This window comes from Tritonibacter sp. AK171 (genome assembly GCF_030127025.1).
GTDB lineage: Bacteria > Pseudomonadota > Alphaproteobacteria > Rhodobacterales > Rhodobacteraceae > Epibacterium > Epibacterium mobile.
The window spans coordinates 331,912-387,998 of the sequence record NZ_CP126134.1 but is presented as its reverse complement, the minus strand read 5'-3'; the positions used below and the strand labels follow the sequence as shown (position 1 = coordinate 387,998).

Below are 56,087 nucleotides of genomic sequence, written 5' to 3'. Positions count from 1 at the left end.
CAGCCCAAGCCGGATGCGCGATTTGATGGTGCCCAGCGGCAGGCCGGTTTCGGCCTTGATCTCCGCATGGGTCAACTCGCCCAGATAGGCGCGTTCCACCATGTCACGCTGCGCGGGCTTCAATGTCTTTAATGCCGCGCGCAAAGCCTGCGTTTCCTGTTCCAGCGCCAGCACCTGTGACGCGTCTTCCTCTGTATCCTCGACCGGCTTCAGTTCTTCCGGCACCGGCCGCTTTTCCTTGCGCAATATGTCGATTTGCCGGTTGCGGGCGATCTGGTAGATCCACGCAGAGACCTGCGCGCGACCGGGATCAAACATATGCGCCTTGCGCCAGACCGTGAGCATCACGTCCTGCACAATGTCTTCCGCCTGCGCAGGCGGCAGCCCCGAGCGGCAAATGACGCCTTTCAGACGGGGCGCAAAATGGTCGAACAGACGGCCAAAAGCCACCTTGTCCCGCTGATCGCGCACCGCCAGCATCCAGACCGTCGTCTCGGAATATGCCTCGCCTGTCACTCTGTCGCTCTCCCGGCAACTGCTTGTGCCCTCGCTCACCCTAGCGGGCGCGACGGGGGCTTCAAGGCTGTCATCGCAAAGAGCGTCAGGAGCTTCAAACATAATTCCACTACGCGCCGGAGATGGAGCTGGATCACAAAAAATCTGCGCCATCGCAAAATCAGCGAATACCCCGACATATTTTTCCGCTTTTTTGATCCGATCTAGCGCCTCGCCTCGTAAGCTCATGAAAACCGATGGAGAATACATGTCCTTTGATGCCCTGCCCTCTCAGCGCCGCCGGATCGCCATTGTCGGCGGTGGCATATCCGGTCTGGCTGCCGCATGGCTCCTTGGTCCACGTCATGACGTGACCTTGTTTGAAGCTTCGGCGCGCCTCGGGGGGCATGCACGCACGGTAACGGCAGGCATTCGCGGCGATCAGCCGGTGGATACCGGGTTCATCGTGTTTAACTATGTGAACTACCCGCATTTGACGCGGATGTTCAACGCGCTGGATGTGCCGGTGGTGCGCAGTGACATGTCCTTTGGCGCAACCATCCAGAACGGTGCGGTGGAATACGGGCTGAAGGATATGGGGGCATTGTTTGGTCAGCGCCGCAACCTTGGCCGTCCCGCGTTTTTTGGCATGGTGCGCGACATCTTGCGTTTCAACGCCCGCGCCGAGAGCGTGGCCCGTGACGACAGCACCACCATCGGCGAGATGGTGCAGGAACTGTCTTTGGGCGATTGGTTCCAGCGCTATTACCTGATGCCGATATGCGGCGCGATCTGGTCCACCCCTCCCGAAGAGATCCGCGCATTCCCGGCACGCTCTTTGGTGCGGTTCTTTCGCAACCACGCGCTGCTGTCGGCCTCGGGTCAGCATCAATGGTGGACGGTCAAAGGCGGCAGCCGCGAATACGTCCGCCGCCTGACCCACCATCTGCAAAAGATCGGCGTGGATCTGCGCGCAGCCTGCCCGGTGCAATCTGTCGAGCGCACTGAGGATGGCGTCACCATGCGCCTATCCGAGGGGCGTGTGGAGGGTTTTGACGAGGTGATCTTTGCCTGCCATTCGGATGATGCCCTGCGCCTGCTGGCCCGCCCCACGCCGCAGGAGCAGGCCGCCCTCGGGGTAATGCGTTATCAGGACAATCACATGATCCTGCACCGGGATGCGGGCCAGATGCCCCGCCGCCGCGCCTGCTGGTCGTCCTGGGTTTATAAGGCAGATCAGCGTGACAACCGCCCGGCGATTGGCGTCACATATTGGATGAACCGTTTGCAGAACCTGCCGGAAAACGATCCGCTGTTTGTCTCTCTCAACCCGGTGCAGGACGTAAACCCAAAGCTGATCTATGACGACAAGACCTTTCGCCACCCGGTGTTCGATCGCGCTGCGATCCGGGCACAGGGGGCTGTACAGGCGATGCAGGGGCAGAACCACACATGGTTTGCCGGGGCCTATCTGCGCCACGGTTTCCATGAGGACGGCTTTGCCAGCGCAGTGCGCGTCGCACGCGGCATCGACGCCCGCTATCACAGCAACCGCGACGCGGCAGAGCTGCTCGCATGAGCACGCCCGGCGACCATACCGCGCGCTGGCCGCAACATCTGGCGGGCACCACCACCCATGCGCGACGTGGCGGCATCCAAAATGCCTTTCGTTACGGGGTGGACTATGTGCTGCTCGACCCAAACTCGACGCGGGGGCCGCTGCTGTTTTCACGCAACCGCTGGAATCTTGCCTCCGTCATGGATCGCAATCACGGCGGCGCACCAAAACAGGGACGCGGGCTGACCTGGGCGAAAGAGGTCTTTGAAGGCGCGGGGCTTGCCCCGGACGGACTAACGATCCTGCTGCTGACGCAACCCAGTTTTCTGGGCTATATTTTCAACCCCGTGAGCTTCTGGCTCGCCTATGACGGCGATGAACTGCGCGCGGTGATCGCAGAGGTCTCAAACACCTTTGGCGACCGTCACAGTTATCTCTGCGCGCAGCCTGATTTCACGCCGATAACGGCCAAAACCTGCCTGACTGCGCAGAAAATCTTTCACGTCTCGCCCTTTCAGGAGGTCGCGGGCGCGTATCGGTTTACCTTTGATATAACGAAGTCACGGATCGCCATCCGCATCGCCCATGAAAACGGCGCGGAAGGCGTGATCGCCACTTTGGTGGGCGATGTGCACGACCTGAACAACGCCCGCCTGATCAAAGCCAGCCTGCGCCGCCCGCTCGGCGCGCTGCGCACTGTTGCGCTGATCTATTGGCAGGCCCTGAAACTCAAACTCAAGGGCGCGCGCTACAGAAGACGCCCGCTTCCGCCCGAACAGGAGGTAAGCTAATGCTGTTCATTACCAACCGCGTGAAACGCGATTTTCTCGACAGTTGCGCCCGAATCCGACGGGGCAGCCTACGGCTGATCACCCCCGAAGGCGAAACATATGATTTTGGTCAGGGTGAACCTGCGGCCGAGATGCAGATCAACGATTGGGGTGTGGTGACCGCGCTGGCCTCTCGCGGGGACATCGGGTTGGGGGAAACCTATGTGGCCGGGCTGTGGGAGACACCGTCGATCGAGGCCGTGACGCAAGTGGCGCTCTTGAACCTCGACTATCTTGAGGCCTTTGCCTACCCGAGCCGCCTTGCCACGCTGAAGTTTCGCCTTGTGGACCGCATCCTGCGCGCCAATTCCCGCGCCGGGGCCAGCCGCAATATCAAGGCGCATTATGACGTCGGCAATGAGTTCTATCAGCTCTGGCTCGATGAAAGCATGACCTATTCCTCGGCCCTGTTCGCCCCCGGTGACAAGACGCTCGAGGATGCGCAATACCGCAAATACGACCGCATCCTGAACCGCGCCAGCAATGCCGAACGCATCCTGGAGGTCGGGTGCGGCTGGGGCGGGTTTGCAGAGCGCGCCGCAGATCGCGGACGCCATGTGACCGGCATCACCATCTCCCCGAGCCAACACGGGTTTGCCGATGCACGCCTAGATGGGCGCGCGGAAATCCAGCTCTGTGACTATCGCGATACCAAGGGCAAATTCGACGGCATCGTGTCGATCGAGATGATCGAAGCCGTGGGCGAACGGTACTGGCCGCAGTATTTCGAGATGCTGAAGGACCGTCTGGCCGAAGGTGGTCGCGCCGTGGTGCAGGCAATCACCGTGCCGGATGCCTATTTCGACATCTACCGCAAGGGATCGGACTATATCCGCCAATATACCTTTCCCGGCGGCATGTTGTTGTCGGATGCCATGATCGCGCATCACGCCGCCAAGGCGGGGCTAAAGGTCACCGACAACTTTGGCTTTGGTCAGGACTATGCCCGCACCTGCCGGATGTGGTCAGAGCGCCTGAGTGCGGCCTCGGACAAGGTGATGGGTCTGGGCTATGATCAAGGGTTCCTGCGCAACTGGCAGTTCTACCTGCAGATTTGCGCGGCATCCTTTGAGACCCGCCAGACCGATGTGGTGCAGGTGGAGCTGACCCATGCGACCTGAGACCGGCCTTGCCACTGTCCTCTCGCTGATCGCGGGGGTGTCGATGCTGGCGGCGCTGTCCCTTGCCGCGCCGCTCTTTGCAAGCCCCAGTCCCACCGGTCTAAAGGCGCCGGTGCAGTTGGGTCAGGCCACGCTGCGGTTTCTGGGGTTTGAGATCTATACGGCGACCCTTCATACCGAAGGCGCGGAGCGGTTCGGCTGGGACCAGCCTCTGTCGCTGCGGCTGGATTACGCGCGTGGATTTTCCGATCAGGAACTCCTGCAGGGCACCGAAAAAGAGCTTCAGCGCATCGAAGGGGCACAGCCGGATCAAGCGGTGATGCTGCAGAAGCTCGCCACCTGCTTTCGACCAGTCACGGCCGGGGACAACTACGTCGCAATCGCGACGGCACCAAATACGGTTGAGATGCGATTGAACGGTCAACGTATCTGCCGGGTCTCGCATCCTGACCTGCGCCGGCGTTTCCTCGGGATCTGGCTGTCACCCAACAGCCGTTCTGCACGGCTGTCGGCACAATTGCGGGGCGAATAGGCATGAAATGGCGGGTCAGCACATATGCGCTGATGCTGGCTGCTGCTGGCCTGCCGCTCTATATCCATTTGCCGCGCTACGCGACCGGCGAACTGGGGATGAGCCTTGCGACCCTTGGCGTGATCCTTGCAGGTATCCGGGTGATGGATTTTGCCCAGGACCCCGCATTGGGCTGGCTGGTGGATCGCTATCCGCGTTACAAATCTGCCTTTGCAACCGTTGCCGCGCTGGGAATGGCACTGGGATTTGTGATGCTCTACACGCTGCGCCCCGAAGGCGGCGGGCTATGGTGGTTCATCGCGGCACTGGCACTGGTGTTCACCTCCTATAGCCTTGGAACCATTCTGTTTTATGGTCAAAGCGCGGCCCTTGCGGCACAATCCGGTGGGCTGATCCAGCTGGCCGGTTACCGCGAAGCGGGCACATTGGGTGGCATCATCCTTGCGGCCAGCGCGCCCGCCGTACTGGTGATGCTGGGGGCCACGGGCAGCGGTTATGCGGCCTTTGGTGTGCTGCTGGCCGGTGTGTGCCTGATCGCACTCCGGGTCAGCCGACCGCTGTGGCGTGTCACAGCTCCTGCGCACGCCCCACTGTCGCTTGCGGAGTTGCGGGCCTCTGGCGGGCTTGGTCTTTTGGCGCTGGCCTTTGTCAATGCGCTGCCGGTGGCGATCACCTCGACGCTGTTTTTGTTCTTTGTCGAAGACCGGCTTGGGCTGCCTGATTTGGCAGGCCCGTTCCTGATCCTGTTTTTTGTAGCTGCGGGCCTGTCAGTGCCGGTCTGGACTCGCGCGGCAACACAACATGGCGCGGCTCGCACGTTGATCGCCGCCATGTGCCTTGCGATCCTCGCCTTTATCGGCGCTGCGCTACTGCCTGCGGGGGCTGCGATTGGCTTTGCCCTGATCTGTCTCGGCTCTGGTGCGGCCTTGGGCGCGGATATGGTCATCCTGCCCGCGCTTTTTGCAGGCGCTCTGGACCGCGCGGGGCTTCAGGCAGGGCGTGCCTTCGGGCTTTGGTCCTTTGCCGCGAAACTTGCCTTGGCAAGCGCCGCCATCCTGCTGCTGCCGCTGCTGGAAATGAGCGGCTATCGCCCCGGTACCGACAACTCTGAGGCCGCGCTGATGGCGCTCACCCTCGGCTATGCGGTTCTGCCTTGTCTCATCAAATGCGCCGCCATTGCGCTGGCGCTGCAACTCCCCCGTGAAGAGGTCCATGCATGAAACTTCTCCTCGGCATCACTATCCTCGTGTTGCTTTTGTTGCTGTTGCGCCCCGGACTGGGTTTTCGCGCGCAGCGCCCGTCCGATTACACCAAGACCGGCCCCGCCTTTGACATACGCAAACACCTGAACGGGCGCTTTATTTCCGAGGGGATGATTTATGGGCCGACCGGGCGCGTGGTGTCCCGCTTTGTGGCGGAGATGAACGGCACATGGGATGGCACCAGCGGTACGCTCACAGAGGATTTCACCTACGCAGGTGGTGGCACACAGGCGCGCAAATGGATGCTGGAGATCGGTGAAGACGGTGCGTTTGCCGCCACTGCGGAAGACATTATCGGCACGGGCTCGGGCCAACACGCGGGCGCGACCGTGCGGTTATCCTACCGCATTCGCCTGCCCGAGGATGCTGGCGGGCATGTGCTGGATGTCACCGACTGGATGTATCTGATGGAGAACGGCACGATTATGAACCGCTCCGAGATGCGTAAATTCGGCATAAAGGTCGCCGAACTGATCGCCACCATCCGCCCTGCGCCGGACGCCGTATCCGAGGTGACGCCATGAGAGTTCAAGGTCAGACATGGTGGATCATTGGCGCCAGCGAAGGCCTTGGGCGCGCGCTCGCCGAGGCGCTGGATCAACAGGGCGCATCCTTGATCTTGTCGGCCCGCAGCAAAGACCGCCTCAGCGCGCTTTGCGACAGCTTGCGCGATGCACAGGCGCTGCCCATGGATGTGACAGACGCCCGCTCCGTCCTTGCCGCGTCAGAAGCTGCGAGCGATGCTGATGGCGTGATTTACTGCGCCGGGCTTTATGATCCGATGACCGTGCAGGATTGGGAGCCAGAAGCGGCGGAAGCCATCTGTGAGGTCAATTTCATGGGCGCGATGCGCGTGATGGGGCGTGTTGCACCACGAATGGCCCGCCGTGGACATGGCCACATTGCGCTGATTGGCTCGCTCGCTGGGTTCACCGGCCTGCCCGGTGCCATAGGCTATGGCGCCTCCAAGGCCGCAGTGATGCATCTGGGCGAGAACCTGCACCGCGACCTGCGCGACACCAATGTCAAAGTGCAGGTGATCAATCCGGGCTTTATCAAAACCCGGCTCACGGCCAAGAACGATTTTAAGATGCCGATGATCCAAACCCCGGAAGAGGCCGCAGCCTGCTGCATGAAAGCGCTGCGCTCCAACCGATTTCAAAGCTCCTTTCCCGCGCCCTTTTCATGGGTGTTTCGCATCGCAGCACATCTGCCCCGTAAATGGGTCACGAGGTTGATATGATGGACCCGCGCAACGTGGTGATTTTTGGCGCATCCGGCGGCATTGGCCGCGCCTTGGTGGAGGCTTATGCGGGTAAAGCAGCGGTCGAGAGCGTGCATGCGGTTTCGCGTGGCGGGAACGCAGCTTTTGCGATTGATCCGTCAGCGGAGGATAAGATCAGCCAGCATCGGGCGGATATCACCTCCGAGAGCGATCTTGAGGCATTGGCCGCACAGGTCGACACGCCGGATATGGTGATCCTTGCGACGGGTATTCTGACGGATCCTGACACCGGGCTTACACCGGAGAAAAGCTATCGCCAGCAGGATATGGGTGCGTTCCAGCAGGTGTTTCGCATCAACACTTTTGGGCCTGCTTTGGTCGCCAAGCACTTCCTTGGGCGAATGCCGCGGGAGGGACGCTGCGTCTTTGCGGCTCTGGCGGCGCGGGTGGGGTCGATCGGCGACAATGGGTTGGGCGGCTGGCATGCCTATCGCGCCTCAAAGGCGGCGCTGTGCATGTTAATGCGCAACTATTCCATCGAGGTTGCACGCAAGAACCGCGATGCCATTTGCGTCTGTTTGCATCCCGGAACCGTGGACACCGCGCTCTCTGCGCCGTTCCAGAGCAACGTGCCCGACGGAAAGCTGTTCACGCCGGAGTACTCCGCACAATCTCTGATGTCCGTCATCGCCGGGCTGAAACCACATGACAGTGGCAAACAGTTTGATTGGGCCGGAAAAGAAGTTCCCGCCTGAACCATCTCCCTGATCCGCCGCAGGTCCGCGCTGCCTTGCACCTTCGGGCGGTTCCGGCGACACTCTGCGCGAGGTAACGCGCAATCTGGCGGCCTAGGGAGAGAGCCATCCATGTTGAAATCTGTCCGCCTGCGCCTGCTTATTATGGCGCTGCTGCCGCTTATCGTTCTGATGCCGCTCCTGATGGTGGTAGCGATGGCGCGGTGGAATGCGGATTACGATAAGATACTGATTGCAAAGGTAGAAAGCGACCTTCGTATTGCCGAGCAATATCTGGGTCATCTGCAAAGCAACTCTGCCCGCGCGCTTCAGGGCATTGCGCAATCCGCTCGGATTGCAGGCGTTTTGTCCAGCGGCTCTGATGCGACCGAGGCATTTCTGAGCGAGAGCCAAGAGAACCTGAACCTCGATTTTCTACATCTGTTACGCGGCGACGCATTGACCGAGGCCAAGGAAAAATGGCCGGTGATCTTTGAGGCCGCAGCCGGGCGGATGGCCTCGGAGATAGATATTTTTTCCGCCGAGGATCTGGCGGCGCTTTCTCCGGCATTGGCCACACAGGCCCGGATCGAGCTGATCGACACCGAGGCCGCCGCGCCTGCCGATCACACGGTCGAGGATCGCGGCATGGTGGTTCACACCGCCGCACCTGTGCGCGTCAACGGTGAGGTCAGCGTGCTGGTGGGTGGTTTGCTTCTCAATCGCAACCTCGACTTTATCGATACGCTGAATGAGCTGGTCTACCTGCAAGGCGTGTCGAACGCCGGGCGGCAAGGCACCGCGACGCTGTTTTTATCCGACACGCGCGTCTCTACCAATGTGCGCCTGTTTGAGGATGTGCGCGCGCTGGGTACGCGGGTTTCTGTCGCCGTGCGCGACGCGGTACTCGGCGAGGGGCGCACGTGGCTCGACAGTGCCTTTGTCGTCAATGATTGGTATATCTCGGGCTATATGCCGATCAGCGACAGCTTTGGAAAACGTGTTGGCATGCTCTACGTGGGCTTTCTGGAAGCGCCCTACAAGAACGCCAAGCGCGCAGCCTATTGGACCGTCGTGGGGGCCTTTGTACTGGTGATTGCCCTGACCGCTCCGCTGTTTTTGTGGCTGGCCAAGGGGATCTTTGCGCCGCTTGAGCAGATGACCCGCACCATGGCACGGGTTGAACGTGGCGATTTGACGGCGCGCAATCAGACCCCCTCGCGCCGGGATGAGATCGGTCAGGTGGCCAACCATCTGAATACATTGTTGGATCAGGTGCAGGAACGCGACCGGCGCCTGCGCAACTGGGCCGGAGAGTTGAACACCCGCGTCGAGGAACGCACCAAAGAGTTGAAAATCGCCAATGAGAAACTGGAGGAGACCTTCCGCCAGCTTGTGATGAGCGAAAAGCTCGCCTCAATTGGCGAAATCACCGCCGGTGTCGCCCATGAGATCAACAACCCGGTGGCCGTGATTCAGGGCAATGTGGATGTGATGCGGATGACGCTGGGCGAGGCCGCTGAACCTGTGCGCACCGAGCTGGACCTGATCGACAATCAGGTGATGCGGATCGGGGCCATTGTGGGCAAACTGCTGCAATTTGCTCGCCCGTCAGAATTTGGCACCTTTGCCGAACATGTGGATGTGGCTGCGGTGGTGCGAGACTGCCTTGTGCTGGTGGATCATGTGATCTCCAAACAGGAAGTGCGGGTGCTGACGCAATTTGATGACGCGCCCTGTGTGCGTATCGACCCCGGCGAATTACAGCAGGTGGTGATCAACATTATCATCAACGCAAGTCAGGCGATGGACGGAAACGGCACGCTTGCCATCACCGTCGCAGGCGCGGAACGAGACGCGCAAATGGGCGTGGCCCTGCGCATTGCCGACACCGGCCCCGGTATCCCCGCAGATCGGATCGATCATATCTTTGACCCGTTTTTCACCACCAAGCAGGGAGAGGGCACCGGACTTGGCCTGTCGATCAGCCAGACCCTCATTCAACGCGCCGGAGGACGCATTACCGTGCGCAATCGGCGCGCGCGCGGTGCGGAATTCCTGATCTGGCTGCCCGGCCCATCAGACGAAGATGACACCAATCAAGGGTGATCGCGGCACCGGCTCAGACACCCCAACTGGCGCATTTGCGATCTACTGTTTTGCGCGAGACACCAAGGCGGCGGGCTGCCTCGGCGCGATTGCCATCACAGGCATCCAGAACATGCATAATATGGCGCTGCATCACCATATCGAGGTTTTCAACCGCTGCTGTTCCGGTCACAGATCCGGTGCCTGCGAACTCTTCGGGGAAGGCCCCGAGGATCACCGAGCGTTCGATCAGATTGCGCAATTCACGCACATTTCCGGGCCACGCGTAGCGCGAGAATTTCAGCAGGGTTTCTTCATCCAGCTCCAGCGCGGGCATGCCGAGGCTCAATGCGAATTGATCCATAAAGAGCGCGGCCAGCTCGACGATATCCTCGATCCGTTCCCGAAGCGGTGGCATCTCGATATTGACCACATTGATCCGGTGATAGAGATCCGCGCGGAATTTTCCCGCCGCGATTGCGTCTGGCAGGTCGGCGTTGGTGGCCAGCAGGAATCGCAGGTTCAGCGGGATGTCACGTTCCGCCCCAACGGGGCGTACCTTCTGGTCCTCCAACACCCGCAACAGCGCCGCCTGCACCTGTTCCGGCATCTGCGCCACCTCATCAAGGAAAAGCGTCCCACCGTCGGCGTGCAGGAACAGACCGTCGCGCCGACGATCCTGCGCGTCAATAACCCCAAACAGCTCTTCTGCCAGACGGTCGGGAGAGAGGCTGGCGCAGTTTACCGCAACAAAGGGCTGCTCTGCCCGGTCTGAGAGCGAATGCAACGTGCGGGCGGCGATTTCCTTGCCCGTGCCGGACGCGCCGGTAAACAGCACCGGCGTCGGCAAGGGGGCCAGTCGCTGCAACATCTGGCGCACTTTTTCGATGGCGGCGGATTTGCCCAGAAGGCGGCCACGCGCGCCGGATTGCTCGGCTGAAAGCTCGTGCTTCAAGAGGTAATTTTCCCGCCGCAGATACTTGCGGTCGAGGGCGCGCGCCACCGCGTTGAGGATCTGATTGGCGCGAAAGGGTTTGAGCACAAAATCCGCAATCCCGATCCTGAGCGCCTGAATGGCCGTATCAAGATCCGCATAGGCGGTCACCAGAATAGTGTCGGCAAACAGCCCCACCCGGCGCTGCTCTGCCACCCAGTCCAGACCGGTCATGCCGGGCATGATATTGTCCAGCACGATCAGATCGAAATGCGCCTTGTCGAGGATCTCAGAGGCCTCGCGCGCAGAGGCGGCCTGTTCCACGCGTTTGCAGCGGGGTTCCAGGATCTTGGTCATGAAGTGACGCATGCCGGGTTCGTCATCAATCACGAGGATCGACGCGGACGACAGCGATTCTGAGTATTCATCGCGGATGGTGGCGGAGACGTTCATCTGGCGCGTCAGTTCAGGCGCACGGCAGCACCGGAGTTCTGGTCCTGCGCGGAAAATCCTGCACGCTCCAACGCAAAGTCAGCACCCACCGCGATTGCGGCAATGAGGGCAAAGCCTGTTAGCATGGCTTTCATTTCAGTCGTCCTCCGGAAGTTTTGTCGCGGTTTTCAGATAGTCTATCAGATCCTGGCGATCCGTGGGGGCGGTGATGCGTTGCATCGGCATCTTGGACCCCGGAATATAGTGGTCAGGCCCTTGGTCGAACAGGGCATCAATGGTCTCGTCCGTCCAGATCAGGTCAGATTGCAGCAATGTCTGGGAATAGCGGTAACCCGGCAGGCTGCCCGCCGCGCGCCCGAACAGACCTGCAAGATGCGGCCCGGCCCGGCGCTGCCCGGCATCGTTCAAATCATGACAGATGGAGCATTTGCGCATGAACTGGCGCTCGCCGTTGCTCATGATTTCGGGGGCTTGCAGAAAACTGCGTGTCTCATTCCCTGCGGCCTGATGGCTGTCCATCAGCGCAATCGGCCAGCCATAGATTACATCGTGAATGCCCCCGGCCCAGATGCGGCTGCCATCGCGCGAGAACGCCAGCGCCCAGACCGGCCCCTCGCGCATCGCCCTGAAATCGCGGGCAATGGTCCAATTGCGGGTGTCGATCATCATGATGTAGCCATGACCGTCGCCTACCGCGATCTGCTCGCTTTGCGCATGATAAGCCAAGGCGAGGATCGGGCGGCGGTCGAGCGTGAAATCGGCGATCTGCGCGCCGGTTTCCATATCGATCACCCGTGTGCCGCCATCCACCGCGCCATAGGCAAGCCAGCCCTCTTGCGACAGCACCAGACGGTTGATGCCAAACCCCTGTTCGGCCAAGAGCCGGGGTGTTGCGTCGGGCGTGTCATAGACCTGCACTTGCCCGGCCATGGTTGCGGCAAACAGGCGCCCTTTGGCATCAAAGCGCACATCGTTGACACCTGCACCCACTGTGATCTGCTGCCCGACACCGCCGTTCAGCGACCAAAGACCGATGGTGCCGTCCCAACTGGCCGAGGCCAGAAACGCCCCATCCGACGAGACATCCAGCGCGCGGATCTTACCCGCATGACGCCCGATGTCCTGCGGCTGTCCCTGCTGCCAGCGATAGATCGCAAAATCATCGCCACCGCTGAACAGCGCCCCGCGCGGGCCAAAGGTCACCGTGGTGGTGGCCGCGTCATGGGCCTCCAGCCACGAAGGTCTGCCCTCCTGCCAAATGGCCGCGGTATTGTCGAAACTGGCGCTGGCCACGCGATCCTCATCATCCACGGCAAGCGCCATGATCGGCCCACCGTGTCCTTTGAGGGTCACAAATTCCTCTGCACCCGCGCCCCAGACGGGCGCAGCACAGAGGGCAAGGCTTAGCGCCAGTCGCCGCATCACGTCACTCCGCCGGGGTGGCGCCTGTGTTTTCAGCCTTGGCGCGCTCTTTCTCCTGCACCTCCTCGAGCCAGATCGAGTGGTGCTGATGCGCCCAGGCCTCATCCACCTCGCCGGAGCCCATGGCGTCATACGCGCCTTCCATGCCAAGCGTGCCGATATAGATATGCGCGATGATGATCGCCATCAGCACAAAGGCGACGATCGCGTGCCAGAGCTGGGCAAGCTGCATCTCCTCTTGCGGGGCAAGCTCTGTGGGCAAGACACCATAGCCAAGCCACTGCGGGATGCCGGTGTCATTGAGGAGGGCAAAGGTCTTGGCAAAGAGCGGCAGTTCAAACGGGAACAGCAACGACAGGCCGGAGACGGAGATGGAGGCCCCAAACAGGATGACCGACCAGAAAATCACCTTTTGACCGGCGTTGAACTTCTTTGCGGGGGGGTGTTTCTTGCCGATGATGCCGCCGAATTGCTTGATCCAGACCAGATCGAGCTTGTTCGGGATGTTATGCGCAACCCACATGACAAACACCAGGATGAGCGCCAGCATGAAGGCCCAAGAGACGGAATTGTGAATCCATTTGGAGCCGATGAGCAGCACCGAATTCACGTCCTTGCCCAGATACGGCTGGATCGCCACCCGACCAAAGAGCGTCAGAAGCCCCGTCAGACCAAGCAGGATGAAAGATCCGGCAAGGGTCCAGTGGGTCATCCGCTCGACAAAGGCAAAACGGGTCACAGTGCGTCCGGTCTTTTCTGCATCGACCCGCACACGGCCCCGCAGCAGGAAAAACACTGCCAACGCAGCAATCGTGCCCAACAAGAGCCAGCCCCCATATTGCCGCAACGGGCCCGCCCGGAACGAGAGCCAGTTCATGCCACCGTCCTGCACCAGAACCGTGGCCACATCGCCCCCGGCAGAGACGCGAATATCGGCGGAATTGTAGCGCAACGCCCGCCAGAGTTCGGGATCGGACTGGCCACCAAGGGTGCCCAACTGCTGATCAATCCCGGCGGCAATCTCAGGGTTCCCGGTCGCGTCGCTGCGGAAACTGTCGTCCAGCGCCTCGCCACGTTGCCGCGCGAGAATGTCCTCGAGTGTCTGCGCCCCACCGGTGGCGGAGCGATCAGGTGCCACGGGGTTTGCGTCCTGCGCATAGGCAGACAGGCCACAGAGCAGGGCCAGTTTAAGGACGAATACGAAAATCAGGCGCGGCATGGATGGACCTCCCGTTGAGCCGGATTTGATAAAATGAATCAGTCGCATAGCGGAAGGGGCCCGCCACAATGGCGGGCCGCCTCCCGGTGTAGGCGTATTGGGATCAAAAGTGGGCGTCAGCCGCCCTTTTGATCGTAAGCGGTTCCCCAGCCCCAAGCGCCGGAGCCAAAGCCACGGGCCACCACACGCTCACGGTAGACAGCGGAGACGGTGTCGCCATCGCCTGCCAAAAGCGCCTTGGTGGAGCACATCTCGGCACAGATCGGCAATTTGCCTTCTGCGATCCGGTTGCGCCCGTACTTCTGGAACTCGGCCTGAGAGTTGTTTTCCTCAGGACCACCGGCGCAGAAGGTACATTTGTCCATCTTGCCGCGAGAGCCGAAGTTGCCTGCCTGCGGATACTGCGGTGCCCCAAAGGGACAGGCGTAGAAGCAGTAGCCACAGCCGATGCAGAGGTCCTTGGAGTGCAGAACCACCCCGTCCTCGGTCTGGTAGAAACAGTCCACCGGGCAGACCGCCATGCAGGGTGCATCGGAACAATGCATGCAGGCGACCGAGATCGACCGCTCGCCGGGCTTGCCATCATTGATGGTCACAACGCGGCGACGGTTGATACCCCAAGGGACTTCGTGCTCGTTCTTACAAGCGGTGACGCAGGCGTTGCACTCGATGCAGCGTTCGGCGTCGCACAGGAATTTAGCTCGTGCCATATGTCCGTCTCCTTACGCTGGCATGATTTTGCAGAGGGTGGCTTTGGTCTCTTGCATCTGAGTGACCGAGTCATAGCCATATGTCTGCGCGGTGTTAGTGCTTTCGCCCAGCACATAGGGGTCCGCACCGTCGGGATATTTGTCCCGCAGGTCCTTACCCTGGAAGTGCCCGCCAAAGTGGAACGGCATGAAGGCAACGCCCTCACCGACCCGTTCTGTCACCATGGCCATCACCTTGACCTTGCCGCCTTCCGGGCCTTCGACCCAGACCTGAGCCCCATCCCGCACGCCGATGTCATTGGCATCGCGCGGGTGGATCTCGACGAACATGTCCTGCTGCAATTCCGCAAGCCATGGGTTCGAACGGGTCTCATCACCGCCGCCCTCATATTCGACCAGACGGCCGGAGGTGAGGATGATCGGATACTCCTTGGAGACGTCGTTCTTCTGGATCGAGGCATACATGGTGGGCAGACGGTAGAATTTCCGATCCTCATAGGTCGGATAATCCGCCACCAGATCCCGCCGGTTGGTGTAGAGCGGCTCGCGGTGCAGCGGCACCGGATCCGGGAAGGTCCACACCACGGCACGGGCCTTGGCGTTGCCGAAGGGGGCGCAGCCATGCTTGATCGCAACCCGCTGGATACCGCCGGAGAGGTCGGTTTTCCAGTTCACCGAAGCGGTCTTGGTGTTGAAATCAGACGGGAACGGAGACATGGACTGCTCGCCCACTTCTTCGCCTGCGCCTTGATTGCCATTTCCGCTGGTTCCCGCTTCGCCCGCACCATCGAGCTGTACGCCCGCAACGCCTGCGATAACGGTTTTCTCTTCTTGGGTGAGGTCCTTATCCCAGCCCAGATCCACCAGCATCTGCATGGTAAACTCAGGATAGCCGTCCTGAATTTCCGCACCGGGGTTGGATACACCCTCGGCCAGCAGATTGTCGCCATCGCGTTCCACCCCGAAACGGGCGCGGAAACACAGGCCACCTTCGGCCACCGGTTTGGACATATCATAAAGGTTCGGCGTGCCCGGATGGTTCATCTCGGGTGTGCCCCAGCAGGGCCACGGCAAGCCGTAAAAATCCCCATCCGCCGGGCCGCCCACCGCTTGCAGCGTGGTGCGGTCAAACGTGTGCTGGTTCGCCATATGGAGTTTGATACGCTCCGGGCTCTGACCCGTGTAGCCCACCGTCCACATCCCCTGATTGAACTCGCGGGTGATGCTCTCGATGTTGGGGGTCTCGGCGTCTTCCATCTCGATATTGCGGAAGAGACGATCTGCCCAGCCAAACTTATTAGCGAATTTGGCCATGATCACATGATCGGGCAGGCTCTCGAACAGAGGCTCCACCACCTGATCGCGCCACTGCAGCGACCGGTTCGACGCCGTCACGGAGCCGCGGGTCTCAAACTGAGTACAGGCAGGCAGCAGGTAGACGCCATCGGTGCGGTCATGCAGCACGGCAGAGACGGTCGGATAGGGGTCCACCACGACAAGCATGTCGAGCTTTTCCATCGCCGTCTTCATCTCCGTCATCCGGGTCTGAGAGTTCGGCGCGTGGCCCCAGAGAACCATGGCCCGCACGTTGTTGGGCTGATCCATGTTCTCTTTGTCTTCGAGGATACCGTCGATCCAGCGGGACACCGGAATGCCCGTCAGGTTCATCAGGTTCTTGTCCTTGCCGTCGGCGGATTTGACGGTTTCGAACTGCCCCTTGAGCCAGTCCATGTCTTCGCCCCAGACACGGCCCCAGTGGCCCCATGCACCAGCAGACAGGCCATAATAGCCCGGCAAAGTGTGGCTCAGAACGCCAAGGTCGGTCGCCCCCTGCACGTTGTCGTGACCGCGGAAGATGTTGGTGCCGCCGCCGGAGGTGCCCATGTTGCCGAGTGCAAGCTGCAGGATGCAGTAGGCACGGGTGTTGTTGTTGCCGTTGGTGTGCTGGGTACCACCCATACACCAGATCACGGTGCCGGGACGATTGTTCACCAGGGTCCGTGCTACGCGCTTGAGCTGGCTGCCGGGGGTGCCGGTCACGCGCTCAACTTCTTCGGGCGTCCATTTTGCGACCTCGTCGCGGATCTGATCCATACCCCAGACACGGGTGCGGATGAACTCTTTGTCCTCCCAGCCGTTTTCAAAGATATGCCACAAAATCCCCCAGACCAGCGCCACGTCGGTACCGGGACGGAAGCGCACATACTCGTCTGCATGGGCCGCCGTGCGGGTAAAGCGCGGATCACAAACGATCAGCGGCGCATTGTTCTGCTCCTTAGCCTTCAGCACGTGCAACAGCGAGATCGGATGCGCCTCGGCAGGGTTGCCGCCGATGATGAAGATCGCCTTGGAGTTATGGATGTCATTGTAGCTGTTGGTCATGGCGCCGTAGCCCCATGTATTCGCAACACCTGCAACGGTGGTGGAGTGACAGATCCGCGCCTGATGGTCCACGTTGTTCGTGCCCCAGTAGGCGGCGAACTTGCGGAACAGGTAGGCCTGTTCGTTGTTGTGTTTGGCAGAGCCGAGCCAATAAACGCTGTCCGGGCCGCTTTCTTCGCGGATGGACATCATCTGGTCGCCGATCTCGTCGATGGCTTGTTCCCAGCTGATGCGCTTCCACTCACCGCCTTCGCGTTTCATCGGGTACTTGAGGCGCCGCTCGCCATGGGCGTGCTCGCGCACCGATGCGCCCTTGGCGCAGTGCGATCCCAAGTTGAAGGGGCTGTCCCAGCCGGGTTCCTGACCGACCCAGACACCGTTTTGCACCTCTGCGATGACGGTACAGCCGACCGAGCAATGGGTGCAGACGGATTTGATTGTTTCCATGGCGCCGGTCGCAGAGGCCGCCGCATTGGCCTGCGTCACCGTTCCACCGGTGGCGCTGATGGCCGCAAGCCCGCCGATGGCGAGGCCGGACCCGCGCAGGAAAGCGCGGCGGTCGACAGCTGACTCGCCGACCTTGGACAGGATACTGGTCCGCTGGGGGCGTCGCGCAACCCCGTTGGTCTTTTTCCTAAGCATTTTAAAACCTCCCTTGCTTGCCCCTGAAATCAGAAGCGCGCTGGGTTTATTGAGAAACCTTTGCTCAGTCGGGCGTCACGCAACCAGTCGGCTTAGGCATGAAAGGCATCCGGTCAGAACCGGGTGCTGTCGTAATAGGCGCGGGTATGCGCGGTATCCTGCATCTTGTTCGATGACAGGTCCGGAGTTGCGGCCTCAGCCTCGCCTCCGGTGGTTGCAAGCGCCACCGCCGCTGCGGGCGTGGTGGTTGCAGCCAGTTTCAGAAAGTCGCGGCGGCTTGCGCCATCCTCTTTCCGTGACATGTGGATCCTCCTCCTCTTTCGGTCTTTAGGTCCAGTCGTTCGGGCGTCCGGGCCGCCCTGCCCTGCGCCTGCCTCCTGCGGGCGCATCGTCGTGGATCAGAGAGCTCAGCCCCCCATCCGAAATCCTTCGGTCTCAATTTCCATGAAAGCGCGCCCAACCGCCGCCACCGAAGCATAAAGCACAGAGTTCTTTGCGCCCTCGAGGTCGGCAAAGAAATGCGCGGCCCACGGACCGATGTGTTTGTTGAAAAAGGTTTTCTGCTCCGCAAGCGATGTGGCGGCACCAAACCGGCCCACGATCATCGCCCCCATCATCTCCATCAGGGAGGCAATGTTGTCTTCGGGCTCAAACACATTGGGCGCGCGGCTCAGCCCCCGCGCGCTCATGTCGTTACGCAGCGCTGCCAGAGGCTTTTCATTCAGGAAACCAGTGAGGTAATAGCTCGCATAGGGCAGCAACTCCCCCCGGCCCAGACCGATGAAGAGCGCATTAAACTCGCGTTCGGCTCCGGCAGGTTTGGTGCGTTTGGCCACCCGTGCCAGTTGGGTAATCGCCTGCCCCAGCGGCGTCTCATCCCCGGAGAGACCGGCCGTCTGTTCCAGCAGCATCTCGCTCGGGGGCGCGGCTAGCATCAGGCCAAGGTAATTGTAGAGATCCGCGCGCAGCCGATCTTCTTCGCTGACCCGCTCTGTGGTCACGGCGGCGTCTGTCATCGGGCTCTCCTGTGTCATATTGTTGCCTCCGCATCCTCAAAGACAAAGCGCATCCGGCGCGATGTCACCTGTGGCGGATGATCCTCGATCTGCACATCGCTGTGCGCGACCTCACCTTCTTGCACCACTTCGGCCTCGGCAGAGGCGACTGGCGCAGCGGCGGCTTCGGCGTTGTCCTCTGGCGAAATGGTGTCCTCTTGCGCATCAGAGACTGCAACGTCCGGTGCCACGTCATCGGCGTCTTGTGCTGCCGCTTCACGCTCTGCCTGACGGGCCAGTTCTTCCACATGGGCGGTCATGCCTTTGCCAACCTGATAGGCGGTCTGGATGTTTTCCACCGCCATCGCCGCATCTGTGAAATCCTCGCCATAGTCGATCAGCCCGTCGACATTTGCCAGGACCGGGTTGGTGACCCAGAGCCGACGCAATGCGCGTGTCTTGAGACGTGCAGGAACGGCTTCGGTGAGAAACGCCTTGAAATCATCCCCCGGCCCAAGCGTATCCGGGTCCGGCAGATCCAACTCGGCGAGCAAGTCTGCATCGCTGCGCTCTGCCAGTTCAGCGTCCCGCGCCTGCGCTTCGGCCTCCTTCAGCGCGCGGGCTTCTTGCGCCTCTTCCGCCTCGACCGCTGCGCGACGGCGGGACCAGAAATTCTGCGCACTCATTGCAGACGCTCCTTACGGGCTTTGGCCGGGGCGCGATACACATCCGTCAGTTGCGGAATGCGCGCATCGCCCACGCCGTCCTCCTCCAGATCCACACGCTGGCGGTCGCGACGGCGTTTCTTGAACTCTTCTTCCTTGAAATGCGCGAGGGTGAAGTCGCGCACCCATGCCACCAGCCCCGCAGGCATCTCGACCTTCTCGACCTGATCCTCGCCGGTGTCGGCATAATCCTGCGCCTCAAACGGCGAGGCCGTGACCAGCGTCACCTCAGGGCGCGCATTCGGCCCCGGTCGCATCACCACATAAATGCTCGGCGGATTGGCAGTGAGACCCTGCATGTAAGCCTCAGCATCGGCGCGGTGCAATTCAAGCGGCAACGTCGCTGCGTGAAACTCGCAAGCTTCGCCCTCTTCCCGCATCAGGCTCCAGTCGGCATCAGCGGCGCCGGGCAGCACCGCCACCACACGCCACGCCCAACGCGCCCACGGCGTAACCCCCGGCGTGCGCCGGATCACGACCCCAAGCGGCATCACATCCATCTTTGCGTAGTACTGGTCCACGACCCATCCCTGGCTAAGTTGCTGCAATCTTGCCGCAAACCACCCTGCATGCGAAAGCACACAGTGCTATGGGATTGGGCATTTCAGCCCGCCGTGGACAATTTGACTCCCCCACCCCAGCCCAAGGACCGGCAGTGGACGAATTGTCCAACCCTATCTTTTTGCTCAGGCATTCGATTTTTTCGATAAATTCCCGAATCACTTCGCCACCGCGCTGGATCTTGCGCCCTTTGCCACGCTTTACGGTGGTTTACGAATGCTGTGAAACCTGACTAGGATACGCTCCAAACCCGTGATTTCACCACCGAATGCCAGCCCGACGGCCAGCGAGGAAAACATGCCTAAGAACCTGATATTGTGTGATTGTTCCGGATCACAACCACTCGATTCAGAGACCCTTAGCGCAACCACCGGATTGCCGTGCTCAAAAGTGCATTCCAACCTCTGCACAACCCAATCCGATGCTGCAGTCGCAGCCCTTCAGGACCCGGATGTAATTTTTTGTTGCGGCCAGGAAAGCCGCTTTTTCACCGCCCTCGCCGAGGAGTTGGGACAGGACGCCCCGTTGTTTCTCGACCTGCGGGACAGGGCCGGATGGTCCATTGAGGCGCAAAATGCGGGCGATGTGCTACCCAAAATGTCCGCATTGGTTGCAGAGACGCAGCTGAACATCCGCCCCGCCAAGAGCGTCGATGTGATCAGCGAGGGTCTGTGCCTGATCGTCGGCACTGCGGATGTGGCGCTGCCTGCCGCCGAGAAGCTACAGGATATCCTTGGCGTTACGGTCCTGCTGACCGATACGGCCGAGCCGCCGCTCAGCCGCGGGTTCGACGCAATCCGAGGGCAGCTGCGCAGCGCGCGCGGAGCGCTCGGCAACTTTGAGGTGACGGTGGACGCGCTGCAATCGCTTGATGTCACCGGGCGTGACTGGACGTGGAGCGCGCCCCGCGACGCAGGCCGCTCCGAATGCGATCTCATTCTCGACCTGCGCGGTGACGCCCCCCTGTTCCCGGCCCCCGAGAAACGCGAAGGCTACCTGCGCGCAGACCCAAAATCGCCGGTTGCGGTAGCGGACGCGGTGCTCGCCGCCAGCCAAATGGTCGGCACTTTTGAAAAACCGCTCTACGTGAAGGCGGAGCCGCTGCTTTGCGCTCATTCCCGCGCGCGTCAAACCGGATGCACCCGCTGTCTGGATGCCTGCCCCACCGGTGCGATCACGCCCAATGGCGACAGCGTTGCCATTGATCCGATGATTTGCGCAGGCTGCGGCGCCTGTGCTTCGCTCTGCCCGTCCAGCGCCATCACCTATGATGCGCCCCCGGCCGAGAGCTTGTTTCTGCGTGTTCAAACCCTCGCCAAGGCCTATCTGGCGGCGGGCGGCGACACGCCCCGGCTGCTGGTGGTGGACGCCCATGGTGCTGAGATGACCCGCCTCGCCGCGCGGTTTGACCGTGGCCTCCCCGCAAGCGTCATTCCGCTGGAGGTGGAGGCCTTCAACACCTTTGGCCATGCAGAAATCCTCGCGGCGCGTGCCGCTGGTTTCCGCGAGGTCTGCCTGCTGCCCGGGCCGCGCGCCGATCTTGAGGTTCAAACGCGCGAGGTTGATCTGGCCAATGCGATTTCCACTGATGCCGCGCGCCTGCTGCACGCGGCAGAACCCGAGGCGCTGTGTGATGCGCTCTACGAGACCCGCAATCTGCCCGCAGCCCCCGCGACAGTCCAGCGCCCCATGGGCACCCGCCGCCAAATCACCCGACAGGCCGCATTGGCCCTGAACGCCGCTGACACAGAATTGCCGCTGCCAGAGGGGGCGCCCTATGGCGCGGTGCTGGTCGATCAGGATGCCTGTACCCTGTGCCTGTCCTGCGTGTCGCTCTGCCCGTCGGGAGCGTTGGGGGACAACCCGGACCTGCCGCAGCTGCGCTTTCAGGAAGATGCCTGCCTGCAATGCGGTCTCTGCGCTAATGTCTGCCCGGAGGACGCTATCACCTATGAGCCGCGCCTGAACCTTGCCCCCTCGGCGCTGGATCAGGTGGTTTTGAATGAAGAAGAGCCCTTTGCCTGCATCGAATGTGGCAGCCTCTTTGGAGTCAAATCCACCGTCGAGCGGATCATGGAAAAGCTTGCGGGCAATCATGCGATGTTTGCCAACCCGGATGCCGCCAAGATGATCCAGATGTGCGATGACTGCCGCGTGAATGCACAGTTCCACCAAAAGGATTCCCCCTTTGCGGGCAAGGAACGTCCTCGCGTGCGCACCACTGAAGATTATCTCAGCACGCGGCGCGACCATTGACGCAAACTTGCGCCACTGAGCCCTTTCAACCCGCGCGCACAACAGGCACCATGCAGGCGCGTGACCTGACCAGGCCAACCACCAGACCAACCAAGGAGTAGACCCGCGTGTCCATCACCCGCGACGCCGTCCTCGACGCCCTGAAGACCCTGAAAGACCCCGTGAGCGGCAGCGATATCGTCGCCGCAGGCATCATCCGCGCCCTCACCATCGAGGGCAGCAATGTGCGGTTTGTGCTGGAAATTGACCCGGCCAAATCCGAGGCCTACGCGCCGGTGCGCGATCAGGCTGAGGCCCTGGTGAGCGACCTCGCGGGTGTTGAGAAAGTCTCAGCCCTGATGACGGCGCATAGCACCAAAGCCCCGCCGGATCTCAAACCCAACAAACCTGCAGAGCCGCAAGGCCCGCAACAGATCCCCGGCGTCGCAAAGATCATCGCGGTCGCCTCGGGCAAGGGCGGCGTCGGGAAATCCACCGTTTCGGCCAATCTTGCCTGTGCCCTCGCGCAGGCCGGCAAACGCGTGGGTCTCTTGGATGCGGATGTCTACGGCCCCTCGCAGCCGCGCATGCTGGGTGTCTCGGGCCGCCCGGCCAGCCCCGACGGCAAGACCATCCTGCCGCTGCGCAACCACGGCGTCACCATGATGTCGATCGGTCTGATGACCAATGACGATCAGGCCGTGGTCTGGCGCGGCCCGATGCTGATGGGGGCGCTGCAACAGATGATGATGCAGGTGCAATGGGGCGCGCTCGATGTGCTGATCGTGGACCTGCCGCCGGGCACCGGCGACGTGCAGATGACGCTGGCGCAAAAGGCGCAGGTGGACGGGGCGATTGTGGTCTCCACCCCGCAGGATGTGGCCCTGATTGATGCCCGCAAAGGTATTGATATGTTCCACAAGCTGAACGTGCCGATCCTCGGCCTCATTGAAAACATGTCGACCCACATCTGTTCCAACTGTGGCCATGAGGAACATATCTTTGGCCATGGCGGCGTTGCGGCGGAGGCTGAGAAACTGAACGTACCGCTCTTGGCAGAGGTGCCCTTGCATCTGGATGTCCGCTTGGCAGCGGATGGCGGCGCGCCCATCGTGGTCTCCAAACCCGACAGCACACAGGCTCGTGCCTTTCAGGACATCGCCGCAGCGCTTGTGGAGCGCGGCGTCGTATGAGCGAGACTGTCACCTTCCCCCCTCTGATGACCGGCGAGGCCGCAGGTCCGGGACAGGACCCGTTTGATCTCGCCTGCCAGAAGGCCGAGCTGGGCGTAGACGCGGGGCTTGTGGTCTATGACCTCGGCACTGACGTCTTGCGCGCCGCACTGGTGCTCGCACCCGAAGTGCCACTGGCCAAGGCCATGGCGATGCTGCCCGTTTGCGGCCTGGGCTTTCAGAACGCCCTTGGCGCGCTGGCCCCGCCTGAAGTTGCCGTGCACCTGGACTGGGACGGTGGTCTGCTGATCAATGGCGCGCGATGCGGAAGCCTTCGTGTCGCGGCCAATACCGATGCACCCGACGCCCAGCCGGACTGGCTGGTTGTGGGCTTGGACCTGCCGCTCTGGCCTGCGGGCGACGGGGGCGACACACCGGATCAAACCGCGCTCTATGCCGAAGGCTGCGCAGATGTGGCTGCGCCGCGCCTGCTGGAAAGCTGGACCCGCCACTGCCTGCATTGGATCAACCGGTGGGACGAAGGCGAACTTAAAGCGCTGCATGCAGAATGGCGCGGGCTTGCGCATGGCATCGGCGAAAACCGCCAGCAAGCCGGGCTGAGCGGGACCTTCCTCGGCGTCGACGAGGATTTCGGCATGCTCCTGCGCGACGACACAACAACCCATCTGATCCCGCTCACCACTGTTCTGGTGCAGGACTGACAGGAGAAAGACGCGATGAAACTGGCCCGTGCCATTCATTTTGACGAAAGCGACATGAACGTCTTTGCCAGCCCCGCCCGTACCGGGGAATGGTGTATTTCCGGCGGGTTTGAGTTCTCCAACTGGAGCGAGGGCGACCTTGTTGGCAAGCAACGTCAGGCCTTTGCCAATGGCTGGATGGGGCTGGAGACCGCCGGTCGGGTGACATTTGTCGCTGTGACCCAGATCGAGGCCGAAGAAGTCACCACGCTGATCGAACAGCTCGCCCGGCATTTCATGGAGATCTATGGCGCACCGGATATGGCCAGCGCCCGCCCCGTGGCCGAAGCCGAGATCGACCATATGGCAGAGCTTTGCGAGGATCACGCCCCCAACACGCTGCTGACAGTGGCGCGAGACCTGACCGAGGCTGGCGTGCGCGAGAGTTTCCGCGTGATCGAAGCCCAATCCGCGGGGCTCGAGCAATTCGCGATCCATGTGACAGACGACTGAACCACGGTGTCCCCGGCGAGCACCAAACGCGATAACGCATTAAGGTTTCCGCATCTATTGCGCAGTAGATTTGCGCCAACCACGTTTGTTTAGGACATCTTTCATGCTGAAATCTATCGCTGCGGCGCTCGCCCTGTCTCTGATGGGCGGCCTCGCGCAGGCCTCGACGCCGTTCCTTGAGGCTGGCAATTGGGCGGCGGTCTACAAGGGCAACACCTGCCACGTCTATACGCTCTCCTCCGCGCGCGACACCTCCGGCTATCTGGAGTTCACGTTCGAAAACAACGGTCTGAATGCCACCTTCGACTATATCTACACGCCTTACGGCCCTGAAGAGGTCGAGGCCCCCTGGGATGAGGCTGCGGATAGTGTGACGCTCTATCTGGGGGATGAGCCGGTGTGGTTTGGTGACGAGATGTTTTTCTACACCGCACCGGGCTTCACCTATGGTGCGAGCCTGACACCGGGCTTCATCTCTGAATTGATCGGCGCCATGCTCGCCACCAAGGGCGATTTTGGATTTGCGGTGGATCGCGCAGCCGAAGGTGAAACCTGGCTCTACGGTGGTTTTTCCCTCTCCGGGCTGGATCAGGCCTTGGCCAAAGCGGGCGAGATGTGTCAATTCGACCCGCGCGCCCTACCGCAATCCTGACGGGCGCGCGCCTTGGTTCAACTGGGTGGCCCGTTTGGGCCCACCGTCAGAGACAGCCGCGCGGGATGACCTCGATCCACTCGCGCGTCAGTATCACCTCTTCGCCCTCATAGGCTTTGATCCCGCGCCAGAGGGTGAAATTCTCGGTGTCGCAATGCATCGAACTGTCGGTCTCGATCCGAACGCCCCAATCCTCCTGATCGCCTTCGCCATCGCGGCCAAAGTTGAAGACCCAAGCACAGTCAAACCGCGCGCTGGCCGGATCATCGGGGTGGATCGCATAGCGCATCCGCACGTTACTGGCGACACGCTGGCCATGGGTCAGATCCTGCGCCGCGCCATAGCTGTCAAAGCTTTCCAGCACATGGGTCCCGTCCGCTTCAACACGTGTCTCGGCCTCGCCCCACGGCTTTTCCAACACCTCGGCCTGATACTTCGGGTAATCACGCGCCGCGCACGGAGCCTGGGCCTCAATCTCAACCTCGACGCGGCGCTCCGGCAGGATCAGCGCGCACCCGTCCAGATGCAGCGTGATCTCGGCAGCCTCCGGCGCGGGCCAGACAATCGGCCAATAGGAGGTCGACAGCGCCAGCCGCACTTGATGCCCCGCCAGCACCCGATGTGCGCATTCATTCAGCTCAAACTCCACCTCATAGCGCTTGCCCGGCTCCAGCCGCGTTGCCACCTCATGGCTGTCGTCATGGCACAGGTTGCGGGGGCGATAGGTAATGCGCTGCGACTGACCGGAGGGCGCAACATCGCACAACCGCGCCACCACCTGCGCGACGGGTTTGTCGACACTAAAGGCCAGTCGCACACGCGGACGGCCCAGAATCTCCATCGGGGCGAGCAACGCGGTGCTGTCAAAACAGGTCGAGGCCCGGTCATCCACGCTCTGGTCGCCGGGGCGTTCATTGTCGATCCGGATACCGGGGCAGAAATAGCCGCCCGCCTGCCCAACGGTCGCCGGGCTATGGACCCTTGCCGTACCCGCCTGCGGCTTGGGTGCAAATCCCCCATCGGCCAGCGGCCACACCACGTCTGTGACATTGGGCGAGGGCCACTGCGCTTCGGCCACCCAACGGCCGTTCTGCGGCAGGTTCTTCGGGCTTGGCGCGGTGAACTCCTGCATAAAGACCCGGTAGTCGGGCAAGGCCTCTGCCCCGGCGTCCTCCCCTTTGAGGTATTGATCGAACCAGCGCAGCACCTCGCCATGAAAATCCGCCGCCTCAATCTGAGAGATATGAGCATAGCGGTGTTCCCACGGCCCCATCAAGGCCTTCGCCGGCGCGCCGGTCACCTTTGCAGCCAGTGCAGATGGGGCGTTCACATAGGCATCGGCCCAGCCGGTGATTGCCAGCACCGGCGCCTCAATCGCGGACCAGTCTTCACAGACCGAGCCATGTTTCCAGAACGCATCCCGCGTCTGATGGCGCAGCCAATCCGCCGCCATAAAGGGCAGATCATTGATCCGGCCCAACCACTCCTCGCGCCAATCCGGGCGCAGTTTCGGATCCAGTGGCCGGGTCATATAGGCAAACATCTGGCTCGCCCAGTTCTTGTTATCGCTGAGCAGGCAGCCCCCCATATAGTGGATATCGTCAGCATAGCGATCCACGGTAGAGGCCACCGAAACCACCGCTTTCAAGGCGTCCGGTCGACGATACGCCATTTGCAAGCCATTGAACCCGCCCCAGGAAATCCCGATCATACCGACCTTGCCCGTCGACCAAGGCTGCTGCGCGATCCATTCCAGCACTGCTTCACCATCCGAAAGTTCCTGCTCGGAGTATTCGTCATCAAAGCGCCCGTCGCTGTCACCGGAGCCGGTGATATCCACCCGCACGCAGGCATAGCCATGGGCGGCAAACACCGGATGCGTGGTGGCGTCCCGTGGGGCTGTGCCATCGCGTTTGCGGTAGGGCAGATATTCAAGGATCACCGGAAACGGACCTGCGCCTGCGGGCTGCCACATCCGCGCCGCGAGCCTGCGCCCATCGGGCAGCGGGATCCACAGGTGTTCAGTCACGGTGATGGGAGTCTGCGCGGACATGTCGGCCTCGTTTCGTTATGCGTTTGGGCAGAGTGTGCGCGAATTCCGGACAGGGCGAAACTGCGCACTTGTACGCGGGATGATGCAGATGTACGCACAGTCGCGTCACATCGCGAAAGCTCGGACCATGCGCACGGCCTTCAGTCAGAATTTACGGTTTCTCTGCGCCGAGGCCCCCTCGATTGCGCAGATCTGCCGCGAGATCGGCCTCAACCGACAACAGTTCAACCGCTACCTTTCGGGGGCCGGACTGCCCTCGGCGCATAACCTGCGCCGCATCGCGCGTCACTTCGACGTAGGTGAGGCCGATCTTTTTACGGATCCTGATCGCTTCGCAGCCGCGCGTCGCCCGACCACCGCGCCCAAGCTCCCCGCACCGCTCTTGCATATCGGCACGGGCTTTGCCGATCAGGCCCGCCCCCTGCGCCGGTTTCTCGGCACCTATCATGGGTATTTTTGCACGCCCACATGGCCTGGACAGGTGCTGCGCTCGCTGATCCATCTCAAAGAGGTCGATGGCTACGTGGTAAGCCACACATTTGAGCGCGCCCACGCAAGTGATGGCAGCATCCGCCAGCGCAGCACCTATCTGGGGCTGGTTGCAGAACGCGGCGGACGGTTGTGTCTGACAGAGCGCCCCCGCAACACCGTCGGCGCACTCTCAGAGACGATATTGATGCCGGAACACCCGCATCAGATCTCTTATCTGCAAGGGCTGGTGCTGGGCGTCTCCGCCGGAGCCAACCGTCGCCCGTTTTCCACCCGCACGGTCTGGGTGCGGCTTGAGGAAAAACGCACTGCGCGCGAGGCTCTTGCTGATGTGGGTGCCCTGCCAAAGGATAGCCCGCGCCTCGACCCCAAGGTGAGGCGTCTGCTGGGCGATGAGGTGCCCTTGAGCCTGACGCTCGACGCCTATCCGCCCAGTTAGTCTGCCTTGCGCGGCAACACGGGCGCCGAGCGATCAAGCGCCAGTTCCGCATCCGAAAACACCCAAGGTCCCCGCACGCCCGGCACGCCTTCGGGCGCGATCTGCATCTGTCGATGTTTGATCTGCGCGTCGTCGAACGCCTGCCCGATGGTGTTGATCGGCCCCGCCGGAACGGTCGCGGCCTCCAATGCGGCAAGCAGATCCGCCTGGCTCCACTGTGCCAGCGCCGCCGCCAGCATCGGCGTCAGATCACCCCGGTTTGCGACCCGCAGCTGGTTGGTGAGAAAACGGGGGTCATCCTTGAGACCTCCGAGGTTCAGCACATCGCACAGCCGCGTGAACTGACCGTCATTGCCGACCGCAAGGATCACATGCCCATCGCGCACCGCCATCACCTGATAGGGCGCAATATTGGGGTGCTCATTGCCCATCCGGGTGGGGCTGTTGCCCGTCACCAGATAGTTCATATTCTGGTTCGCCAGCATGGCCGTGGCACAATCCAGCAGGGACATATCGATATGCTGTCCCCGTCCGGTCCGATGCCGTTGCTCGACTGCGGCCAGAATGCCGATACTACCGTATAGCCCCGTCACCACATCCGTGATCGCGACGCCGACCTTTTGCGGCTCACCCTCCGCTGCACCAGTGATCGACATCAGCCCCGACATGCCTTGCAGCAAGAAATCATAACCGGCACGGCTGGCATAAGGCCCATCCTGCCCAAACCCCGTGACCGAGCAATAAATGAGCCGCGGGTTCACCTCAGCGAGGCTTTCATAATCAAGGCCATATTTCGCCAGTCCGCCGACCTTGAAGTTCTCGATCAGGATATCTGCGCCCGCCACCAGATCGCGGACCTTGGCCTGCCCCTCTAGCGTGCGAAAATCTGCGGTGACGCATGTTTTGCCCCGGTTGGCGGCATAGTAATAGGCAGCGGTCTTGTCTCCGTCCCGCTCCACAAAGGGCGGCCCCCAGCGACGTGTGTCATCGCCTTCGGGGCTTTCGACCTTCACCACCTCCGCCCCCAGATCCGCCAAGGCTTGTCCAATCCACGGACCGGCGAGAATACGGGCGAGTTCCACCACCTTGAGACCTTGAAGCGGAGTCATGCTGAAATGTCCTTTGCAAGTTAAACACTTGGTCCTGTGCATAGCCGACCCAATCGCCAAAGGCCAATCCCATTGCGCAGAGACGACAAGACACGCCCGCCAGAGAGCACCCGCACCGCAGGTGCGCTGCCGGGCCCAACGGGTTTGACGGCATTTTCAATGCAGGCAAACCGGGCGGGAGCGTCCCCGCTTTCTTGATTTGCCTATTTTACTGGCAAATCGGCTGATTTCGCTCAAAAAATCGACACGACAATGGGCCGCCTCCCTTGCAGACAGCGCTCCTGATAGCGCCCCGCCCTCCGCCCTCGCAAAGTCAGCAAGGACCCACAGAAACAAGCAGCGATCTTCTTCGCAGTGTCTCAGGGCGGTATTCAGGGAGAGCGCGATCACGCATATCGCACATATCACGCCCGGGTCTCACAACCCGATCACGGCTGCCCCGGAACAGCAGCCCCGCGCCATGGGGCACGCGCATGTCAGCAGCAAGTTGCGTCCTGACGGCACGGTCGCATTGGATGCGCTGCATCAGTCAGGGGCGCTCAAGCTGCTGTTTCCCACGGGCCGGCAAACGCTGGAAGCCGTGGCTGTGAACACCGCAGGCGGCATTACCGGTGGAGACCGGTTTTCCCTGAGCGCCGAGGCCGGAGAGGGCAGCCAGCTGACCCTCACCACCCAAGCCGCCGAACGCGCCTATCGTGCGCAGCCCGGACAGACCGGACAAATGACCACACACCTGAGCGTCGCCGCACGTGCCCGCCTCAATTGGCTGCCACAGGAAACCATTCTCTTTCAGCGCAGTAATTTCACCCGGAGTTTGCAAGCCGATCTGGCAGAGGACGCACGGCTCTTGCTGGTGGAGCCGCTGGTGTTTGGACGCGCCGCAATGGGCGAGGCGCTTACATCCGCCCGGTTTCGCGATCACATCCATATCCGGCGCGCGGGACAGCTCGTTTATCGCGATGCAATCCATCTGCAAGGCGATCTGGCCGCGCAGCTTAGCCGTCCGGGCGTGGCGGGCGCCCTGTCGGCCCGCTGCAGTGCGATGGCGACCCTCCTGCTGGCCGCACCAGAAGCAGAGGCCACGCTGGGGTGGCTGCGCACTCACCTGCCGGACGGTGGCGACGCCCTCGGCGGCGCCTCGCTCCTCGCCCCCGATTTACTGCACATGCGGCTCTTGGCGGTGGATAGTTTTGTCCTGCGCCAGAGCCTGCTGCCCCTTCTTGACAGGCTGACCGAGGGTGGCCTGCCCCGTTGCTGGAGACTTTGACCATGAAAGCGTCACACCCATGAACCTGACCCCAAGAGAAAAGGACAAACTACTGGTCGCCATGGCCGCCGAGATCGCGCGCAAGCGGCTCGCCCGTGGGGTCAAACTCAACCACCCCGAGGCGATCGCGCTGATCACCGATGCCGTGGTCGAGGGCGCACGCGATGGTCGTTCCGTCGCAGAGATGATGCAGGCCGGAGCCGAGGTCATCACCCGTGCGCATTGCATGGCGGGCGTGCCCGAGATGATCCACGAGGTTCAGGTCGAGGCCACCTTTCCCGACGGCACCAAGCTGGTGACCGTGCATAACCCCATTCGCTGACTGACCGCTTTCCAAGGACTGACCGATATGAAATCCCGTATTGCCCTTTCCCTCGCTGCCCTGCTGACCGCCAGCCCTGCCTTTGCGCATCTGGACCCGGCCGGGCATGGATCCTTTGCCGCTGGCGTCAGCCATCCGGTGTTCGGCCCGGATCATATCCTCGCCATGGTGGCGGTGGGCCTATGGGCCGTTGTGCAGGCGCGCCGCACGGGTGAGACCCGGGCGCTCTGGCTGCTGCCAACCGCCTTTGTGGGCATGATGACGCTCGGGTTCCTTCTCGCCATGCGCGGCGTGGAACTGCCCCTGGTCGAGCCGATGATTCTCGCCTCTGTCATGGTGCTGGGCGGTATGGCTGCGCTGGCCCTCCGGATGCCGCTTGCCGGGGCGGCGGCGATCACTGGGATTTTTGCGCTGTTTCACGGCCATGCCCACGGTGCGGAAATCGGTGCAGCCGAGGCCCTGCCGTATCTGGCAGGCTTTGCGCTCTCCACCGCTCTGCTGCACGCCGCCGGTGTTGCCGGTGGGCTGACCTTGGCGCAGCGCAGCGCCACCCTGCCCCGCGTCCTTGGGGCCTGCGTCGTTCTTGCAGGCACCGCACTTGGGCTCGCGGGCTGAGGAGCGCTTCACATGATCCCCGGAGAGATGTTCCCCGCCAGTGGTGAATTGACCCTGAATCAGGGGGCCGAGGCCCTCACCTTGATGGTTGCCAACACCGGCGACCGCCCGGTTCAGGTGGGCAGTCACTACCATTTTGCCGAAGCCAACCCGGCGCTGGAGTTTGACCGCACCGCCGCCCTTGGCCTGCGTCTGGACATTGCCGCCGGCACCGCCGTGCGGTTTGAGCCCGGTCAGCGCCGCGAAGTGCAACTGATCCCGATTGGGGGTGCGCGCAAGATCTATGGGTTCAATGCTCAGGTAATGGGGGAGTTGTGATGGACACGCTGAGGGCCGCGACCGAGCCTGGGTGGGCGCTGCTGCCCTCGATAATGAACGGGCACTCACGCCCCAGAGCACCGGTTTCGCCTGCCTCCACGATGCCAACGCGCCCTCCCTGGGGGAGGGTCGGACGCGGCCCGGCCTGTCGTCCGGGCGGTTCGTTTTGCCATCACGACTTACCGATCTGCCTCGACAAGCAGGATCAGGAAAAACTGAATATAGACACGAGAAGGCGCTCCTTGATGAAAGGCGAGCCGAAACGGCTCAGGAGCCTCCCAATCTTCACACATCACAACCTTCCCAAATGCACCGGACACAGAACACCCAGCGCGCCGCCGTGCACTGACAAGAAAAACATATCTAGAACAGCAGGATAAGCCCGACATGCCCGCCAAAATCTCCCGCTCTGACTATGCCGCCATGTATGGCCCCACCACCGGAGACCGCGTGCGGTTGGCCGATACTGACCTGATCATCGAGGTGGAGCGCGACCTCACCGGACCTTATGGCGAGGAGGTGAAATTCGGCGGCGGCAAGGTGATCCGTGACGGGATGGGGCAGGCACAGACCACACGCGCGGCGGGCGCTGTTGATACCGTGATCACCAATGCGCTGATCCTTGATTGGACCGGCATCTACAAGGCTGACATCGGCCTGAAGGATGGGCGCATCCATGCCATCGGCAAAGCCGGAAACCCGGACACCCAGCCCGACGTGACCATTATCGTTGGCCCCGGCACCGAGGTGATCGCGGGCGAAGGGCGCATCCTCACGGCGGGTGGGTTTGACAGTCATATCCATTATATCTGCCCACAACAGATCGAGGATGCGCTGCACTCTGGCCTCACCACCATGCTAGGCGGCGGCACCGGGCCAGCGCATGGAACCTTGGCCACCACCTGCACCCCCGGTGCCTGGCACCTTGGTCGTATGATGCAGGCCGCAGATGCGTTTCCGATGAACCTCGCCTTCGCTGGCAAAGGGAATGCGTCGCTGCCGGCGGCCATCGAGGAACAGGTGAACGCAGGTGCCTGCGCGTTGAAACTGCACGAGGACTGGGGCACCACCCCCGCCGCCATCGACTGCTGTCTCGGTGTTGCCGATGCGATGGATGTGCAGGTGATGATCCACACCGATACGCTCAATGAGTCAGGCTTTGTCGAACATACCGTAAAGGCCATGAAAGGCCGCACGATCCATGCCTTTCACACCGAAGGCGCAGGCGGTGGCCATGCCCCCGATATCATCAAGATCTGCGGCGAGGAGCATGTGCTGCCGTCCTCGACCAACCCGACGCGGCCCTTCACTGTGAACACACTCGAAGAACACCTCGACATGCTGATGGTGTGTCACCACCTCGACAAATCCATCCCCGAAGATGTGGCCTTTGCCGAGAGCCGCATTCGCCGGGAAACCATCGCAGCCGAGGACATCCTGCACGATATGGGGGCGTTCTCGATTATCGCGTCGGACAGTCAGGCGATGGGGCGCGTCGGCGAGGTGATCATCCGCACATGGCAGACCGCCGACAAGATGAAGAAACAGCGCGGGCGGCTTTCGGATGAGGTCGGCGAAAACGACAATTTCCGCGTCCGCCGTTATGTGGCGAAATACACCATCAACCCGGCGATTGCGCATGGTATTTCACATGAGATTGGCTCGATCGAGGTTGGCAAACGCGCCGATCTGGTGCTGTGGAACCCGGCGTTCTTTGGCGTGAAGCCGGAGATGGTTCTGATGGGGGGCACAATTGTCTGCGCCCAGATGGGCGATCCCAACGCCTCGATCCCGACGCCGCAACCGGTCTATTCCAGGCCCATGTGGGGGGCCTATGGCCGCTCTGTTGAGCATTCCGCCGTGACATTCGTGTCAGAAGCGGCGCAGGCGGCGGGCATCCGTGGCCAACTTGGCCTGGCAAAGCAGACGCTCGCCGTGAAGGGCACGCGGGGGATCGGTAAATCCGCGCTGAAGCTCAACGATGCGACACCACATATCGAGGTCCACCCGGAAACCTATGAAGTGCGCGCAGACGGCGAGTTGCTGACCTGTCAGCCAGCGGCGGAGCTGCCCATGGCGCAGCGGTATTTCCTGTTCTGAAGCGCACCCCAGCTGCAACCAAGAGATGGTCGCGCGACTGCCCCCTTGGCCAAAACACGGCGACAAATCCATCAAAGGCCCCATCATCATGCCGAAATATTCAGCAAAATCAGAATCTTCGCCCCTTGCCTTGTCACAGGCGCATGGCGGGAATGCGTCAACACTACCTACCTATTTGCTGCGCTGCAGCTATATTGGAGTCACGGGAGAGACATTCTTGAACACAGGAGCATATCCCCATGGCATACGCATCGAACGCACAAACACGCGCCCCCTTCAATCCGCTGGGCCTGATCGCAGGCTTTTTCCGCGCGATTGGCAACGGTCTGGTTCACCTCGCAGAATCCAACCATCGTGTGAACCGCGCCCGCACCTTGATGGCGCTGTCCGACGAGGAACTGGCAAAGCGCGGCCTGAAGCGCGACGACGTTGTAAAACACGTCTTCTCGGACATCATGTACGTCTGAGCCTCTGCACGCAGAGTTATCCGAAAACGACCACAGCGGGGGGCCTGTCATGAGCGCCCCCCAGCTGACCGCCCGCCACTACCACGGGCACCCGCATGACCAGAGCCCTCGCGACCGTGTGGTGCTCGACTATGACGCCCGTTTTCTGCGTCGCAAGGTGCTGACCTGCGAGAGCGGTGAGCGCCTGCTGGTTGACCTGTCCAATACGACTTCGCTCGATCATGGCGGCGTTCTTCTGCTGGAGGGCGGCGGCGAGGTGCTTGTGGTCGCAGCCTCTGAGCCGCTGTTGGAGATCACCGCAGAGCACCTGCCAAGGATCGCCTGGCACATCGGCAACCGCCACACCCCCTGCCAGATCGAAGACACCCGCCTGCTGATCCAGCGAGATCATGTGATCCGGGCGATGCTCGACCACCTCGGTGCCACTGTGCGTGAGGTCGAAGAGCCGTTTACCCCGGAAGGCGGCGCATATGGCCACGGGCGCACCCATGCGCATGAACACGGGCATACGCATCATCACGGCCACGCCGATCACGACCACAGCCATGAGCACTGAGGCCACGCTTTTGTTGATGCAATGGCTGTCGCCTGCCTATCCGGTGGGGGCTTTTGCCTATTCACACGGGCTGGAGTGTGCGGTGGCAGAGGGGCATGTCAGCGATGGAAGCGGGTTGTCCCGGTGGCTGACAGACCTTCTGACCCATGGGGGCGCACGCTCTGATGCGGTGCTGCTGGCCTGTGCCTATCGGGCAGAGACGGCGGCGGACCTGTCCGAGATCGACGCCACCGCCCGCGCGTTTTGCCCCACGGGCGAGCGCTTGCAAGAAACCGACCTGCAAGGCGCGGCGTTTTGCCGAACCACAGCCGCCACCTGGGGCAATGACCTTGCGCAGCTTACCTATCCGGTGGCGGTGGGATGTGCCGCACGGCAACATGACATCCCGCTGGACCTCACCGTGCAGATGTATCTGCATGCGTTCCTCGCAAACCTCATCGCCGCTGGCCAAAGACTTCTGGCGCTTGGTCAGACAGACGCGCAGCAGCGCCTCTCTGCCCTCTCGCCACACTTGCGCGACACGGCCCAAGCCGCCTTGTCCAGCACGCTCGACGATCTCTTTGGTGCGAGTTTTGCCGCAGACATCGCATCCATGCGCCATGAAACCCAATATTCAAGGATCTTCCGCTCATGACTTCGAAGACCACTTCGCACAATGGCCCGCTTCGCGTTGGGATCGGTGGCCCCGTGGGTGCAGGCAAAACAACCCTGACGGCGCAGCTGGCCCGCGCGTTGAAGGATCATCACTCCATCGGTGTGATCACCAATGACATCTACACTCAGGAGGACGCCGAGGCGTTGATGCGTCAGCAAATCCTGCCGCAGGACCGTGTGATTGGCGTCGAGACCGGAGGCTGTCCGCATACGGCCATCCGTGAGGATGCCTCGATCAACCTCGCGGCCGTGGCCGAGATGCAAAAACGCCACCCGGAGGTGGAAATCGTGCTGATCGAGAGCGGCGGTGACAACCTCTCTGCGACGTTTTCACCGGAACTGGCGGATGTGACGCTTTATGTGATCGACGTCGCCGCGGGCGAGGAAATCCCCCGCAAGGGCGGCCCCGCCATCACCCGGTCCGATCTGTTGATCATCAACAAGACCGATCTGGCCCCACATGTGGGGGCCTCACTTGAGGTGATGGAACGCGACGCCACCCGGATGCGCCGGGGGCTGCCATTTGTCTTTACTGCGATGCGCCACGGAGACGGGGTCGAGGCGGTCTTGCATCATCTCTTTGAGATTGGTGGCATTGACTCGGGCGCGCTCGCCCCACCCAAACCGTGAGAACGCCGCCCGGGTAAAACCCGTTGCGACGTCTCACGAGGTAACTCAGATGCGCTTGGCGCGCTCAAACGACACAGTAACGATCAAAGGATCTGCGTGTCCAGCGCTTGCGTCAGTTCCACGCCGTGTGCCTTATCGGCACAAAATCCGCCGTCTGCATAAGTTTTGGTCAGGCTAACGCCAACAATCAGCACAGCCAGGGCAAAGGTTTTAATGTGTTGGATCATATCGGTATCCTCTGGCGATAAGGGCGATCAATTGCCCTTTCTGCGAATAAGGTAACGCGATCTGAAAACGCGCAATATGAAGCGCTTCACACAAGTTGCAAAAAACTGCCCAGTCGTCTTGGTCCATCTCTAACGGCGTGCCATACAGATCGCGACGCAAACACGCTAAAGCAGAGTTTTGCAGCGCCTGCGCGCCTGTGACATTCCCTTGAACACTGCTGGCATGTTGCAAGAGTGTGAAATTTTAGAAATAGAACTGGTATTGTTAGCGCTAACTTGGCATATAGGCCGCGAAACGGATCCCGCGCGCGGTCGCCGGTCGCGCAGCCATCCCGATGCGATCCACGAGGAGCCGACTTGATGAGTGACATTTGGCAGCAACTCTCTGCCCACCGGGCCACAACCGAGACCACACCGCTGACCGATCTCTTTGCAAAAGATGCCGATCGGTTTGAGCGATACTCGGTCTCTGTCGACGATCTCTTGCTGGACTACTCCAAGACCGCGCTTGATGACACCGCGCGCGCGTTGCTGTTACAACTGGCGGAGGGCGCGGACCTTGCGTCAAAGATCGACGCATTGATGTCGGGCGAGAAGATCAACACGACAGAGGGCCGCGCGGTGCTACACACCGCCCTGCGCGCCCCGGCCGATGCGGTGATCAAGGTGGACGGCGAGAACGTGGTGCCCGGCATTCAGACCGTGCTGGCGCGGATGGGTGAGTTTGCCACTGCCCTGCGCGAAGGCACCTATGCCACCAAAACCGGCAAGGCGTTTACGGATGTGGTGAATATCGGTATCGGCGGCTCTGACCTTGGTCCCGTGATGGCGACATTGGCGCTCGCGCCCTATCACGACGGGCCTGCGTGCCATTTTGTCTCCAATGTGGACGGCGCGCATATCCATGATGTGTTGGCGGGGTTGAACCCTGAGACCACATTGATCGTGATCGCTTCGAAAACCTTCACCACCATCGAGACGATGACCAACGCCCAGACCGCAATCACATGGCTACAAGGCACACTTGGCGAAGATGTCTCGGCGCATCTGGCGGCGGTATCGACCGCGATGGACAAGACCGCCGCGATGGGCATTCCCGACGCCCGTGTCTTTGGCTTTGCCGACTGGGTGGGCGGGCGATATTCGATGTGGGGGCCGATTGGTCTGCCAATCATGATCGCGGTGGGGCCAGAGGCATTCCGCGCGTTCCTTGATGGCGCGGCGGCGATGGATGAGCATTTCCGCAGCGCGCCACTGTCTGAAAACCTGCCCGTGCTTCTGGGGCTGATCGGTGTCTGGCACAACAATATCTGCCGCTATGCTTCGCGCGCGGTTCTGCCCTACGATCAGCGGCTCTCCCGCCTGCCTGCCTATTTGCAGCAGCTAGATATGGAGAGTAACGGCAAGTCCGTCGCATTAGACGGCACCCCCCTGCCCCGCGCCTCTGGCCCCGTGGTCTGGGGCGAGCCGGGCACCAATGGCCAGCATGCGTTTTATCAGCTGCTCCATCAGGGCACGCAGGTGATCCCCACCGAATTCCTGATCGCCGCCACAGGTCACGAGCCCGATCTCACCCATCAGCATAACCTCTTGAAGGCCAATTGCCTCGCCCAATCCGAGGCGCTGATGCTGGGACGGTCATGGGATGAGGCGCATAAGATCGCCGAAAAACGTGGCTTTAGCGGCGTTGACGCTGATCGGATGGCCGGGCATCTGAGCTTTCCCGGCAACCGTCCCTCGGTGACCATTGCCTATCCCAAACTGACGCCTTTCGTGTTTGGCCAGATCGTTGCGCTATATGAACACCGTGTGTTCACCGAAGGCGTGATCTGGGGGATCAACTCCTTTGACCAATGGGGCGTCGAGTTGGGCAAGGAACTGGCGACCCGCCTCCTGCCGATGGTCGAAGGGGCCGATGCATCCCAAAAAGATGCCTCCACCCGTGGCCTGCTGGCCAAGCTTTCAACCTGACCCGCCATTCAAGAGGAAGACACTTATGGTATCCCGCGTCATCCCCGTAGACAGTTTCGACTTCGTCTTGTTCGGCGCCACCGGCGACCTTGCACGGCGCAAGATCCTGCCGAGCCTGTTCCACCGGTTCCAGATCGGCCAGTTCGACGACACCAGCCGCATCATTGGGGCGTCACGCTCCAAGATGGATCAGGGCGAGTTCCAGACCCTCGTGGGCGATGCGCTGAAGGAATTCGGCGACATCCCCGCCGATGCGGAGCCCGATGTAGAGCGGTTTTTGGCGCTGCTGGACTATGCCTCCGTCGATGCCAAGGGCGATGGCGGCTGGTCCGACCTCGGCAGCAAACTGCGCAATGGCGTGGTGCGGGCGTTTTACCTCTCGGTTGCGCCTTCGCTCTTTGGTGACATTGCCGGGCGGCTCAAATCCACGGGCATCGCGGACGACCTAAGCCGCATCGTGGTGGAAAAACCCTTTGGTCACGATCTGGCCTCGGCTCAGGCGCTGAACGCAGCCCTGCGCGAGCATTTCGAAGAAAGCCAGATTTACCGGATTGACCACTACCTTGGCAAAGAAACGGTGCAAAACCTGATGGCGCTGCGCTTTGCCAACTCCCTCTTTGAGCCGCAGTGGAACTCGCATCACATCGACCACGTGCAGATCACCGTCTCCGAGAGCATCTCTGTGGCGGGTCGTGGTGAATACTACGACAAATCCGGCGCGATGCGGGATATGGTGCAAAACCACCTGATGCAGCTTTTGTGTCTCACCGCGATGGAGCCGCCCTCGACCTTTGAGCCCAATGCCGTGCGCAATGAGAAACTCAAGGTCATCGAAAGCCTTGAGCCAGTTCCGGCGGATGACATCGTGCGCGGCCAGTATCGCGCCAAGGCGGGAGGAGATGGCTATCTCGATCACGCAGGTGACCCGCATTCGCGCACCGAGAGCTTTGTTGCGATGAAGGTCGAGGTCGCGAACTGGCGATGGGCGGGCACACCGTTTTATCTGCGCACCGGCAAATGCCTGCGCGAGCGGGTGTCGGAAATCGCCGTCTACTTCCGCAAGCCGCCGCATAATATCTTTGGAGAGGACAACGCCATTGATGGCAATATGCTGGTTATTCGCCTGCAACCGGACGAGGGCATCACGCTCAAGACCACCATCAAGGACCCCGGCCCCGGCGGTATGCGCCTGACCTCTGCCGATCTGGACATGACCTTTGCCGACAGTCTGCCCGAGGCCGGTCGCCCGCAGGACGCATACGAGCGCCTGATCATGGATGTGATCCGCGGCAACCAGACCCTGTTCATGCGTGGTGACGAGGTCGAGGCCGCCTGGACCTGGGCCGATCCCATCATCAACGCTTGGGATAATTCGACCCGCACGCCGCAACCCTATGATCAGGGCGGCTCCGGCCCCGAAGACGCGCTTTTGCTGCTGCACCGTGACGGTCGCCGCTGGCGCGCCATCGGCGCCTGACCCTGTTGTAAGATCTGAAAAGGAGGCACGCCAATGTCGCTCCATGCCACACTCGCCGCCGTCACCGACCGTATTATCGAACGCAGCCGCCCCACGCGCGAGGCCTATCTTGCCCGGATGCGCGCCGCCGCCTCCAAAGGCCCCGCACGCGCGCATCTGAGCTGCTCCGGTCAGGCCCATGCTTATGCAGCCACCGGCCCGGATCAGGAAACACTCGCCACCGGCACCGGCGGCCATCTCGGGATCGTCACCGCCTATAACGACATGCTCTCGGCACATCAGCCGTTTGAGACCTATCCGATGCTGATCCGCGAAGCCGTGCGCGAGGCGGGCGGCACCGCGCAAGTGGCAGGCGGCGTTCCGGCCATGTGCGATGGCGTCACGCAGGGCGAAGCAGGCATGGAGCTGTCGCTGTTTTCGCGCGACAGCATCGCCATGTCCGTAGGCATCGCGCTGTCGCACAATGTATTTGACGCCGCTGTCTTCCTCGGCGTCTGCGACAAAATCGTCCCCGGCTTGGTAATCGGCGCGCAGGCCTTTGGCCATCTGCCTGCAGTGTTCCTGCCTGCCGGACCGATGACGTCTGGCCTCTCGAATGACGAAAAAGCGCAGATCCGCCAGAAGTTTGCCAAGGGCGAGATCGGTCGGGATGAGTTGTTGAAGGCCGAAATGGCCGCTTACCATGGCCCCGGCACCTGTACGTTTTATGGCACCGCCAACACCAACCAGATGCTGATGGAGTTCATGGGTCTGCACCTGCCCGGCTCCTCCTTCGTCAATCCCGGCACCGAGCTGCGCGACGCGCTGACCAAAGAAGGCGCAAAGCGCGCGCTGTCCCTTTCGGCGCTTGGCAATGACTACACGCCGACCTGCGATATCCTTGATGAAAAGGCGTTCGTGAACGGTATGGTCGGGCTGATGGCCACCGGCGGCTCCACCAACCTGCTGATCCACCTGATCGCCATGGCACGCGCCGGCGGGATCATCCTCGACTGGCAGGATTTCTCCGAAATCTCTGACGTGGTGCCACTGATTGCACGAGTCTACCCCAACGGGCTGGCGGATGTGAACCACTTCCACGCCGCAGGCGGTCTGGGCTATATGATCGGCCAGCTACTGGACGCGGGTTACCTGCACCCCGACACCAAAACCGTGACCGGCGAGGGTCTTGGCTCCTACCTGATGGAGCCCTTCCTTGATGCAGGCGCGCTGACATGGCGCAAGGGCACCTCGGAAACGCTCAACGACAAGATCGTACGCCCTGCCTCTGATCCGTTCCAAAAAACCGGCGGCCTTGCCCGCCTCACCGGCAACCTCGGGACCGGGGTGATGAAGATCTCCGCCGTGGCCGAGGAACACCGGGTGGTCGAAGCTCCGGTACGGGTTTTCCACGATCAGGACGAGGCCAAGGCCGCCTTCAAGGCAGGCGAACTCGACAAGGGTGACGTGGTTATCGTGGTCCGCTTCCAAGGCCCCAAGGCCAATGGCATGCCGGAGCTGCACTCCATGACGCCTTTCCTGTCGATCATGCAGGGGCGCGGGCAGAAAGTGGCGCTTGTCACCGATGGACGCATGTCCGGTGCTTCGGGCAAGGTACCTTCGGCGATCCATGTGGTGCCCGAAGCTCTGGACGGCGGCGCGATCGCCAAACTGCAGGATGGCGATGTGGTGCGGGTGGATGCGCTGAGCGGCGATCTGCAGGTGCTGACCGAAGGCGTGCTCGACCGCCCCGCCGCCACCGCCGATCTGTCGTCTTATCAGCACGGCACCGGGCGCGAACTCTTCGCCCTGTTCCGCAATTCCGTGACCTCCGCCGATACCGGCGCAACCGTATTTGGAGTCTGATCCCATGGCCCTTACCCCGCAAGACGCCAGCAAACAGGCGCGCGAGATTTGCGCGCTGGCCCCCATTGTTCCGGTTCTGGTCGTCCACGATGTCGCCCACGCCCGTCCCCTGGCCGAGGCGCTGGTGGCAGGTGGCCTGCCCGCACTGGAAGTCACCCTGCGCACCCCCGCAGCCCTCGATGTGATCCGCGAAATGGCGCAGGTCGAAGGCGGCGTTGTCGGTGCCGGGACGCTGGTCACCCCCGCTGATGTCACCGCCGCCGTTGCAGCGGGCGCTAAATTCGGTGTCTCCCCCGGCTCCACGCCGCTGTTGCTGGACGCCGCATTGGCCGCCGATCTGCCGATGCTGCCGGGTGCTGCCACCGCATCCGAAGCCATGGCGCTGTTGGAACTGGGCTATGACATGCTGAAGTTCTTCCCCGCTGAGGCCTCTGGCGGTGCTCCCGCGCTCAAGGCCATTGGCGCGCCTTTGCCGCAAATCTCCTTCTGCCCCACCGGAGGCGTCAGCCCAACAAATGCCGACAGCTATCTGAGCCTCTCGAATGTGGTCTGCGCAGGTGGCAGCTGGGTCGCCCCCTCCAAATTGGTCGAGGCAGGCGACTGGAAAGCCATCGAAGAGCTTGCCCGTGAGGCCAGCCAGCTCTCGCGCTAAGGCCTGCGCTTGAAGGAATACACAAACCGGCGCGGCAGCCTCTCTGCCGCGCCGGTTCTTTTTGCGCCCCACACCGCCCGACTGAGGCTTGACCCAAGCACAACGGCGCGACACCGTACGAGCGCGCCCGCCAAAGGAGACCTCATGACACAGACTTACACCGGAAGCTGTCTCTGCGGCACGATTGCGTTTGAGATCGCGGGCAATGTTGCAGCCTTCTTTCTCTGCCACTGCTCACGCTGTCGCAAGGGAACAGGCTCAGCCCATGCGGCAAACCTCTTTGCTCCGGGCGCGTCGGTCCGCTGGACACAAGGCAAAACAGAACTGCGTCACTATCAACATGACGGCAGCCGCCACCACCGTAGTTTTTGCGCCACCTGTGCAAGCCCGATGCCCCATGTGGGCACTGACCACATCGTGATCCCTGCCGGATGCCTCGACACCGCCCCCGATGTGCCAATCACCGCCGGGATCTGCTGGTCGGATCGTGCCGCATGGGTCGATGGCATTGCAGCGGCGCCAAAAATTGCGGGCTTGCCAGACGCCTAGGCGCAACCCCAAAAAATTCGCTTGCCCTCAACCATAGTTGAGATCCGAAAACCGTCTCCACAGCTTCTACCGGAGACGACACATGCGAATTTTCCTTCTTGGTGCCACAGGTTCGATTGGCACGGCGGTCCTGCGCGAACTCCTGAGCGCGGGACATCACGTCACAGCACTTTGCCGATCTGATACCGCCGCCAAAGCTGTGTCAGACCAAGGGGCCACGGTTCAACGCGGTGATATGCGCCAGCCTGAGGAATGGTCGGAGGCCCTGAAAGATCAGGACGTCGTGATCCACGCCGCGATTACATTCGATGATGAGATGGTTTCGGCGGATCGCACCGTGGTCGACACGATTCTCTCCGCCGCCGACCACCGTTCTACGCCTTTGCGTGCTGTCTATACCGGCGGGTGCTGGCTCTATGGTGACACTCAGGGCCGCATCGCGACAGAAGACGATGGCTTCGCGCCGCTTCCGGCTTTTAGTGCGATGCTCGATCATGCCCATTTGCTGATGAATGCGCCTGCCCTCGTAACCGCCACGCTACATCCTGCGATGGTGTATCACGAAGAAGGCGGCGTCTTTGACGGTATGCTTGCAGATATCAAAGCCAATCGCCCGGTTGAGATTTGGGGCAGCCGCGACATTCGCTGGCCACTGATCCACCGCACTGACCTCGCTGTTGCCTATCGCCTTCTGGCAGAGCGACCAGATCTCACGGGCCATTTCAATGCCGTGTCCCAAACTGGCGTCACGATCGGCGAGATTGCCGCTACGCTCTCCCGTTCTCACCATCACGATGGCCGTCAAACCTGCCTGCCGCGCATGGCCGTCCTCGCCCGCGAGGGGCACTGGGCCGAAGGGCCAATGTTGGATCAAAGACTCTCCTCCGCGCGCTTGATGCAGGCAACAGGTTGGTCACCCCGATACAGTACACTCCAGCAGGCCTTTCCACCGGCCTGACCCTCTCACGCCTCGACAGCAATGAAAGCGTCTTGCACGTCATACGGGAAAAAGAGTATCTCGGCCCTCTTGCGTAAAAGGAGGCCCAGATGCAGCGCGTGATGATCCTCGGACAACCCGGCTCGGGCAAATCAACCCTTGCGCAAAAGCTCGGTCAGCGCAGCGGCTTACCTGTGTTTCACATCGACAAAATCCACTGGTCTGCGGGTTGGGTAGAGCGCCCCCGTGATGAGAAAACCCGCCTGTGCCTTGAAGTCCACGCGCGCCCGGCATGGATTTTTGAGGGCGGCCACTCGGCAACCTGGCCCGACCGGCTGTCGCGCGCCGATACCATCATCTGGCTCGACGTGCCCCTCGCCCTGCGCTTGTGGCGCGTCGTCAGACGTTCGCTGATCTATTGGGGTCGGTCGCGTCCCGACATGCCCGACGGCTGCCCCGAACAATTCAGTCTGGAATTTTATCGCTTTATCTGGCGCACGCGCCACAGTTCGCGCCGTGCAATTCAGCGCCTGATCGACAATGCTCCGGCGGAGAAATACATCTACATCCTGCGAAACCTGCGCGAGGTGGAGGCGTTTTTGAACGCACTCCCCAAAAGATCAGCCCCCACACAGCCGGACTAAACCCACTCCCAGTTTCACCTTTTAAAAATACCTCGGGGCGCACGAGGGGCAGCGCCCCTCGTCAGACAAAACTGTGCGCCGGGGCTTTGACCCGGCGCTCCGCTTAATAATCAGACACCAACAGATGCGTAGGCTCTGCATCCTCGTTGATTTGGCTGAAACGTCCGATCTTCATCTCAAACACATTATCGGTGCGGTCATCATTCACGGTAGAGACCTCGCCAATCAGGCAATCACTGCCCTCCGCCCAAAACGCATGCCAAATTCCGGGCATCAATGTCACACTCTCGCCGGGCTCTAGCATCAGCTTCCCCCCCGCAGGCAAGGTGCGCGCAATCCCATCGGTGGGCACAGTCACCGGTGAGACCCGGTCAATACCGCCATCTTTATCGGGTGCGAACAATTCAATCACCAGCGTGCCGCCCCCCCTGTTGATGATGTCCTCGGCCTTGATGTTATGGCGATGCATCGGCGACAGCTGGTCCTTGCGCGAAATCATGATCTTTTCCGCATAGAGCATCCCGCGCCCGGCGCTCAGATCCTCGTGGCTGCCATTGCGCGCAGTGAACAGAAACAGGCCGAGTTCATCAAAACGCCCCTGCCCATAGTCGGTAATATCCCACCCCAAGCCGCGTGCCCGGATATCAGCCGCCTCAACCGCGCGCATCTGATCCGGGGACCAATGCGCAAAGGGGGGCAGATGCACCCCATGGCTTTTGATAAAAGACCAGCTTTGATCCAAAATTTCATTCACCTCAGAGCGTTTCATGCCCCGGTCTCCTTTATGTTTCCAAGGCGGATGCTGCGCGCCAGATCAGATCTGCGGGCAGTCTGGCAGCATCAATGGCGCGCGCATTTGCCAGATCATTGCCATGCGCACGCGCAACGGCTGCCGCGTGATCCAGACCATGATCCAGCCAGCGCTGTATCAGCCGCGCTTCCAGTTCTTGGCTGGGAACTTCAAGTCGGATCGACACATCCCAAAGTGCTGCCACATCGCGCCAACCGGGCGCATCAAAGAGCAAATAATTGCCCTCAATGACTGCGACACGGCAGTCCGGCCCCACCTCTGCGGCGCCCGCAATGGCAATGTCGCGTTCACGGTCAAACGCAGGATAGATCACATGATCCGCCTGTTTCAGCGCCTGACACAAACGCATAAATCCATGCAGATCAAAGGTCTCCGGCGCTCCTTTACGCGCCAGCAACCCGCGTGTCTGAAGCAGGCGATTGTCCAGATGAAACCCATCCATCGGCACCACCTCGGCCTTCAATCCGCGCGCTGTCAGCGCTTTGGCCAAAGGGGCTGACAGCGTTGATTTCCCACTGCCCGGCGCGCCAGACAGGGCCACCACCTGACGCCCCTGATGCGCGGTGTCGAGCTTCTCAATCACGCTTTGGCACAGCGCATCGATGGTCATGCGGCAGACAACTCCGGATCGGGCTCCTTTGCACCGGTCATATATGCCACCGCATCCGACATTTCATGCTGTTTGGGGTCGATCACGCAGAGCCGCTTGCCCAGACGATGCACATGAATGCGGTCGGCCACCTCAAACACATGCGGCATGTTGTGGCTGATCAGAATGATCGGAATGCCTCGCGATCTCACGTCCTGAATAAGCTCAAGCACCCGGCGGCTTTCTTTAACTCCAAGGGCTGCTGTCGGCTCATCAAGGATGATGACTTTTGAGCCAAAAGCCGCCGCGCGCGCCACCGCCACGCCCTGACGCTGACCACCAGAGAGCGTTTCCACCGCCTGATTGATGTTCTGGATCGTCATCAACCCCAACTCATTGAGCTTTTCGCGGGCGACTTCTTCCATACGGCTGCGATCCAACTGGCGCAGGAATTGGCCGCGCCAGCCGGGTTTGCGCAATTCACGCCCCATGAACATATTGTCAGCAATCGACAGCGCAGGCGACATGGCCAACGTCTGGTAAACCGTCTCGATCCCCGCCTCGCGCGCATCAATGGGCGAATGGAAGTTCACCGGCTTGCCATCCAGTTCCACAGTGCCGTCGTCCGGGATCACCGCGCCCGAGAGCGCCTTGATCAGGGTCGACTTTCCCGCGCCGTTGTCGCCAATCACCGCAAGGATCTCTCCCGGCATTAACTCAAAATCACAGTGATCGAGCGCGGTCACCTTGCCATAGCGTTTGACCAGATTGCGGCCTCTGAGAATGGGTTCCATTAGACTGACACCTTTCTGATCCACTGGTCCACAGCCACGGCGGCGATGATGAGCACGCCGATGAGGAGATAGGTCCATTGCGCATCCGCCCCGAGCAGACGCAAACCAAGGGTGAAGACACCGACGATGAGCGCGCCAAAGAAGGTTCCCAAGACCGAGCCCCGCCCGCCAAAGAGCGAGATCCCCCCGATCACCACGGCAGTAATGGATTCAATATTCGCAAGCTGGCCGGACGTAGGCGAAACCGACCCGATACGACCAATCAAAGCCCATCCCGCAAAGGCGCAGATCAGCCCCGAAAGCATGTAAACAGAGATCAATACCTTGTCTGTGTTGACACCCGACAGCTCCGCCGCCTCCTTGTCATCACCGACCGCATAAACGTGCCGCCCCCAAGCCGTGTGACGCAGCACATAAGCGAGGATCAAAACCAGCGCGATCATGAAGATGACCCCGTAAGTAAAGACCGCACCGCCCACTTTGAATTTCTCACCAAAGAACTGCAGGAACGCAGCCTTTTCCGCAATCTCCTGACTACGGATGGTTTCATTCGCGGAATAGAGGAAGTTTGACGCAAGCACGATCTGCCACATGCCAAGAGTCACAATAAAGGGGGGCAGCTTCATCTTGGCCACAAGCCAGCCGTTGATATAGCCACAGAGCAACCCGCAGAGCAGCCCAAACGCCACGCCCATGACCGGCGGCACACCATAACGGAAGGTGAATTGCCCCATCACCACCGATGAGAGCACCATAATTGCACCGACCGACAGGTCGATCCCCGCAGTGAGGATCACCAGAGACTGCGCACAGGCGACAATACCGACAATGCCCACTTGCTGCAGGATCAGGGTCATCGCGAAGGGGGAAAAGAACTTCGATCCCAAAAGCAGCCCAAAGATCACAATAGACATGACCAGCACGATCAATGGCACCAGCGAAGGCGTTACATGCAATGCGTGCTGAAATTTCTGAATGAAACTCTGCGGGCCATGGTCGAATTCGGCCACCTTGTCCGGGCTTCCGGCAACCGCGGCTTCATAGCTCTGCGGGGTAGACATGATACTCCTCCAAATCACCCGCTGTGGCGGGGTTGGTCTTTGTTATTCTTATATTTTGGGATGAAAGGGCGACGAATGCGCGCCGCCCTGTTTCAAACATGACATTCTCTGGATCGAAAGCGCACTTCACCAAACGGCCTGCGCCAAAGGGGTGGGACCAGATAGGCCCCACCCTGTTCAGATCAGCCCCAGCAGAGGTTGGTGCCCTCAGTGGTATCGATGCTTTCGACACCCTCGACTGGCTTGTCAGTCACCAATGCGACGCCTGTATCAAAGAAGGCCTTGCCAGGGGTCGGTTCGGGTTTCACGCCCTCATCGGCCCATTTCTTGATCGCCTCAACGCCGAGCGAGGCCATCATCAGCGGATACTGCTGCGAGGTCGCACCGATCACACCGTCCTTGACGTTCTGCACACCGGGGCAGCCGCCATCGACAGAGACGATCAGCACGTCGTTTTCACGACCGATGGATTTCAACGCCTCATAAGCGCCTGCCGCCGCAGGTTCGTTGATGGTGTAGACCACATTGATCATTGGATCTTTGGCGAGAAGGTTCTCCATCGCCTTGCGACCCCCCTCTTCGTTGCCTGCGGTCACATCGTTACCAACGATACGCGGATCGGTCTCGTCACCCCATTTGTTAGGGTCGCCCAGATCAATGCCAAAGCCCTGAAGGAAGCCCTGATCGCGCAATACACCCACTGTCGGCTGGCTGACGCCGAGGTCGAGCATCGCGATCTTTGCGTTTGCCGCCTCATCGCCAAGCGAGGCCGCCGCCCACTGACCGATCAACTCACCTGCAAGGAAGTTATCGGTCGCAAAGGTTGCATCAGCGGCATCGATCGGGCTGAGCGGCGTGTCGAGCGCAATCACCACTAGACCGGCATCACGGGCCTGTTCAACAGCCGGAACAATCGACGAGGTATCCGATGCCGTCAGCAAAATACCCTTAGCGCCATCAGCGATGCAGGTTTCAATCGCAGCCACCTGGGTTTCATGATCACCGTCAATTTTACCTGCAAAGGACTTGAGCTCCATGCCCAGCTCCTCCGCCTTGGCGGTCGCCCCTTCTTTCATTTTAACAAAGAAAGGATTGGTGTCCGTCTTGGTGATCAAGCAGGCGGTCACCTTCTCATCGGCCTGTGCAGCACCCGCCAACAGGGCCGCACCAGCAATCGTGGTCAGCAAAAGTTTCTTCATGGTCTCCTCCCAGAAACAACAATCTTACTCTGTGTATATGCATCGCTTAGCCCTCTTCTTCGCCGGGGCCCTCGATGTGACTGACTGCATGAAAACCGTGATTCCACGTTTCTGTCAATAAATAAATAAAGTTGATTTATTAACTCGGCGCGCGCAAGCTCTTGCCTCAGATAAGGGAGGAGCGCATAGACCGGGCATGACAGATCCACGTCCTCACACCACCGGCGCAAGCCAAAGTGAATTGCGCGCTTATAATGAGCGGTTGTTGCTATCGTTGCTGCATCAGGACGGTGCGCTACCGGGGAGCGAGATGGCACGCCGCACCGGGCTGTCGTCGCAGACGGTTTCGGTCATTTTGCGCAAGCTTGAACAGGATGGTCTGGTCCAAAGGGGAGAAAGCCAGAAGGGCCGCGTGGGCAAACCTTCGGTCCCAATGAGCATCAACCCAGAAGGGCTGTTCTCCTTTGGAATAAAGATTGGCCGGCGCAGCACAGATCTGATGCTTACGGATTTTTGCGGTGGTGTGCGTGCTGAACGGCGGCTCCGCTACCCCTATCCTCAGCCCACAGAAGTATTTGATTTTATCAAATCCAGCATCGACGCGATCAGCGCTGACCTGAGCGCAAAACAACGTGCGCGCATCTGTGGTATCGGTGTGGCTACGCCGTTTGACCTCTGGCGCTGGCACGAGCAAATCGGAGCCCCCAAGGCCAGCCTCACCGCATGGCGCGCCCTTGATCCCGCAACCGAGATCGCCCGGTTTAGTTCGCTCAAAGTCTTTGTGATCAATGATGCCACTGCGGCGTGCCGTGCCGAACATATGTTCGGCAGCAGCCGTCGGTGGCGCGACAGCGTGTATTTTTTCATCGCCTCCTTCATTGGCGGCGGCGTGGTGCTGAACCACTCCGTCTATGAGGGCGGCATGGGCAACGCCGGTGCACTTGGCCCCCTGCCCTCCCAACGGGCCGATGGTCGCATTTGTCGCTTGCTCGATAGCGCCTCTATCCGCGAACTCGAACGGCAGCTCAACGAAGCCGATATCGACTCCAGCGCACTTTGGCAGCAGCCACAGGACTGGAGCCCCTTCGCCTCCCTTGTCGATCAATGGCTGGAAGAAACCGCCTGCGCACTGGCGCGGGCTGCTTTGACAACCTGCGCGATCATCGATTTTCAGGCCGTGGTGATCGATGGTGCCATGCCTGCACCCGTCCGCAGCCGCCTCGTTGAACGCATCCGGCGTGAACTCCCCACATTGGATTCGCGTGGTTTAATTCTGCCTCAGGTAGAAGAAGGCCAGATTGGCGCAAATGCCTCGGCCCTTGGCGCTGCGGCCAAACCTCTGATCGCACAGTATCTCCTCGACACACACGCAGGTTTTGCAGCACCAAACTGAGGCGATCCTAACGCAAGACCGCCCTATTCCCTCACACGGTAAGCGCTGGGGTTGACGAACAATTTATGCAGCGCGTAAACCAATCTTAAATTGGTTCCCCAAGGTCGGGAATGTAAAAGCGGGCAGGATCGACATGCTGGAATTGGAAACACTCTTGCCCTTGATGGGCGTTGCTGCGGGTGCGGGCATCGCCGGCGGCATCCTTGCGGGGCTACTCGGTGTCGGTGGCGGTATTGTTATCGTTCCCGCCCTCTATTTTGCACTTGGCCTTACGGGTATGGACCCGGCTTTGACGATGCAAGTGGCCGTGGGCACCTCGCTTGCAACCATCGTGTTCACGGCGCTGTCGTCGGGGTATGGCCACTACAAAAAAGGAGCGATCGACATGGCGCTCCTAAAGCTCTGGGCCCCTTCCATTCTCGGTGGTGTGGTCATCGGCGGCGTCTTGGGGGGGCTGGTCTCGGGCAATGTCTTGCTGGTCGTCTTTGCCACAATCGCAATGGCGGTGGCACTGGATCTGATCCTGCGCAAACCCAAGGAATCCCCTGAACCGCGCTCGTTTTCCAAACCCGTCTGGGCTGCGCTTGGGGTCTTTGCTGGTGCGGTGTCCGCGATGATGGGCATTGGCGGCGGCTCTGTCTGCGTGCCAACGCTGAGCTTTCTCGGCTATGACATCCGCAAAGCCGTGGGCACGTCTGCCGCCATAGGGTTCATCATCGGCCTGCCCGGCGCGATTATCTACATGGCAACCGGCTTTGGTGCTGAAGGGTTGCCACCGCTGTCGCTGGGCTATGTGAACCTGCTGCTGGCGGCCGTCATCATTCCCCTGTCGACAACCTTCGCCCGCGTGGGGGTGAAACTGGCCCATTCAATCCCGCGCCGCGCTTTGAAGCTGTCGTTTGGGCTGTTCCTCATGGCAACCTCTATCCGCATGTTTGCGGATCTGGCGGAGCAGGCAGGGTGGCTCTGAAGCCCGCCACGCTCGCTCAGACTGACTTGCGTGCGGCTATTCTTCAGGGGGATTTTTCCACAGATGGCCGCTTGCCCCCGGAACGCGTACTGGCGGAAAAGCTGGCCATTTCGCGCACACAACTGCGCGGTGTATTGGACGCACTGGCCAAAGAGGGGTTGATTTTCCGCCGTCACGGTCAGGGCACCTTTCTGCAACCGCCCCCGGTGCAGGGGGCTGAACGGCTGAGCGCGCTTGCCCGGCGGGTTTCGCCCCGTGATCTGATGGAGGTGCGGCTGGATCTGGAACCAGCACTGGCCGCCCATGCCGCAACCCGTGGCAGCACCGAGGACAAATCCCGCCTTCTTCACCTGATGGAAGACAGCCTTATGGCACCCGATCTCGAAAGCTACGAGCGCGCTGACGACATCTTTCACTACAAGATCGCCCAAATGGCAGGAAACCCGGTGTTTCTATCCCTATTTGAGGAAATTCGCACCCTACGTCAGGCAGCGGATTGGAAACGCACTCGCCGCGAGGCGCTCGGCCTTGAGGAAATTGCCGAGTTTTCGACCCTGCACAGCGCCATCGCAAATGCTATTTGTGCAGGCTCCGCAGAGGCCGCACGCAGCGCAATGGCTGAACATCTGCAACAGGTCTCCCATGCGCTGCGCCGCAGTGACACTTGGCTTGAGAGCCCTGAGATGTGATGCGCCATTGGCGCGACGCTCAGCCGGCGCGACAGCGCCATAACCTGTGCGCCGCAGGCGCTCCGCTAGGTCCCCCGGAGGTCAGCTGCCCAGATCGGTCAACACCGCCAGCAGCGTGTCCACATCGCCCTGTTCCAGATAGCGCTGGACCTCGATGACAATTCTCAGCTGCTTGGCCAGATACGCCATCTGGCGATGATTATTTTCAATGTGCCGCGCGGAAATCTCGGCATCAATCGCCTCTGCTTCCTTCAGGAGCTTATGCACCTCGGCGAGCGTCTTTTCATTGGCGATATCCTGCTTTTTCAGATGCGCCTTGATCGCTGAAAGCCCTTCCAGCGCGATGGTGCGCGCCTCGTCGCGCACTGAGGTCTCTTGTACAGGATCGGCAATGGCATCCAGCACCCGGCCCAAGGCTGCGTCGAGCTTGGTGACCAAACCGCTGCGCTCGGAACTCGCAAGCGGCAACAGATCATTCACCGGCAACGACAGCGGCAGGTTCTGCCCCTTGGATTTTGACAAAAGCCCCCGACGCGCAGCAACAAAGGTACGCACCACAAAACGAGACGCCTCAGCCGCGCGTGGTGATCGCATAAGCGTTGCTGCCATCACCGCACCGTGTTCGGTATACATCATCGGCGGATGGCGCAGCCCACCATGTGCCTTTGATATTCCAAGTTGGAATTTCAAGTCTGCAAACTCGTCCTCATTCAGGCGAAACGCAAAATCCTCGCCAAAGCGTTCGGCGTTGTTGTTCACCAGTTTGTTGAGGTTCCCTGTGGTGTAGGAAAACAGCGCCGCAAGATCTGCGTCCCGGATCACCGGTTGACCCCGAAAGGTGAAAATCTGTGGCGTGGTCAATGTCTCGTCCGTCATAGAGGCGCTGAAACTCCGCTTTGGTCAAATCCAATGGCGCAATGCTTGATCTTCCATCCCGGAATATCAAGATGAGAGTGCACTGTCTCAGCGCCCCATGACAGAACGGGTCAGATCCGCCTACCGCGCCCGCAGGTAATTCCGCGCCCCGATCAGGCCAAAATTGGGCTGATGATAGAGATGCAACGGCAATTCTTCACGCCATGCGGTATGACGCCCGCCCGCGTTGAACGCCTCCACAAAGGCATCATCAAAGATCCAGGGGTTGGCGGCAGCAACGCCCCCGGTCACGAACACGCCCCCTTTGGCCGCGAAGACGAGGCCGAGGTCACCCGCGACCCCGGCGAGATACTGCGCAAACAGCTCAACCGCGCGCACCGCTGCGGTGTCGAGCCGGGCATGGGCGGATTGAAAGATCTCGGCCCCCGTATAAAGCGGCGCAGTCAGTTCCATGCTGCGCGCCACCGCGCGATAAAAATAGGGTAGCCCGGTTCCCGACAGGATCCCCTCCGCCTCCACCGCAAGCCCCGGCCCCATGCCGATCTCGGGCCACTCTTCCCGCAGGACCTCAAAGATCGCGACCTCTTCAGCGGTGCGCGGGCCGATTGCCACATGACCGCCTTCGCCGGGCACCACGCAGGGTTCGCCATTGGCCCAGATCAAGGCCCCGACGCCAAGCCCCGTGCCGGGACCGATAATCAGGCAAGGCTCCTTGGGAAACACCGCCTGCCCTTGCAGAACTGTCACATCCCCCTCACCCACAGAAGCCAATGACCAAGCAGCCGCTTCAAAATCATTGAGCACTTTGACGCGCTCGGTCTGTAAGGCAGCAGCGATCCCGCGTTCCGAAAAACTCTGGTTGGCGTTGGTCAGCTGTACCGATCCCGCGCGCACCACGCCCGCCGCCGCAATCACCGCACGCCCCGGCGCACTGGCGCGGTGGGCTGCAAAATCTGCGCAGGCCTCTTCCAGATTGCGCGTGCCCTTGCTGTCATAGCGGGCTTGTTCGAGGATCTCGCCCTCGACGTTCACGGCCGCAAGCCGCATATTGGTTCCGCCGACGTCAGCGATCAGATTCCACATCTTAGCCCCTCCAGCCCGCCACGCACACAAGGTACGGGCAGACCCGATGCTCAGGTTGTCAGTTGCCAAGGGTCAAACAGGCTCAGCGCGCACAGGTCAAGTCTCGCAGGTCATTTCACGACCGCTTTGCTGACCGCGAGCCAAAACCCGCGTGACTGTTGCGCAAGAGCGCGCAAGGCGCAAGTGTTAGCGCAAACAAATTTCACGCGAACACTTACTGCGTCAGATAAGCCACCGGCTCGAAATGGTACATGTCTTCGAAGTTGCACAGCTCCAGCGGCCCAAGATCAATCCGGGCCAGCTGCGCCGCATAACGGGCGAAGACCTCATCCGAGAAGGCCACAAGATCTGCCGCCTCCGCCGCATCCAACCAGCGCAACAGATAACCAAGGGTCGAATGAAACGTATAGGTGTCAAAGTGATCCGGACGCAGCCCGGTCATCTCGCGCAGAGAGACGCGGGTGGCGCGCAGGCGGGCGTCTTCCGTGGCATCAGCGCCCTCAAGGGTCACGGAATGCCCGGCAAACAGGCCCCGCGCACTCACATGTCTGCTCTGTGGAAGGTCCTGACCCACCAACCTGTCCTGAAATGCCGCTGTCACCTCGTCCCGCGTTGCACCCCGCGCGATGCCGGCGGGCCAGTTGCGTTCATCTGGAGCGACCCCACCAAACACTGTCATATGCAGGCTAGCAACCGGGAGCCATGTAAAGAGCGCACCAAATGGGCTATCACGGACGTCATTTTGCATCTCGCACAGGGCCGCATGCGCATCGCTGCGCGGGTCGATATGACAGATCACCGTGTTTCCCGGCCAATGCAACACAGTTCCATCGGGTGCGAATTTCCCACCCTGCCCCGGCTCTGTAATCGCAGCCGGACGGTTGGTTTCAGCATCGGCACCGGTCAAATGCCGTATCGGGTCTGGGCGAAAGATAGCCATCGGGTCTCGTCCTTGAATGGTCTGACCCACCAGCCCTATCGCCCTTTCATGTCAGGTGTTTGACAGCCGCTAGGCCGATGCAACCGCTGACACCGCGTGGCCCGTCAGCGCTTTCAGCTTATCCACCGCTTGCACCAATTCTGGCCCGACCTGTTCATGAATGCGTGCATTGCTCAGATCATCCACATTGGCCCCACAGAAAATCGAGACCGGCTCGCCGATTTCAGACGGGCGAAACGGGGTGGCAACCGCATTGATCGCCCGGGAGTAGCGCACATCTTCGCACACGCAGGCATAGCCAAGACGGCGCAGCTGCGAGCGATGATAATCCCATACCTCTTCGCACATCTCCGCTGCCTCAACCGACAACAGTGTTTCCAGCTTTTCGCGCTCTTCTCGCGACAGCGCCCCCAAATAGGCAATCCCGGATGAGGAGGTCATCACCGGCATGCGATACCCGACATCAAGCCAGATGGTACCGGACCCTTCTGGCCGCCAGGTTTTGACAATTAGCATATTGCCATCATCCTGAATGGCCACGCCCACCAGCGCATTCACCTTATTGGCAAGGGCTTGCATGATTGGTGAGGCCACCGTCACAAACCCAAAGGCCGCAGAGGCGATGTTGCCGAGCGCTAAAGCCGCAGGACCAAGGCGATATTTGTCGAAATGTCGCCCATGCGTGAGATAGCCGAGCGCACAGAGCGTAAACGTCAGACGTGAAACCGTCGAACGCGGAATGCCGGTGCGCTCGGAAATTTCGAGATTGCCCAGCCCGTTGTCCGAAGGACGAAACGCACGCAAAATCTTGAGCCCTCGGGCCAGAGTATTGGCGTATCTCCGATCCTGCTCGAGATCGCGCATCGTTTTTCGTCCTTTAGCATCACCTGAAGGCGCAATCATACAAAGTTTTCTCGCGTTAAGAAAAGTAGATTTACTAAGACTCTCAATGCATTTGCCGTAAGATCACCAATGATTGATGAGACATTTGCAGTCTTGGCGATGGCACGCTGTTTTTTGCGTACCATCTGAGTTTTACAGGACCAGCCGGGCCTCAAAAGCGGTGGATCAGAAGATCTCAAACAGGCCCGCCGCGCCCTGACCCCCACCGATGCACATGGTCACCACACCGAGTTTCGCACCCCGGCGCTTGCCCTCAAGGAGCAAATGCCCCGTCATCCGCGCGCCCGTCATGCCAAA

58 protein-coding genes (2 of these 58 only partly in view) are annotated in these 56,087 nt (G+C 61.0%); 34 read left to right on the top strand and 24 right to left on the bottom strand.

Features of this window, described 5'->3' with window-relative positions:
• On the bottom strand, positions 1–516 hold the 5' portion of the coding sequence (locus tag QNI81_RS01875) for a sigma-70 family RNA polymerase sigma factor (protein WP_502999384.1). 42 nt of this gene lie to the left of the window's left edge; 516 of the gene's 558 nt are visible here — the first part of the coding sequence; it begins with the start codon at positions 514–516; its stop codon lies beyond the left edge, outside the window.
• A gap of 247 nt (positions 517–763) precedes the next feature.
• Here QNI81_RS01875 and QNI81_RS01870 point away from each other — a divergent pair, with 247 nt between their 5' ends.
• The 9 genes from QNI81_RS01870 to QNI81_RS01830 all read left to right on the top strand — a co-directional run bounded on the left by QNI81_RS01870 (position 764) and on the right by QNI81_RS01830 (position 9,866).
• A complete protein-coding gene (locus QNI81_RS01870) occupies positions 764–2,074 on the top strand; it encodes an NAD(P)/FAD-dependent oxidoreductase (protein ID WP_283967175.1) in 1,311 nt (436 codons plus the stop codon).
• Entirely contained in the window at positions 2,071–2,844 is a 774-nt protein-coding gene (locus tag QNI81_RS01865) for a DUF1365 domain-containing protein (RefSeq protein ID WP_283967174.1), read from the top strand. Before QNI81_RS01870 ends, QNI81_RS01865 begins: the two co-directional genes overlap by 4 nt.
• On the top strand, positions 2,844–4,004 hold the full coding sequence (locus QNI81_RS01860) for a class I SAM-dependent methyltransferase (protein ID WP_283967173.1): 1,161 nt from the start codon (positions 2,844–2,846) through the stop codon (positions 4,002–4,004). Before QNI81_RS01865 ends, QNI81_RS01860 begins: the two co-directional genes overlap by 1 nt.
• Positions 3,994–4,536: a hypothetical protein gene (locus QNI81_RS01855; RefSeq protein ID WP_283967172.1), complete on the top strand. Its 543-nt coding sequence runs from the start codon at positions 3,994–3,996 to the stop codon at positions 4,534–4,536. The genes QNI81_RS01860 and QNI81_RS01855 overlap by 11 nt, the downstream gene beginning before the upstream one ends.
• A gap of 2 nt (positions 4,537–4,538) precedes the next feature.
• The gene (locus QNI81_RS01850; RefSeq protein WP_283967171.1) at positions 4,539–5,756 is read left to right on the top strand and encodes an MFS transporter; all 1,218 of its coding nucleotides are present in this window, start codon (positions 4,539–4,541) and stop codon (positions 5,754–5,756) included.
• Positions 5,753–6,322, top strand: a complete 570-nt coding sequence (locus tag QNI81_RS01845; RefSeq protein WP_219231975.1) for a DUF3833 domain-containing protein — start codon at positions 5,753–5,755, stop codon at positions 6,320–6,322. Before QNI81_RS01850 ends, QNI81_RS01845 begins: the two co-directional genes overlap by 4 nt.
• Positions 6,319–7,041 carry an SDR family NAD(P)-dependent oxidoreductase gene (locus tag QNI81_RS01840; protein WP_283967170.1) on the top strand — a complete coding sequence of 241 codons (723 nt, stop codon included), beginning with the start codon at positions 6,319–6,321 and terminating at the stop codon, positions 7,039–7,041. The genes QNI81_RS01845 and QNI81_RS01840 overlap by 4 nt, the downstream gene beginning before the upstream one ends.
• Positions 7,038–7,778, top strand: a complete 741-nt coding sequence (locus QNI81_RS01835) for an SDR family NAD(P)-dependent oxidoreductase (protein ID WP_283967169.1) — start codon at positions 7,038–7,040, stop codon at positions 7,776–7,778. Before QNI81_RS01840 ends, QNI81_RS01835 begins: the two co-directional genes overlap by 4 nt.
• Before the next feature lie 111 nt (positions 7,779–7,889).
• Positions 7,890–9,866, top strand: coding sequence for a sensor histidine kinase (locus tag QNI81_RS01830; RefSeq protein WP_283967168.1), 1,977 nt, complete (start codon positions 7,890–7,892; stop codon positions 9,864–9,866).
• Positions 9,867–9,879: 13 nt separating this feature from the next.
• On the opposite strand, the gene QNI81_RS01825 is transcribed toward QNI81_RS01830, so the two are convergent.
• The 10 genes from QNI81_RS01825 to QNI81_RS01780 form a co-directional block, all read right to left on the bottom strand.
• Complete coding sequence (locus QNI81_RS01825; protein ID WP_283967167.1) at positions 9,880–11,232, bottom strand: sigma-54-dependent transcriptional regulator; 1,353 nt, start codon at positions 11,230–11,232, stop codon at positions 9,880–9,882.
• Positions 11,233–11,240: 8 nt separating this feature from the next.
• Complete coding sequence (locus QNI81_RS01820; RefSeq protein ID WP_009176220.1) at positions 11,241–11,366, bottom strand: hypothetical protein; 126 nt, start codon at positions 11,364–11,366, stop codon at positions 11,241–11,243.
• A 1-nt stretch (position 11,367) separates the two neighbouring features.
• The gene (locus QNI81_RS01815) at positions 11,368–12,654 is read right to left on the bottom strand and encodes a c-type cytochrome (protein WP_283967166.1); all 1,287 of its coding nucleotides are present in this window, start codon (positions 12,652–12,654) and stop codon (positions 11,368–11,370) included.
• Between the two features lie 4 nt (positions 12,655–12,658).
• Positions 12,659–13,873 carry a formate dehydrogenase subunit gamma gene (locus QNI81_RS01810; protein WP_065321652.1) on the bottom strand — a complete coding sequence of 405 codons (1,215 nt, stop codon included), beginning with the start codon at positions 13,871–13,873 and terminating at the stop codon, positions 12,659–12,661.
• Between the two features lie 116 nt (positions 13,874–13,989).
• Entirely contained in the window at positions 13,990–14,583 is a 594-nt protein-coding gene (gene fdh3B / locus QNI81_RS01805; RefSeq protein WP_005640291.1) for a formate dehydrogenase FDH3 subunit beta, read from the bottom strand.
• A 12-nt stretch (positions 14,584–14,595) separates the two neighbouring features.
• Positions 14,596–17,607 carry a formate dehydrogenase subunit alpha gene (locus QNI81_RS01800; protein ID WP_009176208.1) on the bottom strand — a complete coding sequence of 1,004 codons (3,012 nt, stop codon included), beginning with the start codon at positions 17,605–17,607 and terminating at the stop codon, positions 14,596–14,598.
• Between the two features lie 113 nt (positions 17,608–17,720).
• Complete coding sequence (locus tag QNI81_RS01795) at positions 17,721–17,909, bottom strand: twin-arginine translocation signal domain-containing protein (RefSeq protein WP_005674136.1); 189 nt, start codon at positions 17,907–17,909, stop codon at positions 17,721–17,723.
• A gap of 105 nt (positions 17,910–18,014) precedes the next feature.
• Complete coding sequence (locus tag QNI81_RS01790) at positions 18,015–18,623, bottom strand: TorD/DmsD family molecular chaperone (protein ID WP_005674138.1); 609 nt, start codon at positions 18,621–18,623, stop codon at positions 18,015–18,017.
• Between the two features lie 14 nt (positions 18,624–18,637).
• Entirely contained in the window at positions 18,638–19,288 is a 651-nt protein-coding gene (locus QNI81_RS01785) for a DUF3306 domain-containing protein (RefSeq protein WP_283967165.1), read from the bottom strand.
• On the bottom strand, positions 19,285–19,818 hold the full coding sequence (locus QNI81_RS01780) for a DUF3305 domain-containing protein (protein WP_039982912.1): 534 nt from the start codon (positions 19,816–19,818) through the stop codon (positions 19,285–19,287). Before QNI81_RS01780 ends, QNI81_RS01785 begins: the two co-directional genes overlap by 4 nt.
• Before the next feature lie 367 nt (positions 19,819–20,185).
• Here QNI81_RS01780 and QNI81_RS01775 point away from each other — a divergent pair, with 367 nt between their 5' ends.
• The 5 genes from QNI81_RS01775 (at position 20,186) to QNI81_RS01755 (ending at position 25,161) form a co-directional block, all read left to right on the top strand.
• A complete protein-coding gene (locus QNI81_RS01775; RefSeq protein WP_283967164.1) occupies positions 20,186–22,144 on the top strand; it encodes a 4Fe-4S binding protein in 1,959 nt (652 codons plus the stop codon).
• A gap of 107 nt (positions 22,145–22,251) precedes the next feature.
• On the top strand, positions 22,252–23,316 hold the full coding sequence (apbC, locus tag QNI81_RS01770) for an iron-sulfur cluster carrier protein ApbC (protein ID WP_283967163.1): 1,065 nt from the start codon (positions 22,252–22,254) through the stop codon (positions 23,314–23,316).
• The gene (locus QNI81_RS01765) at positions 23,313–24,017 is read left to right on the top strand and encodes a biotin/lipoate--protein ligase family protein (RefSeq protein ID WP_168577697.1); all 705 of its coding nucleotides are present in this window, start codon (positions 23,313–23,315) and stop codon (positions 24,015–24,017) included. The genes apbC and QNI81_RS01765 overlap by 4 nt, the downstream gene beginning before the upstream one ends.
• A gap of 15 nt (positions 24,018–24,032) precedes the next feature.
• A complete protein-coding gene (locus QNI81_RS01760; RefSeq protein ID WP_005670680.1) occupies positions 24,033–24,509 on the top strand; it encodes a DUF6505 family protein in 477 nt (158 codons plus the stop codon).
• 103 nt (positions 24,510–24,612) lie between these two features.
• Positions 24,613–25,161: a hypothetical protein gene (locus QNI81_RS01755; protein WP_283967162.1), complete on the top strand. Its 549-nt coding sequence runs from the start codon at positions 24,613–24,615 to the stop codon at positions 25,159–25,161.
• Between the two features lie 46 nt (positions 25,162–25,207).
• Here the strand turns inward: QNI81_RS01755 and QNI81_RS01750 are convergent, their stop codons facing one another.
• A complete protein-coding gene (locus tag QNI81_RS01750) occupies positions 25,208–27,214 on the bottom strand; it encodes a CocE/NonD family hydrolase (RefSeq protein ID WP_283967161.1) in 2,007 nt (668 codons plus the stop codon).
• Positions 27,215–27,302: 88 nt separating this feature from the next.
• On the opposite strand from QNI81_RS01750, the gene QNI81_RS01745 reads away from it, so the two are divergent.
• The gene (locus QNI81_RS01745) at positions 27,303–28,142 is read left to right on the top strand and encodes a helix-turn-helix transcriptional regulator (protein ID WP_283967160.1); all 840 of its coding nucleotides are present in this window, start codon (positions 27,303–27,305) and stop codon (positions 28,140–28,142) included.
• Here QNI81_RS01745 and QNI81_RS01740 read toward each other — a convergent pair.
• Entirely contained in the window at positions 28,139–29,251 is a 1,113-nt protein-coding gene (locus QNI81_RS01740; protein ID WP_283967159.1) for a CaiB/BaiF CoA transferase family protein, read from the bottom strand. The genes QNI81_RS01745 and QNI81_RS01740 overlap by 4 nt on opposite strands.
• A 460-nt stretch (positions 29,252–29,711) precedes the next feature.
• Here QNI81_RS01740 and QNI81_RS01735 point away from each other — a divergent pair, with 460 nt between their 5' ends.
• From QNI81_RS01735 to ureG, 9 genes are all read left to right on the top strand, one after another.
• Positions 29,712–30,518, top strand: coding sequence for an urease accessory protein UreD (locus QNI81_RS01735; protein WP_283967158.1), 807 nt, complete (start codon positions 29,712–29,714; stop codon positions 30,516–30,518).
• A 19-nt stretch (positions 30,519–30,537) separates the two neighbouring features.
• Positions 30,538–30,840: an urease subunit gamma gene (locus QNI81_RS01730; protein ID WP_283967157.1), complete on the top strand. Its 303-nt coding sequence runs from the start codon at positions 30,538–30,540 to the stop codon at positions 30,838–30,840.
• 27 nt (positions 30,841–30,867) lie between these two features.
• Positions 30,868–31,455: a HupE/UreJ family protein gene (locus QNI81_RS01725; RefSeq protein WP_283967156.1), complete on the top strand. Its 588-nt coding sequence runs from the start codon at positions 30,868–30,870 to the stop codon at positions 31,453–31,455.
• A 12-nt stretch (positions 31,456–31,467) separates the two neighbouring features.
• Entirely contained in the window at positions 31,468–31,773 is a 306-nt protein-coding gene (locus QNI81_RS01720) for an urease subunit beta (protein WP_283967155.1), read from the top strand.
• A 387-nt stretch (positions 31,774–32,160) separates the two neighbouring features.
• Positions 32,161–33,873 carry an urease subunit alpha gene (gene ureC / locus QNI81_RS01715; RefSeq protein ID WP_283967154.1) on the top strand — a complete coding sequence of 571 codons (1,713 nt, stop codon included), beginning with the start codon at positions 32,161–32,163 and terminating at the stop codon, positions 33,871–33,873.
• Between the two features lie 239 nt (positions 33,874–34,112).
• Positions 34,113–34,340 (top strand): hypothetical protein, encoded by a 228-nt coding sequence (locus QNI81_RS01710; RefSeq protein ID WP_005615377.1) that lies wholly within the window; start codon positions 34,113–34,115, stop codon positions 34,338–34,340.
• 49 nt (positions 34,341–34,389) lie between these two features.
• Positions 34,390–34,896 (top strand): urease accessory protein UreE, encoded by a 507-nt coding sequence (gene ureE, locus QNI81_RS01705; protein ID WP_283967153.1) that lies wholly within the window; start codon positions 34,390–34,392, stop codon positions 34,894–34,896.
• Positions 34,886–35,530 carry an urease accessory protein UreF gene (locus QNI81_RS01700; protein ID WP_283967844.1) on the top strand — a complete coding sequence of 215 codons (645 nt, stop codon included), beginning with the start codon at positions 34,886–34,888 and terminating at the stop codon, positions 35,528–35,530. The genes ureE and QNI81_RS01700 overlap by 11 nt, the downstream gene beginning before the upstream one ends.
• Entirely contained in the window at positions 35,527–36,180 is a 654-nt protein-coding gene (ureG, locus tag QNI81_RS01695; RefSeq protein WP_065321636.1) for an urease accessory protein UreG, read from the top strand. The genes QNI81_RS01700 and ureG overlap by 4 nt, the downstream gene beginning before the upstream one ends.
• A gap of 83 nt (positions 36,181–36,263) precedes the next feature.
• Here ureG and QNI81_RS01690 read toward each other — a convergent pair whose 3' ends face one another.
• Entirely contained in the window at positions 36,264–36,407 is a 144-nt protein-coding gene (locus QNI81_RS01690; protein WP_009176862.1) for a hypothetical protein, read from the bottom strand.
• 360 nt (positions 36,408–36,767) lie between these two features.
• Here QNI81_RS01690 and pgi point away from each other — a divergent pair, with 360 nt between their 5' ends.
• From pgi to QNI81_RS01655, 7 genes are all read left to right on the top strand, one after another.
• The gene (gene pgi, locus QNI81_RS01685; RefSeq protein ID WP_283967152.1) at positions 36,768–38,378 is read left to right on the top strand and encodes a glucose-6-phosphate isomerase; all 1,611 of its coding nucleotides are present in this window, start codon (positions 36,768–36,770) and stop codon (positions 38,376–38,378) included.
• A gap of 25 nt (positions 38,379–38,403) precedes the next feature.
• On the top strand, positions 38,404–39,855 hold the full coding sequence (gene zwf / locus QNI81_RS01680; protein WP_065324840.1) for a glucose-6-phosphate dehydrogenase: 1,452 nt from the start codon (positions 38,404–38,406) through the stop codon (positions 39,853–39,855).
• Between the two features lie 33 nt (positions 39,856–39,888).
• Entirely contained in the window at positions 39,889–41,700 is a 1,812-nt protein-coding gene (gene edd / locus QNI81_RS01675) for a phosphogluconate dehydratase (protein ID WP_283967151.1), read from the top strand.
• A gap of 4 nt (positions 41,701–41,704) precedes the next feature.
• Positions 41,705–42,352, top strand: coding sequence for a bifunctional 4-hydroxy-2-oxoglutarate aldolase/2-dehydro-3-deoxy-phosphogluconate aldolase (gene eda, locus QNI81_RS01670; protein ID WP_065321679.1), 648 nt, complete (start codon positions 41,705–41,707; stop codon positions 42,350–42,352).
• 144 nt (positions 42,353–42,496) lie between these two features.
• Positions 42,497–42,901, top strand: coding sequence for a GFA family protein (locus tag QNI81_RS01665; RefSeq protein ID WP_283967150.1), 405 nt, complete (start codon positions 42,497–42,499; stop codon positions 42,899–42,901).
• A gap of 82 nt (positions 42,902–42,983) precedes the next feature.
• Positions 42,984–43,859: an NAD-dependent epimerase/dehydratase family protein gene (locus QNI81_RS01660; RefSeq protein ID WP_283967149.1), complete on the top strand. Its 876-nt coding sequence runs from the start codon at positions 42,984–42,986 to the stop codon at positions 43,857–43,859.
• 89 nt (positions 43,860–43,948) lie between these two features.
• The gene (locus tag QNI81_RS01655) at positions 43,949–44,482 is read left to right on the top strand and encodes a P-loop NTPase family protein (RefSeq protein ID WP_283967148.1); all 534 of its coding nucleotides are present in this window, start codon (positions 43,949–43,951) and stop codon (positions 44,480–44,482) included.
• A 103-nt stretch (positions 44,483–44,585) separates the two neighbouring features.
• Here QNI81_RS01655 and QNI81_RS01650 read toward each other — a convergent pair whose 3' ends face one another.
• The 5 genes from QNI81_RS01650 to QNI81_RS01630 form a co-directional block, all read right to left on the bottom strand.
• Positions 44,586–45,251 (bottom strand): D-lyxose/D-mannose family sugar isomerase, encoded by a 666-nt coding sequence (locus tag QNI81_RS01650; protein WP_065321631.1) that lies wholly within the window; start codon positions 45,249–45,251, stop codon positions 44,586–44,588.
• Positions 45,252–45,264: 13 nt separating this feature from the next.
• Entirely contained in the window at positions 45,265–45,903 is a 639-nt protein-coding gene (locus QNI81_RS01645) for a nucleoside triphosphate hydrolase (RefSeq protein WP_283967147.1), read from the bottom strand.
• Entirely contained in the window at positions 45,900–46,676 is a 777-nt protein-coding gene (locus tag QNI81_RS01640; RefSeq protein WP_283967146.1) for an ATP-binding cassette domain-containing protein, read from the bottom strand. The genes QNI81_RS01645 and QNI81_RS01640 overlap by 4 nt, the downstream gene beginning before the upstream one ends.
• Positions 46,676–47,737, bottom strand: coding sequence for an ABC transporter permease (locus QNI81_RS01635; protein WP_065324847.1), 1,062 nt, complete (start codon positions 47,735–47,737; stop codon positions 46,676–46,678). Before QNI81_RS01635 ends, QNI81_RS01640 begins: the two co-directional genes overlap by 1 nt.
• Positions 47,738–47,919: 182 nt before the next feature.
• Positions 47,920–48,936 (bottom strand): sugar ABC transporter substrate-binding protein, encoded by a 1,017-nt coding sequence (locus QNI81_RS01630; RefSeq protein ID WP_065321627.1) that lies wholly within the window; start codon positions 48,934–48,936, stop codon positions 47,920–47,922.
• 196 nt (positions 48,937–49,132) lie between these two features.
• Here QNI81_RS01630 and QNI81_RS01625 point away from each other — a divergent pair, with 196 nt between their 5' ends.
• From QNI81_RS01625 to QNI81_RS01615, 3 genes are all read left to right on the top strand, one after another.
• Positions 49,133–50,329, top strand: coding sequence for an ROK family transcriptional regulator (locus tag QNI81_RS01625; protein ID WP_283967145.1), 1,197 nt, complete (start codon positions 49,133–49,135; stop codon positions 50,327–50,329).
• 133 nt (positions 50,330–50,462) lie between these two features.
• Complete coding sequence (locus tag QNI81_RS01620; protein ID WP_065329541.1) at positions 50,463–51,299, top strand: sulfite exporter TauE/SafE family protein; 837 nt, start codon at positions 50,463–50,465, stop codon at positions 51,297–51,299.
• Complete coding sequence (locus tag QNI81_RS01615) at positions 51,290–51,988, top strand: FadR/GntR family transcriptional regulator (protein ID WP_005626869.1); 699 nt, start codon at positions 51,290–51,292, stop codon at positions 51,986–51,988. The genes QNI81_RS01620 and QNI81_RS01615 overlap by 10 nt, the downstream gene beginning before the upstream one ends.
• A gap of 81 nt (positions 51,989–52,069) precedes the next feature.
• On the opposite strand, the gene QNI81_RS01610 is transcribed toward QNI81_RS01615, so the two are convergent.
• The 5 genes from QNI81_RS01610 to QNI81_RS01590 all read right to left on the bottom strand — a co-directional run.
• Positions 52,070–52,864, bottom strand: coding sequence for an ORF6N domain-containing protein (locus QNI81_RS01610; protein WP_065321624.1), 795 nt, complete (start codon positions 52,862–52,864; stop codon positions 52,070–52,072).
• A 120-nt stretch (positions 52,865–52,984) separates the two neighbouring features.
• The gene (locus QNI81_RS01605; protein ID WP_283967144.1) at positions 52,985–53,947 is read right to left on the bottom strand and encodes a glucokinase; all 963 of its coding nucleotides are present in this window, start codon (positions 53,945–53,947) and stop codon (positions 52,985–52,987) included.
• 214 nt (positions 53,948–54,161) lie between these two features.
• Entirely contained in the window at positions 54,162–54,887 is a 726-nt protein-coding gene (locus QNI81_RS01600; protein WP_283967143.1) for a DUF1868 domain-containing protein, read from the bottom strand.
• A 69-nt stretch (positions 54,888–54,956) separates the two neighbouring features.
• Positions 54,957–55,751: an IclR family transcriptional regulator gene (locus tag QNI81_RS01595; protein WP_005634857.1), complete on the bottom strand. Its 795-nt coding sequence runs from the start codon at positions 55,749–55,751 to the stop codon at positions 54,957–54,959.
• Between the two features lie 204 nt (positions 55,752–55,955).
• Positions 55,956–56,087, bottom strand: partial view of an acetyl-CoA C-acyltransferase gene (locus tag QNI81_RS01590; protein ID WP_283967142.1) — the end only. It continues 1,047 nt past the right edge of the window; only the last 132 of its 1,179 coding nucleotides appear in the window; the start codon falls outside the window, past its right edge — the gene reads right to left on this strand; its stop codon occupies positions 55,956–55,958.

Bases quoted from the DNA above. Each gene is read 5' to 3' on its own strand.
- QNI81_RS01870 (WP_283967175.1), top strand. From the start codon at position 764: ATGTCCTTTGATGCCCTGCCCTCTCAGCGCCGCCGGATCGCCATTGTC.
- QNI81_RS01865 (WP_283967174.1), top strand. From the start codon at position 2,071: ATGAGCACGCCCGGCGACCATACCGCGCGCTGGCCGCAACATCTGGCG.
- QNI81_RS01860 (WP_283967173.1), top strand. From the start codon at position 2,844: ATGCTGTTCATTACCAACCGCGTGAAACGCGATTTTCTCGACAGTTGC.
- QNI81_RS01855 (WP_283967172.1), top strand. From the start codon at position 3,994: ATGCGACCTGAGACCGGCCTTGCCACTGTCCTCTCGCTGATCGCGGGG.
- QNI81_RS01850 (WP_283967171.1), top strand. From the start codon at position 4,539: ATGAAATGGCGGGTCAGCACATATGCGCTGATGCTGGCTGCTGCTGGC.
- QNI81_RS01845 (WP_219231975.1), top strand. From the start codon at position 5,753: ATGAAACTTCTCCTCGGCATCACTATCCTCGTGTTGCTTTTGTTGCTG.
- QNI81_RS01840 (WP_283967170.1), top strand. From the start codon at position 6,319: ATGAGAGTTCAAGGTCAGACATGGTGGATCATTGGCGCCAGCGAAGGC.
- QNI81_RS01835 (WP_283967169.1), top strand. From the start codon at position 7,038: ATGATGGACCCGCGCAACGTGGTGATTTTTGGCGCATCCGGCGGCATT.
- QNI81_RS01830 (WP_283967168.1), top strand. From the start codon at position 7,890: ATGTTGAAATCTGTCCGCCTGCGCCTGCTTATTATGGCGCTGCTGCCG.
- QNI81_RS01825 (WP_283967167.1), bottom strand. From the start codon at position 11,232: ATGAACGTCTCCGCCACCATCCGCGATGAATACTCAGAATCGCTGTCG.
- QNI81_RS01820 (WP_009176220.1), bottom strand. From the start codon at position 11,366: ATGAAAGCCATGCTAACAGGCTTTGCCCTCATTGCCGCAATCGCGGTG.
- QNI81_RS01815 (WP_283967166.1), bottom strand. From the start codon at position 12,654: ATGCGGCGACTGGCGCTAAGCCTTGCCCTCTGTGCTGCGCCCGTCTGG.
- QNI81_RS01810 (WP_065321652.1), bottom strand. From the start codon at position 13,873: ATGCCGCGCCTGATTTTCGTATTCGTCCTTAAACTGGCCCTGCTCTGT.
- fdh3B (WP_005640291.1), bottom strand. From the start codon at position 14,583: ATGGCACGAGCTAAATTCCTGTGCGACGCCGAACGCTGCATCGAGTGC.
- QNI81_RS01800 (WP_009176208.1), bottom strand. From the start codon at position 17,607: ATGCTTAGGAAAAAGACCAACGGGGTTGCGCGACGCCCCCAGCGGACC.
- QNI81_RS01795 (WP_005674136.1), bottom strand. From the start codon at position 17,909: ATGTCACGGAAAGAGGATGGCGCAAGCCGCCGCGACTTTCTGAAACTG.
- QNI81_RS01790 (WP_005674138.1), bottom strand. From the start codon at position 18,623: ATGACAGACGCCGCCGTGACCACAGAGCGGGTCAGCGAAGAAGATCGG.
- QNI81_RS01785 (WP_283967165.1), bottom strand. From the start codon at position 19,288: ATGAGTGCGCAGAATTTCTGGTCCCGCCGTCGCGCAGCGGTCGAGGCG.
- QNI81_RS01780 (WP_039982912.1), bottom strand. From the start codon at position 19,818: ATGCCGCTTGGGGTCGTGATCCGGCGCACGCCGGGGGTTACGCCGTGG.
- QNI81_RS01775 (WP_283967164.1), top strand. From the start codon at position 20,186: ATGCCTAAGAACCTGATATTGTGTGATTGTTCCGGATCACAACCACTC.
- QNI81_RS01765 (WP_168577697.1), top strand. From the start codon at position 23,313: ATGAGCGAGACTGTCACCTTCCCCCCTCTGATGACCGGCGAGGCCGCA.
- QNI81_RS01760 (WP_005670680.1), top strand. From the start codon at position 24,033: ATGAAACTGGCCCGTGCCATTCATTTTGACGAAAGCGACATGAACGTC.
- QNI81_RS01755 (WP_283967162.1), top strand. From the start codon at position 24,613: ATGCTGAAATCTATCGCTGCGGCGCTCGCCCTGTCTCTGATGGGCGGC.
- QNI81_RS01750 (WP_283967161.1), bottom strand. From the start codon at position 27,214: ATGTCCGCGCAGACTCCCATCACCGTGACTGAACACCTGTGGATCCCG.
- QNI81_RS01745 (WP_283967160.1), top strand. From the start codon at position 27,303: ATGTACGCACAGTCGCGTCACATCGCGAAAGCTCGGACCATGCGCACG.
- QNI81_RS01740 (WP_283967159.1), bottom strand. From the start codon at position 29,251: ATGACTCCGCTTCAAGGTCTCAAGGTGGTGGAACTCGCCCGTATTCTC.
- QNI81_RS01735 (WP_283967158.1), top strand. From the start codon at position 29,712: ATGGGGCACGCGCATGTCAGCAGCAAGTTGCGTCCTGACGGCACGGTC.
- QNI81_RS01730 (WP_283967157.1), top strand. From the start codon at position 30,538: ATGAACCTGACCCCAAGAGAAAAGGACAAACTACTGGTCGCCATGGCC.
- QNI81_RS01725 (WP_283967156.1), top strand. From the start codon at position 30,868: ATGAAATCCCGTATTGCCCTTTCCCTCGCTGCCCTGCTGACCGCCAGC.
- QNI81_RS01720 (WP_283967155.1), top strand. From the start codon at position 31,468: ATGATCCCCGGAGAGATGTTCCCCGCCAGTGGTGAATTGACCCTGAAT.
- ureC (WP_283967154.1), top strand. From the start codon at position 32,161: ATGCCCGCCAAAATCTCCCGCTCTGACTATGCCGCCATGTATGGCCCC.
- QNI81_RS01710 (WP_005615377.1), top strand. From the start codon at position 34,113: ATGGCATACGCATCGAACGCACAAACACGCGCCCCCTTCAATCCGCTG.
- ureE (WP_283967153.1), top strand. From the start codon at position 34,390: ATGAGCGCCCCCCAGCTGACCGCCCGCCACTACCACGGGCACCCGCAT.
- QNI81_RS01700 (WP_283967844.1), top strand. From the start codon at position 34,886: ATGAGCACTGAGGCCACGCTTTTGTTGATGCAATGGCTGTCGCCTGCC.
- ureG (WP_065321636.1), top strand. From the start codon at position 35,527: ATGACTTCGAAGACCACTTCGCACAATGGCCCGCTTCGCGTTGGGATC.
- QNI81_RS01690 (WP_009176862.1), bottom strand. From the start codon at position 36,407: ATGATCCAACACATTAAAACCTTTGCCCTGGCTGTGCTGATTGTTGGC.
- pgi (WP_283967152.1), top strand. From the start codon at position 36,768: ATGAGTGACATTTGGCAGCAACTCTCTGCCCACCGGGCCACAACCGAG.
- zwf (WP_065324840.1), top strand. From the start codon at position 38,404: ATGGTATCCCGCGTCATCCCCGTAGACAGTTTCGACTTCGTCTTGTTC.
- edd (WP_283967151.1), top strand. From the start codon at position 39,889: ATGTCGCTCCATGCCACACTCGCCGCCGTCACCGACCGTATTATCGAA.
- eda (WP_065321679.1), top strand. From the start codon at position 41,705: ATGGCCCTTACCCCGCAAGACGCCAGCAAACAGGCGCGCGAGATTTGC.
- QNI81_RS01665 (WP_283967150.1), top strand. From the start codon at position 42,497: ATGACACAGACTTACACCGGAAGCTGTCTCTGCGGCACGATTGCGTTT.
- QNI81_RS01660 (WP_283967149.1), top strand. From the start codon at position 42,984: ATGCGAATTTTCCTTCTTGGTGCCACAGGTTCGATTGGCACGGCGGTC.
- QNI81_RS01655 (WP_283967148.1), top strand. From the start codon at position 43,949: ATGCAGCGCGTGATGATCCTCGGACAACCCGGCTCGGGCAAATCAACC.
- QNI81_RS01650 (WP_065321631.1), bottom strand. From the start codon at position 45,251: ATGAAACGCTCTGAGGTGAATGAAATTTTGGATCAAAGCTGGTCTTTT.
- QNI81_RS01645 (WP_283967147.1), bottom strand. From the start codon at position 45,903: ATGACCATCGATGCGCTGTGCCAAAGCGTGATTGAGAAGCTCGACACC.
- QNI81_RS01640 (WP_283967146.1), bottom strand. From the start codon at position 46,676: ATGGAACCCATTCTCAGAGGCCGCAATCTGGTCAAACGCTATGGCAAG.
- QNI81_RS01635 (WP_065324847.1), bottom strand. From the start codon at position 47,737: ATGTCTACCCCGCAGAGCTATGAAGCCGCGGTTGCCGGAAGCCCGGAC.
- QNI81_RS01630 (WP_065321627.1), bottom strand. From the start codon at position 48,936: ATGAAGAAACTTTTGCTGACCACGATTGCTGGTGCGGCCCTGTTGGCG.
- QNI81_RS01625 (WP_283967145.1), top strand. From the start codon at position 49,133: ATGACAGATCCACGTCCTCACACCACCGGCGCAAGCCAAAGTGAATTG.
- QNI81_RS01620 (WP_065329541.1), top strand. From the start codon at position 50,463: ATGCTGGAATTGGAAACACTCTTGCCCTTGATGGGCGTTGCTGCGGGT.
- QNI81_RS01610 (WP_065321624.1), bottom strand. From the start codon at position 52,864: ATGACGGACGAGACATTGACCACGCCACAGATTTTCACCTTTCGGGGT.
- QNI81_RS01605 (WP_283967144.1), bottom strand. From the start codon at position 53,947: ATGTGGAATCTGATCGCTGACGTCGGCGGAACCAATATGCGGCTTGCG.
- QNI81_RS01600 (WP_283967143.1), bottom strand. From the start codon at position 54,887: ATGGCTATCTTTCGCCCAGACCCGATACGGCATTTGACCGGTGCCGAT.
- QNI81_RS01595 (WP_005634857.1), bottom strand. From the start codon at position 55,751: ATGCGCGATCTCGAGCAGGATCGGAGATACGCCAATACTCTGGCCCGA.